Here is a 57,671-nt window from a genome sequence, read left to right as displayed (position 1 = left end):
ATCTTTAGAACAAACACAAAAAAGCGCACGATCTCTCGTGCGCCTTTCTTTTTAATTTCAGTTTATTACAGCTATTTCAAAACATCTTTTAGCGCTTTTAGGCACAACGCGACATTCTCTTTTCGCGCACCGTAGCCCATCAGACCAATACGCCACGCTTTGCCTGCCAAAGAGCCAAGTCCCGCACCAATCTCTAGATTATATTCTTCTAGAAGCTGAGTTCTAACTTTTGCTTCATCAATCCCTTCAGGGAAATAAAGCGCATTAAGTTGTGGTAAGCGACTCTCTTCATCAACCACAAACCTTAACCCTAGTGCTTCTACACCTTCTTTCAACTCTTGGTGCATAGCATGATGGCGAGACCAAGCATTATCTAAGCCTTCATTTCTTAGTAGCACAAGAGACTCATGCAGCGCATAAAGACTGTTTACAGGTGCAGTATGATGATAGCTACGCTTACCTTCGCCACTCCAATAACCTAATACCAAGCTCTGGTCTAGGAACCAACTTTGTACTGGTGATTGGCGCGCCTTCATTTTATCAACTGCACGTTGAGAGAAAGTCACTGGAGATAAACCCGGCACACAAGATAGACATTTTTGACTACCAGAATAAACCGCATCGAGCTGCCACTCATCGACCAACAGCGGAACACCACCTAATGAAGTTACAGCATCAACAATCGTCAATGCATCAAACTGACGAGCAACCGCCGAGATAGCTTGAGCATCCGATAGCGCTCCAGTTGATGTCTCGGCATGCACAAACGCGACAGCAACAGCATCGGGGTTTTCTGTCAATGCTTGTTCAACCTTTTCAACTGAAACGGGCTTGCCCCACTCGTCATCAACAAGGATTGCTTCACCACCGCAGCGAACAACATTCTCGCGCATACGCTCACCGAAAACACCATTACGGCAAACAATGACCTTTTCACCAGGCTCAATCAAGTTAACAAAACAGGTTTCCATACCTGCACTACCCGGTGCAGAAACGGCAATCGTAAATTCATTTTCCGTTTGGAAAGCATATTTAAGAAGCTGTTTAAGCTCATCCATCATCGCAATAAACAGCGGATCTAAGTGACCTATTGTCGGACGGCTCAAAGCCTGTAGCACTTGAGGTGAAATATCAGAAGGACCTGGTCCCATTAACGTTCGGTGTGGTGGATAAAAGCTATCGATAGCAGTAGTGTGTGTTAAATTAGACATGTACATCCCTTACGTTAATGTTGTGAACAATCCACCCTAAAGCAAATTGATTACCTCAGCAATTAGCCATAAGTATTGAGGTCAAACCACTGTCACATAATTGTTAAAATTATTTTTCAATTATCTCAAGTTACGGATTGACATTGTTACCGCAAACACGTTCAATGAAATGGCTATCTAGCAGAAGAGGAGCACTGCCCAGGCAGATGTTTTGTGGAACCGCATTTCCAATACAAAACATTTATGGGGAGCAGTGCCGAGATAATAAAAGGATGCAGGACCTTTATTATCGGTTGAGCGGGCTGAATCCCTTCAACTGTCGCCATTTCTATATGGTGAAGAGCTTCTGAGGTTACTATTCTAATAATTCCTCTCTTTTTGCTCTAAAACTCTCTTCGAAAAACATCGGACGTTGGATTACCCAACCGTAATTTTATTTTAGGAAGTCGTGGGAGATATATCGTGAGTGCATCTAATGTAGCTGGTTCTTTTAATGTCGCTAAGTTTGGTGGAACAAGTGTTGCCAACTTTGAAGCAATGAGCCGTTGTGCTGCCATTATTGAAAACAACTCAAATACGAAACTGGTCGTAAGTAGTGCATGTTCTGGCGTGACTAACTTGCTTGTTGAATTGGCGAATGGTGTTCAAGACAAAGCTCGCCGACAAGAATTGATGACGCAATTAGCCGACATCCACAATGCTATTCTTGACCAACTTACTGACCCAATCAGCATCGAAAAAGAAGTTCACAGCATTCTTGATGACATTGCGAGCGCAGCAGAAGCCGCATCATTTCAAGCAAGTACTAAGCTGACTGATCACCTTGTAGCATGTGGCGAGTTGATGTCGACACACATCCTTGCCCAAATCCTTCGCGAGCGCGGAACACCTGCGGTTCGCTTTGATATTCGAGAAGTGATGCGCACCAATGATGACTTCGGCAAAGCAGAACCTCAACTAGAAGATATTGCCGCTTTAGCAAAAGAGAAACTAATTCCACTATGCCAGCAACAAGTTGTCGTAACCCAAGGCTTTATCGGTGCTGATAGCGAAGGTAACACCACGACCCTAGGCCGCGGTGGCAGTGATTATTCAGCTGCGCTGATTGCAGAATCTGTACAAGCGATTGGCTTAGAGATCTGGACTGATGTTCCGGGTATCTATACTACCGATCCACGCATTGCTCCTAAGGCCTCTCCTATCCCAGAAATCAGCTTCAGTGAAGCATCGGAAATGGCAAACTTCGGTGCGAAGATCTTGCACCCTTCGACTCTCGTTCCTGCACTGCGCCATCAAATTCCAGTCTTTGTCGGTTCTTCAAAAGCACCAGAATTAGGTGGAACTTGGATTCGCCAGCAAGTAGAAAGCTCTCCTCTATTCAGAGCACTTGCCCTACGCTGCAACCAAACCATGGTCACGCTGCGAAGCGCTAATATGTTCCATGCTTACGGTTTCCTTGCGAAAGTGTTCGAGATCCTTGCTAAACATAAGATCTCCGTCGATCTTATCACTACATCAGAGATCAGCGTTTCACTTACGCTGGATCAAACAGACACATCAGGTGGTGCTCCCGAGTTACCAGAAGCAGCGCGTATTGAGCTTGAAGAACTGTGTTCTGTCGATATTGAGCATGACCTATGCCTGGTTGCTCTTATTGGTAACAACATGAGCGAAAGCAAAGGCTATGCAAAGCAAGTATTCGGCACTCTAGAAGACTTCAACCTGCGAATGATTTGTTACGGAGCAAGCCCTCATAACCTGTGCTTCCTGCTGAATGAGTCTGTTTCTAAGTTAGCGATTCAGAAACTTCACCAAGAATTATTTGAGTAGAAAGCCCGTTTATCATCGACAGATAGATAACTAAACCACAAATACAAAAAGGGTTGCTATTAAGTAACCCTTTCTCTTTTTTACTTTACGAATCAAAGCTCGTCATAGATTCAAACTAGTTAATGTTTGGACCTAACCATTTCTCAGCTTCCAACATATCCCAGCCTTTACGATCGGCATAGCTATCCACTTGATCCTGTTGAATCTGTGCAATAGCAAAGTATCGAGCATCTGGGTGTGAAAAGTACATACCAGACACAGAAGCACCAGGCCACATCGCATAGCTCGACGTTAATGACATATCAATCGCTTTCTCAACGTCCATTAACTCCCACAACGTACCTTTCTCGGTATGCTCTGGACAAGCAGGGTAACCTGGAGCAGGACGAATGCCTTGGTATTTCTCACGAATCAAATCATCGTTCGATAAGTCTTCATCTGGCGAGTAACCCCAAATATCCTTTCTCACTTCTTTATGCAGGTACTCCGCGAACGCTTCAGCCAATCGATCAGCGACCGCTTGAATCATGATAGCATTGTAATCATCGCCATTCGCTTTGTATTCATCAGCCAATTCACGTTCACCAATACCGCCAGTTACCGCAAAACCACCAATCCAGTCCGCTTTACCGCTCTCTTTTGGAGCAATGTAATCAGACAAGCAGTAGTTAAAGCCTTTTGGTTTCTCTGTCTGTTGGCGAAGGTTATGCAAAACTTTCAATACCTCAGTACGAGATTCATCGGTATACACTTCAATGTCATCACCGACACTATTCGCAGGGAACATGGCACACATACCGCGAGCTTCAAGTAGCTTTTCTTTCTCGACACGGTCCAGTAGATCGTTAGCGTCTTTGAATAAACGCTTCGCTTCTTCGCCCACTTCTTCATGCTCAAGAATCGCAGGGTACTTACCAACCAAAGACCATGTCATGAAGAATGGCGTCCAGTCAATGTAGTTACGCAGCGTAGCCACATCGAAGTCATTGAATATGTGTATTCCCGGTTTGGCTGGTGCCGGTGGTGTATAAGCATCCCAATCGATCGCCACTTTATTAGCACGAGCTTTTTCAAGTGTCACAGGCTTAGTGCGAGGCTTCTTACGGTTATGTTGATCACGAACGCGATCATAATCGATATCCAACTTCTCAACGAAAGCAGGTTTCAATTCATCAGAGAGTAGTGAGGTACACACACCCACAGCACGAGAGGCGTTATTTACATAAACCACTGGCTCAGAGTAGTTTTGCTCAATCTTCACCGCGGTGTGCGCTTTAGAGGTGGTTGCACCACCAATCAAGAGAGGAAGCTTAAAGCCTTGTCTTTCCATCTCTTTGGCAACGTGGACCATTTCATCAAGAGATGGCGTGATCAAACCAGATAAGCCGATAATGTCGACGTTCTCTTCTTTAGCGACCTTAAGAATCTTTTCACAAGAAACCATCACACCTAAGTCGATAATTTCGTAATTATTACACTGCAAAACCACGCCAACGATATTCTTACCAATATCGTGCACATCGCCTTTAACGGTCGCTAACAGGATCTTACCGTTAGTCGCACCCACTTCTTTGGATGCATTGATGAACGGTTCTAAGTGTGCAACAGCCTGTTTCATTACACGAGCAGATTTAACTACCTGTGGTAAGAACATCTTACCTTCACCAAATAGGTCACCTACAACGTTCATGCCGTCCATTAGCGGACCTTCAATCACTTCAATAGGACGAGAGGCATTAACGCGAGCTTCTTCGGTATCTTCAACTATAAAGTCGGTAATACCTTTAACCAAAGAGTGCTCTAAGCGCTTCTCTACAGGCCAAGTTCGCCATTCTAGAGCTGACTTATCTTCAACTTTACCAACAGCTCGCTCTAGGTACTCGGTTGCCATATCAAGCAAACGTTCTGTCGAATCATCACGACGGTTTAGTACTACATCTTCAACAGCATCACGTAGGTCTTCTGGAACGTTATCGTAAATTTCTAGCTGACCAGCGTTTACAATGCCCATATCCATACCATTTTTAAAACAGTGATATAGGAATACTGCGTGGATTGCTTCACGAACGTAATTATTGCCACGGAATGAGAACGACACGTTCGACACGCCACCAGAGATCATCGCATGAGGAAGGTCACGCTTGATATCCCCCACTGCTTCAATGAAGTCGACCGCATAGTTGTTATGTTCATCAATGCCAGTCGCAACCGCGAAGATATTCGGGTCAAAAATAATGTCTTCAGGTGGGAAGCCAACTTCATTAACAAGAATGTTGTAGGCATTAGTACAGATCTCGACTTTGCGTTCTCGAGTATCAGCCTGACCAACTTCGTCAAAAGCCATCACGATGACGGCTGCACCATAACGACGAACCAACTTAGCTTGCTCGACAAATTTATCTTTGCCTTCTTTCAGAGAGATAGAGTTAACGATACCTTTACCCTGAATACACTTAAGGCCAGCTTCGATAACTTCCCATTTTGAAGAGTCGACCATTACTGGTACTTTTGAAATCTCAGGTTCAGAAGCACATAGATTGAGGAATTTAACCATGCACGCTTCAGCGTCCAACATCCCTTCATCCATGTTGATATCGATAATCTGAGCGCCATTTTCAACTTGCTCGCGAGCGACACTCAAGGCTTCATCGTAAAGCTCTTCTTTGATCAAGCGTTTGAAACGGGCAGAGCCAGTCACGTTTGTACGTTCACCAACGTTTACAAACAGAGATTCTTTCGCGATGGTCAGAGGTTCTAAACCGGATAGACGACACGATACTGGTAGGTCGGGTAATTGACGAGGGGTAACACCTTCAGCCGCTTCCGCCATCTGGCGAATATGCTCTGGCGTGGTACCACAACAGCCACCAATCAAATTCAAGAAGCCACTTTCAGCCCACTCCTTAACGTGCTCTGCCATATCTTCAGGTGAAAGATCATACTCACCAAATGCGTTAGGCAAACCTGCATTAGGGTGAGCAGAAACATAGCTCTCAGAGATACGAGACATCTCACCGACATACTCACGCAATTCGTCAGGGCCTAATGCACAATTCAAACCAAACGAGATAGGCTTAACATGACGAAGGGCGTTGTAGAAAGCTTCTGTTGTTTGGCCTGAAAGTGTACGACCTGATGCATCAGTAATGGTACCTGAGATCATTACAGGTAAAGTGATACCCACTTCTTCGAAAACAGATTCCACAGCAAAAGCACACGCTTTAGCGTTTAGTGTATCGAAGATAGTTTCAATAAGAATTAGGTCTGAACCGCCTTTAATAAGCGCGCGAGTCGATTCAGAGTAAGCTTCGACCAATTCATCAAAGCTAACATTACGATAACCCGGATCATTAACATCTGGAGAGATAGAACAAGTACGGTTAGTCGGACCTAATACACCCGCCACAAAGCGAGGTTTTTCTGGGGTCTTTGCCGTCCACTCATCAGCCGCTTCACGGGCAAGTTTAGCGGCAGAAAAGTTAATTTCTTCACTAAGGCTTTCCATATCATAGTCGGCCATAGCAATGGTTGTCGCGTTAAAGGTATTGGTTTCGAGGATGTCAGCCCCAGCTTCCAAATATTGTAAATGGATATCTTTAATAAGCTGAGGTTGTGTCAGCACTAAAAGGTCATTGTTACCTTTTAGGTCACTATGCCAATCAGCAAAGCGTTCACCACGATAGTCTTGCTCTTCCAATTTATAGTCCTGAATCATGGTGCCCATGCCACCATCAATCAGTAAAATTCGTTGCTTCAACAGAGCTTCAATCTTTTGCCTTACATTACTTCCCACGGTACAACCTCATTCCTTTAATTATTCCTCCATCCTATCACACATTAAAAAGGAGTCTAGACGTCTAAAAAAGGAAATTGATTACCGACTCATGACAAAAAATGTTTGCTATTTGAGCATGAGACAACGAAAATTCACATTCATACTTTGTTACATGTTGGAATCCCAATGTCGGTTTATTACACCTTATGCTTTTTATCCGCAGCGGCAATGCTCATTGCTTTCGTGAATACCAAAATTGGTAAAATGCAGACAACCATCGCCATCACTGCTGGCTCAATGATGCTGTCTTTATTGATTATCATTGCAGGACAAAATAATTGGTTCCAACTGGCTGACATCGCCTCAGAAACAGTTGCCAGCATCAATTTTGAAGACTTCCTACTCAAAGGAATACTCGGCTTCTTACTTTTTGCTGGCGGTTTGGGGATTAAATTACCTAACCTAAAAGATCAGAAGTGGGAAATAACAGTACTCGCGCTTGGTGCAACGCTGTTTTCGACATTCTTCATTGGCTTTGTACTCTATGGATTCTGTCAATTCATCGGTATTCAATTTGATCTAATTTACTGCCTACTATTCGGCTCTCTAATCTCTCCAACTGACCCGATTGCCGTTTTAGCAATAGTAAAGAAACTCGACGCTCCCAGACGAATCTCAACTCAAATCGAGGGAGAGTCTCTATTTAATGATGGCTTTGGCTTAGTTATCTTCGTAACTTTATTCACCATTGCATTCGGAACAGAAGCGCCTACAGTAGGCAGTGTGACAATGTTATTCGTCCAAGAGGCTATTGGCGGTATCGTCTACGGATTTGCTTTAGGTTTGATATTCCATTATCTGATCAGTAACACCGATGACCACTCGATGGAATTACTGCTAACCATCGGCATCCCGACGGCCGGTTATGCTTTCGCAGAAGTTCTACATGTGTCAGGTCCATTAGCGATGGTGGTATCAGGCATCATGATCGGTAACTGGACGCGCTTTATCGGATTCTCTAAGGAGAGTGAAGATCACCTAGACCACTTCTGGGAATTAATTGATGAGTTCTTAAATGGCGTTCTATTCCTATTAATCGGTATGTCGATGCTGCTGTTCAAATTCCACCAAGAAGACTGGATTTTAATGGCATTCGCAGTCCCTCTAGTATTGAGTGCACGGTACCTAAGTGTTTTCTTGTCCTACATCGGATTCAAACGCTTTAGAACATACAATCCGTGGTCGATTAAGATTCTAACTTGGGGCGGCTTACGCGGCGGCTTAGCATTAGCAATGGCTCTTTCAATACCATCTGGTATCTGGGTGATTGAAGATAAACTCATCGATGTAAAAGAGATCATCCTAGTAATGACCTATGCTGTTGTTGTGTTCTCGATTTTGGTTCAAGGTTCAACGATTACTCCTATGATAGAGAAAGCAAAGCAAGCTGAGAAAGAGTTAGATTAACACTCCGAATTTGTGAACATAGGCCGCTTACTTAAGCGGCCTTTTTTACATCCATTTATCGCCCTCGTCTCAAATAACCATATTCGTCTTGTCTTGCTTCAAAATTCTCACAGTTCTCTGTTTTATTTTGGACACTAAGAAATAACTAAATTCAATCATGACGTCTCTGCATCACCAAGTCATCAGCTGAGCTGATAATACCAACTAAACAAGATCTAAAGCAGCTAAGTTCAATGCCTATAATTCGCTTTGATAGAACCCAAAGCTATAAAAATATAGATATGAGGGTTAATAGGCTAAATGACCATTAGTAACCTAAACCAGTAATTTCAAATCAAGTGAAAGTGGTGAGAAGCGAGAGAGGAGCGAATCGTTCTAGAGTTAAAGACAAGAGTAACGATGTCTTAAGCTAGCTAAAACACGTGATACCTCAGAAAAAGAGGTGAAACAGAATAAAGCCTAAGTATCCGGCAATCGACTACTCCGGTGAAGGACGCGATCTGCAAGGCGTTAATTGATTTACTCCATTAGATAAACGCCAAGAAGCTAAGATGTTCGCTGTAGAAGCATAGCCCTAAGAGGATTAAGGCTTACCTCTAACCACTTTGAAAAAGCGACATATACAAAAAAACCTCAGCATTTCTGCTGAGGCTTTAGATATGGCAGGAGTGGAAGTTTAGACCTCCAAACGCGCGCTATTTTGGTAAATTGGGGAATCCGCAGCTCTTAAAATGCATTAGATTCAAAAAGCAAAAAGGCTCTAGCATTTCTGCTAGAGCCTTAAATATGGCAGGGGTGGAGAGATTCGAACTCCCAACACGCGGATTTGGAATCCGCTGCTCTGCCAATTGGAGCTACACCCCTAAAACTTTATCTTACTTCAGATTCGAAAAAACCTCGCACTAGGCGAGGTTATCGAATAAGTGGCGGAGTGGACGGGACTCGAACCCGCGACCCCCGGCGTGACAGGCCGGTATTCTAACCAACTGAACTACCACTCCGCAGTGGACTACTTGTCGTCGCTGACAAGTCGTTCATAATTTAAAGCCTGGCGATGTCCTACTCTCACATGGGGAAGCCCCACACTACCATCGGCGCTATTGTGTTTCACTTCTGAGTTCGGCATGGAATCAGGTGGGTCCACAATGCTATGGTCGCCAAGCAAATTTTGCTTTTACTTTCAGTTTTTTAAAAACTGAAGGCAAAATAATCTGGAAAACTGTATTTAAAAGTGTCTCTTCAAACTCATTCAAGGTCTGTCTTTGAGTCCACAAAACCCCTTGGGTGTTGTATGGTTAAGCCTCACGGGCAATTAGTACAGGTTAGCTCAATGCCTCGCAGCACTTACACACCCTGCCTATCAACGTTCTAGTCTTGAACAACCCTTAAGGACGCTTATAGCGTCAGGGAAAACTCATCTCAGGGCTCGCTTCCCGCTTAGATGCTTTCAGCGGTTATCGATTCCGAACTTAGCTACCGGGCAATGCCATTGGCATGACAACCCGAACACCAGAGGTTCGTCCACTCCGGTCCTCTCGTACTAGGAGCAGCCCCCTTCAATTTTCCAACGCCCACGGCAGATAGGGACCGAACTGTCTCACGACGTTCTAAACCCAGCTCGCGTACCACTTTAAATGGCGAACAGCCATACCCTTGGGACCGACTTCAGCCCCAGGATGTGATGAGCCGACATCGAGGTGCCAAACACCGCCGTCGATATGAACTCTTGGGCGGTATCAGCCTGTTATCCCCGGAGTACCTTTTATCCGTTGAGCGATGGCCCTTCCATTCAGAACCACCGGATCACTATGACCTGCTTTCGCACCTGCTCGAATTGTCATTCTCGCAGTCAAGCGGGCTTATGCCATTGCACTAACCACACGATGTCCAACCGTGTTTAGCCCACCTTCGTGCTCCTCCGTTACTCTTTGGGAGGAGACCGCCCCAGTCAAACTACCCACCAGGCACTGTCCGTAATCCCGATTCAGGGACCAACGTTAGAACATCAAAACTACAAGGGTGGTATTTCAAGGACGACTCCACCACATCTAGCGACGCGGTTTCATAGTCTCCCACCTATCCTACACATGTAGGTTCAATGTTCAGTGCCAAGCTGTAGTAAAGGTTCACGGGGTCTTTCCGTCTAGCCGCGGGTACACTGCATCTTCACAGCGATTTCAATTTCACTGAGTCTCGGGTGGAGACAGCGTGGCCATCATTACGCCATTCGTGCAGGTCGGAACTTACCCGACAAGGAATTTCGCTACCTTAGGACCGTTATAGTTACGGCCGCCGTTTACCGGGGCTTCGATCAAGAGCTTCGACCGAAGTCTAACCCCATCAATTAACCTTCCGGCACCGGGCAGGCGTCACACCGTATACGTCATCTTACGATTTTGCACAGTGCTGTGTTTTTAATAAACAGTTGCAGCCACCTGGTATCTGCGACTCTCGTCTGCTCCATCCGCAAGGGACTTCACTGATAAGAGCGTACCTTCTCCCGAAGTTACGGTACCATTTTGCCTAGTTCCTTCACCCGAGTTCTCTCAAGCGCCTTGGTATTCTCTACCCGACCACCTGTGTCGGTTTGGGGTACGATTCCTTACAATCTGAAGCTTAGAGGCTTTTCCTGGAAGCATGGCATCAATGACTTCACTACCGTAGTAGCTCGACATCGTATCTCAGCGTTAAGAAAGTCCGGATTTACCTAAACTTTCCGCCTACATACTTGAACCTGGACAACCGTCGCCAGGCCCACCTAGCCTTCTCCGTCCCCCCATCGCAATTGTAAGAAGTACGGGAATATTAACCCGTTTCCCATCGACTACGCCTTTCGGCCTCGCCTTAGGAGTCGACTTACCCTGCCCCGATTAACGTTGGACAGGAACCCTTGGTCTTCCGGCGAGGGAGTTTTTCACTCCCTTTATCGTTACTCATGTCAGCATTCGCACTTCTGATACCTCCAGCAGCCCTTACAGACCACCTTCAACGGCTTACAGAACGCTCCCCTACCCCACGCACCCTAAGGTACGTAGCCGCAGCTTCGGTGTATAGCTTAGCCCCGTTACATCTTCCGCGCAGGCCGACTCGACCAGTGAGCTATTACGCTTTCTTTAAATGATGGCTGCTTCTAAGCCAACATCCTGGCTGTCTGAGCCTTCCCACATCGTTTCCCACTTAGCTATACTTTGGGACCTTAGCTGGCGGTCTGGGTTGTTTCCCTCTCCACGACGGACGTTAGCACCCGCCGTGTGTCTCCCGGATAGTACTTACTGGTATTCGGAGTTTGCAAAGGGTTGGTAAGTCGGGATGACCCCCTAGCCTTAACAGTGCTCTACCCCCAGTAGTATTCGTCCGAGGCGCTACCTAAATAGCTTTCGGGGAGAACCAGCTATCTCCAGGTTTGATTGGCCTTTCACCCCTAGCCACAAGTCATCCGCTAATTTTTCAACATTAGTCGGTTCGGTCCTCCAGTTGATGTTACTCAACCTTCAACCTGCCCATGGCTAGATCACCTGGTTTCGGGTCTAATCCTAGCAACTGTACGCCCAGTTAAGACTCGGTTTCCCTACGGCTCCCCTAAACGGTTAACCTTGCTACTAAAATTAAGTCGCTGACCCATTATACAAAAGGTACGCAGTCACACCACGAAGGTGCTCCTACTGCTTGTACGTACACGGTTTCAGGTTCTATTTCACTCCCCTCACAGGGGTTCTTTTCGCCTTTCCCTCACGGTACTGGTTCACTATCGGTCAGTCAGTAGTATTTAGCCTTGGAGGATGGTCCCCCCATATTCAGACAGGATATCACGTGTCCCGCCCTACTCGTTTTCACTGATGATGAGATGTCGATTACGGGGCTATCACCCTTTATTGCGGCACTTTCCAGAGCCTTCATCTGTCTCATTAAAAGCTTAAGGGCTAATCCAATTTCGCTCGCCGCTACTTTCGGAATCTCGGTTGATTTCTCTTCCTCGGGGTACTTAGATGTTTCAGTTCCCCCGGTTTGCCTCCTGTTGCTATGTATTCACAACAGGATACTTACTTATGTAAGTGGGTTTCCCCATTCAGGAATCCCAGACTTAAAGGTTATTACTACCTAATCTGGGCTTATCGCAAGTTATTACGCCTTTCATCGCCTCTGACTGCCAAGGCATCCACCGTGTACGCTTAGTCACTTAACCATACAACCCGAAAGGGTCTCTGTTTTACTTTCACTTTTGAAAAGTGAAAACAAACTAGTATGGCAACTAACCAAGGTTTTTGGTTGTCATTAAGAAGGGTTAATTCTCAATGACTGTTTGCCGGACTCAATGTGATTCAAACGAATTTGAATCGAATACAAGACACTTGAATGTGTTTGTTGTGTTTATACCGTTCTTATTAACTAAGAGCAGATAAACATTGAGAACTTTTAAATTTGATTGAATTACTCGTAAGTAATCAATCAGTCAGCTTTCCAAATTGTTAAAGAGCTTGATTTCTTTCGAAACCATTTTTAAAGATTCTTAGGGAAAAACCCTTAAAGATGGTGGAGCTATGCGGGATCGAACCGCAGACCTCCTGCGTGCAAGGCAGGCGCTCTCCCAGCTGAGCTATAGCCCCATCTAGGTCGATATTGGTGGGTCTGAGTGGACTTGAACCACCGACCTCCCGCTTATCAGGCGAGCGCTCTAACCAGCTGAGCTACAGACCCAATATCGTCTCTTAACTTTTCTAAACCTAATCAATCTGTGTGGACACTTATCGTGAATATCTTCGTATAAGGAGGTGATCCAGCCCCAGGTTCCCCTAGGGCTACCTTGTTACGACTTCACCCCAGTCATGAACCACAAAGTGGTGAGCGTCCTCCCCGAAAGGTTAAACTACCCACTTCTTTTGCAGCCCACTCCCATGGTGTGACGGGCGGTGTGTACAAGGCCCGGGAACGTATTCACCGTAGCATTCTGATCTACGATTACTAGCGATTCCGACTTCATGGAGTCGAGTTGCAGACTCCAATCCGGACTACGACGCACTTTTTGGGATTCGCTCACTATCGCTAGCTTGCTGCCCTCTGTATGCGCCATTGTAGCACGTGTGTAGCCCTACTCGTAAGGGCCATGATGACTTGACGTCGTCCCCACCTTCCTCCGGTTTATCACCGGCAGTCTCCCTGGAGTTCCCGACATTACTCGCTGGCAAACAAGGATAAGGGTTGCGCTCGTTGCGGGACTTAACCCAACATTTCACAACACGAGCTGACGACAGCCATGCAGCACCTGTCTCAGAGCTCCCGAAGGCACACCTGCGTCTCCGCTGGCTTCTCTGGATGTCAAGAGTAGGTAAGGTTCTTCGCGTTGCATCGAATTAAACCACATGCTCCACCGCTTGTGCGGGCCCCCGTCAATTCATTTGAGTTTTAATCTTGCGACCGTACTCCCCAGGCGGTCTACTTAACGCGTTAGCTCCGAAAGCCACGGCTCAAGGCCACAACCTCCAAGTAGACATCGTTTACGGCGTGGACTACCAGGGTATCTAATCCTGTTTGCTCCCCACGCTTTCGCATCTGAGTGTCAGTATCTGTCCAGGGGGCCGCCTTCGCCACTGGTATTCCTTCAGATCTCTACGCATTTCACCGCTACACCTGAAATTCTACCCCCCTCTACAGTACTCTAGTTCACCAGTTTCAAATGCAGTTCCGAGGTTGAGCCCCGGGCTTTCACATCTGACTTAATGAACCACCTGCATGCGCTTTACGCCCAGTAATTCCGATTAACGCTCGCACCCTCCGTATTACCGCGGCTGCTGGCACGGAGTTAGCCGGTGCTTCTTCTGTTGCTAACGTCAAGAGATGCAGCTATTAACTACACCCCCTTCCTCACAACTGAAAGTACTTTACAACCCGAAGGCCTTCTTCATACACGCGGCATGGCTGCATCAGGCTTTCGCCCATTGTGCAATATTCCCCACTGCTGCCTCCCGTAGGAGTCTGGACCGTGTCTCAGTTCCAGTGTGGCTGATCATCCTCTCAGACCAGCTAGGGATCGTCGCCTTGGTGAGCCATTACCTCACCAACTAGCTAATCCCACCTAGGCATATCTTGACGCGAGAGGCCCGAAGGTCCCCCTCTTTGGCCCGTAGGCATTATGCGGTATTAGCCATCGTTTCCAATGGTTATCCCCCACATCAAGGCAATTTCCTAGGCATTACTCACCCGTCCGCCGCTCGACGCCCATTAACGCACCCGAAGGATTGTTAGTGTCGTTTCCGCTCGACTTGCATGTGTTAGGCCTGCCGCCAGCGTTCAATCTGAGCCATGATCAAACTCTTCAATTTAAGATTTTGTGACTCAACGAATACTGACTTCAAAACTAATATTTACCGAAGTAAACATGTAATTCTAAAGCTATTACCATTCCAACAGAATGGTAATGAATTGACTGTGCCAAATAACCGAGGTTATTTGTATTGGTCACTCAGTTCATTGAAATCAATTTTGATTCCGAAGAATCTGTTTTATCTAACGATAAAACGTTTTGATATTCATCAACGAGTGCCCACACAGATTGATAGGTTTAAATTGTTAAAGAGCTTTGCTTTCAGTGCCTTAGCACTTAAGCAGGACGCGTATAATACGCTTTCTACTTTGAAAGTCAACATAAAATACTAAGAAAACTTAGAACTCTATGGTGACTTGTCTACTTAGTAAACAAAGTCGAAATTAAAGCCTGGCGATGTCCTACTCTCACATGGGGAAGCCCCACACTACCATCGGCGCTATTGTGTTTCACTTCTGAGTTCGGCATGGAATCAGGTGGGTCCACAATGCTATGGTCGCCAAGCAAATTTTGCTTTTACTTTCAGTTTTTTAAAACTGAAGGCAAAATAATCTGGAAAACTGTATTTAAAAGTGTCTCTTCAAACTCATTCAAGGTCTGTCTTTGAGTCCACAAAACCCCTTGGGTGTTGTATGGTTAAGCCTCACGGGCAATTAGTACAGGTTAGCTCAATGCCTCGCAGCACTTACACACCCTGCCTATCAACGTTCTAGTCTTGAACAACCCTTAAGGACGCTTATAGCGTCAGGGAAAACTCATCTCAGGGCTCGCTTCCCGCTTAGATGCTTTCAGCGGTTATCGATTCCGAACTTAGCTACCGGGCAATGCCATTGGCATGACAACCCGAACACCAGAGGTTCGTCCACTCCGGTCCTCTCGTACTAGGAGCAGCCCCCTTCAATTTTCCAACGCCCACGGCAGATAGGGACCGAACTGTCTCACGACGTTCTAAACCCAGCTCGCGTACCACTTTAAATGGCGAACAGCCATACCCTTGGGACCGACTTCAGCCCCAGGATGTGATGAGCCGACATCGAGGTGCCAAACACCGCCGTCGATATGAACTCTTGGGCGGTATCAGCCTGTTATCCCCGGAGTACCTTTTATCCGTTGAGCGATGGCCCTTCCATTCAGAACCACCGGATCACTATGACCTGCTTTCGCACCTGCTCGAATTGTCATTCTCGCAGTCAAGCGGGCTTATGCCATTGCACTAACCACACGATGTCCAACCGTGTTTAGCCCACCTTCGTGCTCCTCCGTTACTCTTTGGGAGGAGACCGCCCCAGTCAAACTACCCACCAGGCACTGTCCGTAATCCCGATTCAGGGACCAACGTTAGAACATCAAAACTACAAGGGTGGTATTTCAAGGACGACTCCACCACATCTAGCGACGCGGTTTCATAGTCTCCCACCTATCCTACACATGTAGGTTCAATGTTCAGTGCCAAGCTGTAGTAAAGGTTCACGGGGTCTTTCCGTCTAGCCGCGGGTACACTGCATCTTCACAGCGATTTCAATTTCACTGAGTCTCGGGTGGAGACAGCGTGGCCATCATTACGCCATTCGTGCAGGTCGGAACTTACCCGACAAGGAATTTCGCTACCTTAGGACCGTTATAGTTACGGCCGCCGTTTACCGGGGCTTCGATCAAGAGCTTCGACCGAAGTCTAACCCCATCAATTAACCTTCCGGCACCGGGCAGGCGTCACACCGTATACGTCATCTTACGATTTTGCACAGTGCTGTGTTTTTAATAAACAGTTGCAGCCACCTGGTATCTGCGACTCTCGTCTGCTCCATCCGCAAGGGACTTCACTGATAAGAGCGTACCTTCTCCCGAAGTTACGGTACCATTTTGCCTAGTTCCTTCACCCGAGTTCTCTCAAGCGCCTTGGTATTCTCTACCCGACCACCTGTGTCGGTTTGGGGTACGATTCCTTACAATCTGAAGCTTAGAGGCTTTTCCTGGAAGCATGGCATCAATGACTTCACTACCGTAGTAGCTCGACATCGTATCTCAGCGTTAAGAAAGTCCGGATTTACCTAAACTTTCCGCCTACATACTTGAACCTGGACAACCGTCGCCAGGCCCACCTAGCCTTCTCCGTCCCCCCATCGCAATTGTAAGAAGTACGGGAATATTAACCCGTTTCCCATCGACTACGCCTTTCGGCCTCGCCTTAGGAGTCGACTTACCCTGCCCCGATTAACGTTGGACAGGAACCCTTGGTCTTCCGGCGAGGGAGTTTTTCACTCCCTTTATCGTTACTCATGTCAGCATTCGCACTTCTGATACCTCCAGCAGCCCTTACAGACCACCTTCAACGGCTTACAGAACGCTCCCCTACCCCACGCACCCTAAGGTACGTAGCCGCAGCTTCGGTGTATAGCTTAGCCCCGTTACATCTTCCGCGCAGGCCGACTCGACCAGTGAGCTATTACGCTTTCTTTAAATGATGGCTGCTTCTAAGCCAACATCCTGGCTGTCTGAGCCTTCCCACATCGTTTCCCACTTAGCTATACTTTGGGACCTTAGCTGGCGGTCTGGGTTGTTTCCCTCTCCACGACGGACGTTAGCACCCGCCGTGTGTCTCCCGGATAGTACTTACTGGTATTCGGAGTTTGCAAAGGGTTGGTAAGTCGGGATGACCCCCTAGCCTTAACAGTGCTCTACCCCCAGTAGTATTCGTCCGAGGCGCTACCTAAATAGCTTTCGGGGAGAACCAGCTATCTCCAGGTTTGATTGGCCTTTCACCCCTAGCCACAAGTCATCCGCTAATTTTTCAACATTAGTCGGTTCGGTCCTCCAGTTGATGTTACTCAACCTTCAACCTGCCCATGGCTAGATCACCTGGTTTCGGGTCTAATCCTAGCAACTGTACGCCCAGTTAAGACTCGGTTTCCCTACGGCTCCCCTAAACGGTTAACCTTGCTACTAAAATTAAGTCGCTGACCCATTATACAAAAGGTACGCAGTCACACCACGAAGGTGCTCCTACTGCTTGTACGTACACGGTTTCAGGTTCTATTTCACTCCCCTCACAGGGGTTCTTTTCGCCTTTCCCTCACGGTACTGGTTCACTATCGGTCAGTCAGTAGTATTTAGCCTTGGAGGATGGTCCCCCCATATTCAGACAGGATATCACGTGTCCCGCCCTACTCGTTTTCACTGATGATGAGATGTCGATTACGGGGCTATCACCCTTTATTGCGGCACTTTCCAGAGCCTTCATCTGTCTCATTAAAAGCTTAAGGGCTAATCCAATTTCGCTCGCCGCTACTTTCGGAATCTCGGTTGATTTCTCTTCCTCGGGGTACTTAGATGTTTCAGTTCCCCCGGTTTGCCTCCTGTTGCTATGTATTCACAACAGGATACTTACTTATGTAAGTGGGTTTCCCCATTCAGGAATCCCAGACTTAAAGGTTATTACTACCTAATCTGGGCTTATCGCAAGTTATTACGCCTTTCATCGCCTCTGACTGCCAAGGCATCCACCGTGTACGCTTAGTCACTTAACCATACAACCCGAAAGGGTCTCTGTTTTACTTTCACTTTTGAAAAGTGAAAACAAACTAGTATGGCAACTAACCAAGGTTTTTGGTTGTCATTAAGAAGGGTTAATTCTCAATGACTGTTTGCCGGACTCAATGTGATTCAAACGAATTTGAATCGAATACAAGACACTTGAATGTGTTTGTTGTGTTTATACCGTTCTTATTAACTAAGAGCAGATAAACATTGAGAACTTTTAAATTTGATTGAATTACTCGTAAGTAATCAATCAGTCAGCTTTCCAAATTGTTAAAGAGCTTGATTCAATAAAATGAACCATTTTTAAAGACACTTAAATAAATGCGCTTAAAGATGGTATCCCGTAGGGGAGTCGAACCCCTGTTACCGCCGTGAAAGGGCGGTGTCCTAGGCCTCTAGACGAACGGGACATAGGTTACTCTTAACTGTTTAAACATATCAATCTGTGTGGACACTTATCGTGAATATCTTCGTATAAGGAGGTGATCCAGCCCCAGGTTCCCCTAGGGCTACCTTGTTACGACTTCACCCCAGTCATGAACCACAAAGTGGTGAGCGTCCTCCCCGAAAGGTTAAACTACCCACTTCTTTTGCAGCCCACTCCCATGGTGTGACGGGCGGTGTGTACAAGGCCCGGGAACGTATTCACCGTAGCATTCTGATCTACGATTACTAGCGATTCCGACTTCATGGAGTCGAGTTGCAGACTCCAATCCGGACTACGACGCACTTTTTGGGATTCGCTCACTATCGCTAGCTTGCTGCCCTCTGTATGCGCCATTGTAGCACGTGTGTAGCCCTACTCGTAAGGGCCATGATGACTTGACGTCGTCCCCACCTTCCTCCGGTTTATCACCGGCAGTCTCCCTGGAGTTCCCGACATTACTCGCTGGCAAACAAGGATAAGGGTTGCGCTCGTTGCGGGACTTAACCCAACATTTCACAACACGAGCTGACGACAGCCATGCAGCACCTGTCTCAGAGCTCCCGAAGGCACACCTGCGTCTCCGCTGGCTTCTCTGGATGTCAAGAGTAGGTAAGGTTCTTCGCGTTGCATCGAATTAAACCACATGCTCCACCGCTTGTGCGGGCCCCCGTCAATTCATTTGAGTTTTAATCTTGCGACCGTACTCCCCAGGCGGTCTACTTAACGCGTTAGCTCCGAAAGCCACGGCTCAAGGCCACAACCTCCAAGTAGACATCGTTTACGGCGTGGACTACCAGGGTATCTAATCCTGTTTGCTCCCCACGCTTTCGCATCTGAGTGTCAGTATCTGTCCAGGGGGCCGCCTTCGCCACTGGTATTCCTTCAGATCTCTACGCATTTCACCGCTACACCTGAAATTCTACCCCCCTCTACAGTACTCTAGTTCACCAGTTTCAAATGCAGTTCCGAGGTTGAGCCCCGGGCTTTCACATCTGACTTAATGAACCACCTGCATGCGCTTTACGCCCAGTAATTCCGATTAACGCTCGCACCCTCCGTATTACCGCGGCTGCTGGCACGGAGTTAGCCGGTGCTTCTTCTGTTGCTAACGTCAAGAGATGCAGCTATTAACTACACCCCCTTCCTCACAACTGAAAGTACTTTACAACCCGAAGGCCTTCTTCATACACGCGGCATGGCTGCATCAGGCTTTCGCCCATTGTGCAATATTCCCCACTGCTGCCTCCCGTAGGAGTCTGGACCGTGTCTCAGTTCCAGTGTGGCTGATCATCCTCTCAGACCAGCTAGGGATCGTCGCCTTGGTGAGCCATTACCTCACCAACTAGCTAATCCCACCTAGGCATATCTTGACGCGAGAGGCCCGAAGGTCCCCCTCTTTGGCCCGTAGGCATTATGCGGTATTAGCCATCGTTTCCAATGGTTATCCCCCACATCAAGGCAATTTCCTAGGCATTACTCACCCGTCCGCCGCTCGACGCCCATTAACGCACCCGAAGGATTGTTAGTGTCGTTTCCGCTCGACTTGCATGTGTTAGGCCTGCCGCCAGCGTTCAATCTGAGCCATGATCAAACTCTTCAATTTAAGATTTTGTGACTCAACGAATACTGACTTCAAAACTAATATTTACCGAAGTAAACATGTAATTCTAAAGCTATTACCATTCCAACAGAATGGTAATGAATTGACTGTGCCAAATAACCGAGGTTATTTGTATTGGTCACTCAGTTCATTGAAATCAATTTTGATTCCGAAGAATCTGTTTTATCTAACGATAAAACGTTTTGATATTCATCAACGAGTGCCCACACAGATTGATAGGTTTAAATTGTTAAAGAGCTTTGCTTTCAGTGCCTTAGCACTTAAGCAGGACGCGTATAATACGCTTTCTACTTTGAAAGTCAACATAAAATACTAAGAAAACTTAGAACTCTATGGTGACTTGTCTACTTAGTAAACAAAGTCGAAATTAAAGCCTGGCGATGTCCTACTCTCACATGGGGAAGCCCCACACTACCATCGGCGCTATTGTGTTTCACTTCTGAGTTCGGCATGGAATCAGGTGGGTCCACAATGCTATGGTCGCCAAGCAAATTTTGCTTTTACTTTCAGTTTTTTAAAACTGAAGGCAAAATAATCTGGAAAACTGTATTTAAAAGTGTCTCTTCAAACTCATTCAAGGTCTGTCTTTGAGTCCACAAAACCCCTTGGGTGTTGTATGGTTAAGCCTCACGGGCAATTAGTACAGGTTAGCTCAATGCCTCGCAGCACTTACACACCCTGCCTATCAACGTTCTAGTCTTGAACAACCCTTAAGGACGCTTATAGCGTCAGGGAAAACTCATCTCAGGGCTCGCTTCCCGCTTAGATGCTTTCAGCGGTTATCGATTCCGAACTTAGCTACCGGGCAATGCCATTGGCATGACAACCCGAACACCAGAGGTTCGTCCACTCCGGTCCTCTCGTACTAGGAGCAGCCCCCTTCAATTTTCCAACGCCCACGGCAGATAGGGACCGAACTGTCTCACGACGTTCTAAACCCAGCTCGCGTACCACTTTAAATGGCGAACAGCCATACCCTTGGGACCGACTTCAGCCCCAGGATGTGATGAGCCGACATCGAGGTGCCAAACACCGCCGTCGATATGAACTCTTGGGCGGTATCAGCCTGTTATCCCCGGAGTACCTTTTATCCGTTGAGCGATGGCCCTTCCATTCAGAACCACCGGATCACTATGACCTGCTTTCGCACCTGCTCGAATTGTCATTCTCGCAGTCAAGCGGGCTTATGCCATTGCACTAACCACACGATGTCCAACCGTGTTTAGCCCACCTTCGTGCTCCTCCGTTACTCTTTGGGAGGAGACCGCCCCAGTCAAACTACCCACCAGGCACTGTCCGTAATCCCGATTCAGGGACCAACGTTAGAACATCAAAACTACAAGGGTGGTATTTCAAGGACGACTCCACCACATCTAGCGACGCGGTTTCATAGTCTCCCACCTATCCTACACATGTAGGTTCAATGTTCAGTGCCAAGCTGTAGTAAAGGTTCACGGGGTCTTTCCGTCTAGCCGCGGGTACACTGCATCTTCACAGCGATTTCAATTTCACTGAGTCTCGGGTGGAGACAGCGTGGCCATCATTACGCCATTCGTGCAGGTCGGAACTTACCCGACAAGGAATTTCGCTACCTTAGGACCGTTATAGTTACGGCCGCCGTTTACCGGGGCTTCGATCAAGAGCTTCGACCGAAGTCTAACCCCATCAATTAACCTTCCGGCACCGGGCAGGCGTCACACCGTATACGTCATCTTACGATTTTGCACAGTGCTGTGTTTTTAATAAACAGTTGCAGCCACCTGGTATCTGCGACTCTCGTCTGCTCCATCCGCAAGGGACTTCACTGATAAGAGCGTACCTTCTCCCGAAGTTACGGTACCATTTTGCCTAGTTCCTTCACCCGAGTTCTCTCAAGCGCCTTGGTATTCTCTACCCGACCACCTGTGTCGGTTTGGGGTACGATTCCTTACAATCTGAAGCTTAGAGGCTTTTCCTGGAAGCATGGCATCAATGACTTCACTACCGTAGTAGCTCGACATCGTATCTCAGCGTTAAGAAAGTCCGGATTTACCTAAACTTTCCGCCTACATACTTGAACCTGGACAACCGTCGCCAGGCCCACCTAGCCTTCTCCGTCCCCCCATCGCAATTGTAAGAAGTACGGGAATATTAACCCGTTTCCCATCGACTACGCCTTTCGGCCTCGCCTTAGGAGTCGACTTACCCTGCCCCGATTAACGTTGGACAGGAACCCTTGGTCTTCCGGCGAGGGAGTTTTTCACTCCCTTTATCGTTACTCATGTCAGCATTCGCACTTCTGATACCTCCAGCAGCCCTTACAGACCACCTTCAACGGCTTACAGAACGCTCCCCTACCCCACGCACCCTAAGGTACGTAGCCGCAGCTTCGGTGTATAGCTTAGCCCCGTTACATCTTCCGCGCAGGCCGACTCGACCAGTGAGCTATTACGCTTTCTTTAAATGATGGCTGCTTCTAAGCCAACATCCTGGCTGTCTGAGCCTTCCCACATCGTTTCCCACTTAGCTATACTTTGGGACCTTAGCTGGCGGTCTGGGTTGTTTCCCTCTCCACGACGGACGTTAGCACCCGCCGTGTGTCTCCCGGATAGTACTTACTGGTATTCGGAGTTTGCAAAGGGTTGGTAAGTCGGGATGACCCCCTAGCCTTAACAGTGCTCTACCCCCAGTAGTATTCGTCCGAGGCGCTACCTAAATAGCTTTCGGGGAGAACCAGCTATCTCCAGGTTTGATTGGCCTTTCACCCCTAGCCACAAGTCATCCGCTAATTTTTCAACATTAGTCGGTTCGGTCCTCCAGTTGATGTTACTCAACCTTCAACCTGCCCATGGCTAGATCACCTGGTTTCGGGTCTAATCCTAGCAACTGTACGCCCAGTTAAGACTCGGTTTCCCTACGGCTCCCCTAAACGGTTAACCTTGCTACTAAAATTAAGTCGCTGACCCATTATACAAAAGGTACGCAGTCACACCACGAAGGTGCTCCTACTGCTTGTACGTACACGGTTTCAGGTTCTATTTCACTCCCCTCACAGGGGTTCTTTTCGCCTTTCCCTCACGGTACTGGTTCACTATCGGTCAGTCAGTAGTATTTAGCCTTGGAGGATGGTCCCCCCATATTCAGACAGGATATCACGTGTCCCGCCCTACTCGTTTTCACTGATGATGAGATGTCGATTACGGGGCTATCACCCTTTATTGCGGCACTTTCCAGAGCCTTCATCTGTCTCATTAAAAGCTTAAGGGCTAATCCAATTTCGCTCGCCGCTACTTTCGGAATCTCGGTTGATTTCTCTTCCTCGGGGTACTTAGATGTTTCAGTTCCCCCGGTTTGCCTCCTGTTGCTATGTATTCACAACAGGATACTTACTTATGTAAGTGGGTTTCCCCATTCAGGAATCCCAGACTTAAAGGTTATTACTACCTAATCTGGGCTTATCGCAAGTTATTACGCCTTTCATCGCCTCTGACTGCCAAGGCATCCACCGTGTACGCTTAGTCACTTAACCATACAACCCGAAAGGGTCTTGTGTATGGCAACTAACCAAGGTTTTTGGTTGTCATTAAGAAGGGTTAATTCTCAATGACTGTTTGCCGGACTCAATGTGAATCAAACTAAGTTTGATTCGAATACAAGACACTTGAATGTGTTTGTTGTGTTTATACCGTTCTTATTAACTAAGAGCAGATAAACATTGAGAACTTTTAAATTTGATTGAATTACTCGTAAGTAATCAATCAGTCAGCTTTCCAAATTGTTAAAGAGCATAAAGCAAAAAGCTTTAATCAATAACTTGCGTTATTAATTAAAGCTCTGGCTTTAACTAAATCTAAACCATCAATCTGTGTGGACACTTATCGTGAATATCTTCGTATAAGGAGGTGATCCAGCCCCAGGTTCCCCTAGGGCTACCTTGTTACGACTTCACCCCAGTCATGAACCACAAAGTGGTGAGCGTCCTCCCCGAAAGGTTAAACTACCCACTTCTTTTGCAGCCCACTCCCATGGTGTGACGGGCGGTGTGTACAAGGCCCGGGAACGTATTCACCGTAGCATTCTGATCTACGATTACTAGCGATTCCGACTTCATGGAGTCGAGTTGCAGACTCCAATCCGGACTACGACGCACTTTTTGGGATTCGCTTACCATCGCTGGCTTGCTGCCCTCTGTATGCGCCATTGTAGCACGTGTGTAGCCCTACTCGTAAGGGCCATGATGACTTGACGTCGTCCCCACCTTCCTCCGGTTTATCACCGGCAGTCTCCCTGGAGTTCCCGACATTACTCGCTGGCAAACAAGGATAAGGGTTGCGCTCGTTGCGGGACTTAACCCAACATTTCACAACACGAGCTGACGACAGCCATGCAGCACCTGTCTCAGAGCTCCCGAAGGCACACCTGCGTCTCCGCTGGCTTCTCTGGATGTCAAGAGTAGGTAAGGTTCTTCGCGTTGCATCGAATTAAACCACATGCTCCACCGCTTGTGCGGGCCCCCGTCAATTCATTTGAGTTTTAATCTTGCGACCGTACTCCCCAGGCGGTCTACTTAACGCGTTAGCTCCGAAAGCCACGGCTCAAGGCCACAACCTCCAAGTAGACATCGTTTACGGCGTGGACTACCAGGGTATCTAATCCTGTTTGCTCCCCACGCTTTCGCATCTGAGTGTCAGTATCTGTCCAGGGGGCCGCCTTCGCCACTGGTATTCCTTCAGATCTCTACGCATTTCACCGCTACACCTGAAATTCTACCCCCCTCTACAGTACTCTAGTTCACCAGTTTCAAATGCAGTTCCGAGGTTGAGCCCCGGGCTTTCACATCTGACTTAATGAACCACCTGCATGCGCTTTACGCCCAGTAATTCCGATTAACGCTCGCACCCTCCGTATTACCGCGGCTGCTGGCACGGAGTTAGCCGGTGCTTCTTCTGTTGCTAACGTCAAGAGATGCAGCTATTAACTACACCCCCTTCCTCACAACTGAAAGTACTTTACAACCCGAAGGCCTTCTTCATACACGCGGCATGGCTGCATCAGGCTTTCGCCCATTGTGCAATATTCCCCACTGCTGCCTCCCGTAGGAGTCTGGACCGTGTCTCAGTTCCAGTGTGGCTGATCATCCTCTCAGACCAGCTAGGGATCGTCGCCTTGGTGAGCCATTACCTCACCAACTAGCTAATCCCACCTAGGCATATCTTGACGCGAGAGGCCCGAAGGTCCCCCTCTTTGGCCCGTAGGCATTATGCGGTATTAGCCATCGTTTCCAATGGTTATCCCCCACATCAAGGCAATTTCCTAGGCATTACTCACCCGTCCGCCGCTCGACGCCCATTAACGCACCCGAAGGATTGTTAGTGTCGTTTCCGCTCGACTTGCATGTGTTAGGCCTGCCGCCAGCGTTCAATCTGAGCCATGATCAAACTCTTCAATTTAAGATTTTGTGACTCAACGAATACTGACTTCAAAACTAATATTCATTCGAAAATGAACATGTAATTCTAAAGCTATTACCATTCCAACAGAATGGTAATGAATTGACTGTGCCAAATAACCGAAGTTATTTGTATTGGTCACTCAGTTCATTGAAATCAATTTTGATTCCGAAGAATCTGTTTTATCTATCGATAAAACGTTTTGATATTCATCAACGAGTGCCCACACAGATTGATAGGTTTAAATTGTTAAAGAGCTTCTCTTCGTTGTGACTTACATCACTTCGGAAGAGGCGGCCATTCTAGCGTTTTAATTCTCAGTGTCAAACACTTTTGAAAATTAGTTTCTACTTTCTAAAAGTAGAAGCGAATTATCGCTTAAAGCTAGTTGCCTTACTAACATTCTTCGCTGAAGCCTTGTGGCGTCTACCGTGTCAGTGAGGCGGCATTATAGAGATGTTCCTCACATTGGCAAGTGTTTATTACCGAAAATTGCAAAAATAACGGTTAGATGATGGATAAACACTCAAAGCCTTATTTATGCAAGTTTAACTACAAAGTACCTACATAATAACCACAGACTTATCCACAATTGCTTTAATTTTATCCCCTAGAAACTAAAAAAGCTGCCTTGAGGCAGCTTTTTAAATGGCAATGAGTCTAAATCCCAGAACCATATTGCTCTCCATCGTCTTCATGGAGACCACATTCTCGCTTTAGACCATTGAAACGGGTTTCTTCTTCAGTCATACCCGGTTCCCATTTCTTAGTCGTATGAGTATCTCCAACAGAAAGGTACCCCTGCTCGCGAAGTGGGTGGTAACTGAGACCATGCTCTTCTAAGTAATAATGAACGTCTTTATTTGTCCAATCAATTACTGGCAAGAATTTAAACACACCATTTTGGATAGATAAGATAGGCAAGTTTGCACGCGATTGAGATTGCTCTCTTCTCAACCCAGAAAACCAAGTGCCAGCCTCGAGCTCATCCAGCGCTCTTCTCATCGGTTCAACTTTATTAAGCTTGTTGTACTTCTCTATCCCTTCTATACCTTGCTCCCAAAGTTTGCCATATTGCGCTTCTTGCCAATTAGGGCTCTGCTGAGAACGAAAGACTTGAAGGTTTAGAGTCAACTTCTGACTTAACTCATCGATAAATCGATACGTTTCCGGGAATAGATACCCAGTGTCCGTAAGAATAACTGGAATATCGGGTTTTGCTTGAGTCACTAAGTGCAGCATCAACGCCGCTTGGATTCCGAAACTAGAAGACACAACATGTGTCCCTTCTAAATTGTCTAAAGCCCACTTAACTCTTTCTAATGCGGTTAGCTGCTCTAACTCAGCATTGATTTGTCCAAGACGAAGTATTTGCTCCGTCTTAGTCAATGCGAGTAGCTCTGCTAACTTCAGTTTTGAAGCGACAGAATTATGCATGCAGATCCCTCTTTGAAATGATCACCTCTTCGATGATGCCAGCTCGGATTGTAAAATCACCGAACCCTTCATTGTCGTTACGTTCCGTAGCCCAACGTCCCACCAGCGAATCAATCTCTTCTAAAATCTGAGCTGACGTGATGTTCTCTTTATACATCTTCGGGATACGAGTTCCGGCTTTGTTGCCACCTAAGTGCATGTTGTAACGCCCCGGCGCCTTACCGACTAAACCCAACTCAGCCAACATTGCACGACCACAACCGTTTGGACAACCCGTGATACGAAGGATGATGTTATCTTCTTCTGGTAATCCGTGTTTCTTCAGAATGTCTTCAACATCCGTTACAAACTCAGGAAGAAAACGCTCAGCTTCTGCCATTGCTAAAGGACATGTTGGGAATGCCACACAAGCCATTGAGTTTTTACGCTGCTCGGAAACGGCATCATCCATCAGACCGTATTGACGTGCCAGCTTTTCAATTTTTGCCTTTTGGCTCTTAGGCACACCTGCAACAATTAGGTTTTGGTTCGCTGTCATGCGGAAGTCACCTTTGTGGATCTTCGCTATTTCAGCAACACCTGTTTTCAGAGCTTTCCCAGGGAAATCAAGTAAACGACCATTTTCGATGAATAACGCTAAATGGTGCTTACCATCAATGCCTTCCGCCCAACCGATACGATCGCCACGGCCAGTAAACTCATAAGGACGGCTTTCAGAAAACTCAACGCCTGCACGTTTTTCTACTTCTGCTTTGAATACATCAATACCAACACGATCGAGTGTGTATTTGGTTTTTGCGTTCTTACGGTTCGAACGGTTACCCCAATCACGCTGAGTCGTTACCACCGCAGCTGCTACATCTAACGTTTTATCTAACGGCACAAAACCGAAATCGTCAGCTTTACGTGCATAAGTAGAAGTATCGCCGTGCGTCATTGCAAGACCACCGCCCACTAATACGTTAAAGCCCACCAGCTTTCCATCTTTAGCAATCGCGATGAAGTTAAGATCGTTAGCATGAACATCTACGTCATTTTGTGGAGGAATTACAACCGTCGTCTTGAACTTACGTGGTAAGTAGTTACTACCTAAGATAGGTTCTTCGTCCGTTGTTGCTAGCTTTTCACCATCTAACCAGATTTCTGCATAAGCACGAGTCTTAGGTAATAGATGTTCACTGATCTTTTTCGCCCATTCATAAGCTTCTTGGTGCAGCTCAGACTCAACTGGGTTTGTTGTACACAAAACATTTCGGTTTACGTCACCCGCAGTAGCAATTGAATCGATACCAATACTGTTTAGCGTTTGGTGCATCAACTTAATGTTCGGCTTCAATACACCATGGAACTGGAAGGTTTGACGTGTTGTTAGACGGATAGAACCATAAGAGGTGCTTTCATCTGCGAATTTATCAATCGCTAACCACTGCTTCGGAGTGATGATCCCGCCTGGCATACGCGCACGCAGCATGACATTATGTAAAGGTTCTAGCTTTTGCTTGGTACGTTCATTACGAATATCACGGTCGTCTTGTTGATACATACCGTGGAAACGGATCAGTTGAAAGTTATCTGCGGTAAAACCACCAGTGATTCTATCTTGGAGATCTTGTTCAATCGTACCGCGAAGATTTTTACTTTCACGCTTCAGACGTTCATTGTCAGCCAAAGGTCCCAGTACTTGACCTAGCACTTCTTGCTCTATTACTTGCTTGCTCATTAGTACACATCCCTTTGGTAACGTTTCGCTTTACGTAAATCATTAATATATTGTTCAGCTTGCTCGCGGCTCTGATTGCCATGTTTTTCCGCTATCGTAACTAACGCTTCATGAACATCTTTCGCCATTCGAGTCGCATCGCCACATACATAAAGGTACGCGCCCTCTTGAAGCCATTGCCAAACCTGAGCCGCTTGTTCGATTAAGCGATCTTGAACATAAACCTTTTCTTTTTGGTCACGACTAAAGGCAACATCAAGCTTGGTTAGCGCACCAGACTTAAGGTACTTCTGCCATTCAACTTGATATAAGAAATCTTGAGTGAAAGTTCGGTCACCAAAGAACAGCCAGCTTTTGCCTTCAGCATCATTGTTTTCACGCTCTTGAACAAAACTGCGGAACGGTGCGATACCGGTACCCGGGCCGACCATGATGATTGGTGTATTGTCGTCTTGTGGTAGTTTGAAGTTATTATTGTTCTCAACAAACACCTTCACTTCACCGCCTTCTTCAAGACGTTGAGCTAAGAAACTTGATGCTCCACCTAAACGAGACTCTTCACCTTTTTGGTACTCAACCAGACCAACCGTTAAGTGAACCTCTTCATCTACTTCTGCTTGGCTTGATGCAATAGAATAGAGGCGTGGGGTCAGCTTACGTAGTAGACCAATCAATTCATCAGCCGATAGCTTAGTTTTCTTCTCAGCTAAAACATCGACAACTTGAGTATTACCCGCGTATTCACGAAGCTTGTCTTTATCTTCCACCAGCTTAATTAACTTCTTGCTGCCAGAAAGCTCTGCAAACTTAGTTACTAGCTGAGGATTTGACGTGGTGATCTCGAACTTGCTTACTAGAGCGCTATGGATAGATAAGCTTTCACCATCTACATCGACACTCTCGATACCAGACAGCCCAACCTTAGCTAGAATCTGATTCGCCAATTCTGAACTGTTTTCGTACCACACGCCCAACGCGTCGCCCGGTTGGTAAGTGATACCCGACTCATCCAGATCAATCTCGATGTGACGAACATCTTTACCTGAATCACGACCAGTGATCTTCTGGCTTGTTAGTAATGTCGCTGTGTATGGATTTTGTTTCGTGTATTGCGAATGACCAGCAGCCGCTTGACCTACTGGTAGCTGAACCACTTCAGCTTCAGCGCCCGTAGAAAGAGCTTCTTGAACTTGTGACAGTGCTTTCGCTCGCCACTCTGTTGCCGATGCTTCGTAATCAACATCGCAATCGAGACGATCGACAAACGATTTAGCACCAAGCTTAGAAAGGAAGTTATCGAAGTCTTTAGCGGTTTGACAGAAGAACTCGTAGCTTGAGTCACCTAAACCAATCACACCGTATTGTAGGTTTGCTAGTTTTGGCGCTTTCTTTGATTGTAGGAATTCGTGCAGCTCAATAGCGTTATCAGGTGCTTCACCCTCACCATTGGTAGATGCTACAAAAATGACGTGTGTCTCTTTCGCTAGATTCTTACCTTTGTAGTCACTGGCATCGAAAAGCTCGACGGCAATACCTAAGGCTTTGGCTTCTGCTTCAAGCGATTCAGCAACACCTTTCGCGTTACCCGTTTGAGAAGCAAAGATAATACTTAACTTGCCCGCTGGTTTAGCGGCTACAGCAGCGGCAGCTTGAGCGATTGGTGCAGCTGCACCTACAGGCTGAGCTTGGCTCACCCCCCAAAGATAGCCACTGACCCATGCCAGTTGCTGTGAAGACAGTTCAGAAACAGTTTGCTGAAGATGACCCAGTTGTTGGTCATTAAGTGGTGCTGCTAGCCCAGGTAACTCATTAGCCCCAGACTGTGCATTATTATTTTGTGAAGACTCTTTCTTATTTAAAGACATGGTCACGACATCCCTAATCATTGCGTGACGATAGATTAACCACTCCTTTTAATAACAAGAAAGAATAGAAAAGTATGTTTTATAACTTTTTGGAAGTAAAAAGCGATTGAATAGATAAATTGGCTACTGGTTTTCAATACGAACTTGTTGAAAGCCCACCGCCATTGCCGACTTAGATGCTAAGTCTAGATCCGCATAATGGCACTCCTCACCATGAACATCAGTGAGCAGAACAAAGCCGCCTCCCATATGGCGAAACTCTACAACCCAAGACCCTTCTTGTATTGAGGGCTCTATGACCGCTTCCACTAGCAGATTTTCTCGATATAAATTTCGTAATTCATTGAGTGTCATATTCCATCCCTTGCTTTGACCTCACAACATAGACTCTATAAGAATAGACGCTAATCAGCTCTCTGTATAAGGATGGTCGAAAGTGATGAATGTGCTAACTAATTCCAGAAAGATATATACCTAAGTAACCAATAGATATAAAAAAACGCCACTTAATAAAGTAGCGTTTTTAAAATTTGTTCTAAATGCTTTTCAAAATAAGCTTTAATCGCTTAGAAGCGTACTTCCGCACCAGCGAACCAGCCATCTACCATGACAAAGCTTTTACCTAGATCAGATTTAAAGAACTCATCTGAGTCTAGGTCGATAACACGGTAGCCACCACGCAGAGCAATTTCAGATTCTGACACAGGGATTCGGTACTGAACACCTGCCATTAAGTCCGTGCTCTTAATGCCGCTGCTATCACCGAACTCCATCGTACCAATGATATCGAAATTGGTATCAGGAACGTTGATCTCTGCGTTGCCGTAGAAGCTCCACGTAAATTCATCAAAAGTTGATGTTTTCGCGCCTGTCGCTATTGGTTCGATGTAATTAGAGTTTGAATACTGAGTAAACGTCACACCCGCATCAAAGTTCATCAACTTGTGTTCTAGCAGAGTGTAGTAAAACGTGTAGTCGTACTTATCAAAGGCCAACGCATCCGTATCAATAGACGTATAACGGAAGCTAGCATTTGGCAGCATTGGGGCATTATGCTCAAATGCGAAATACACAGAAGGAGAGTTAGAATCTTCGTCTTGTCTCACTTCGTTTAGCTTGGTACTTCCCCACCACATATCGGCACCGACTTTAGCCGTGTAAGAAAACTCTTCTTCAGCAGCGACTGCCGAACTTAAAGATAGCATTCCCACTAAAGCAATTAATGGCATTTTATTCATTTGAGATAGCTCCAATTCCATATCGTTGTGCTAAGTGTATGCACATTCATAGATTATTGGGGAAAATTCTATCACACATCTTAAAGACTAGAACGATAAACCGCTGGTGAATAAAGATTTGACGGCACCATGACGTTAGTAACGTCTTTGGTTAGAACTGTGTACATAGTTTTTGAAAAACCACACACCAATTGCAATCACAATCAACCAAGGCAACAACTTAAACACGACACTCATCATACCCAAGACCAACATGACTAACAGTGCTACACCAGTTGCGGCCAATACCGTCATAAACGTAATACCAGTGACAAGCAGAGTTGCTACGAAAATAAGAACAAAGATTAATTCAAACATAATGGTCTCCCTAATGAGTTAATGACCTATCTTTCCTACTTTCTAACATTGCAGCTTCCATACCAAGTTAGTAAAAACAATAAAACCCTTATTTATCAGGTAAATAAAAAGCCACACATCTTAATGCGTGGCTTTTAAAGAAACCATCAATGGTAAATTTAGCCTCTAATGGCGAATTTAACCTTAGGTTTAAATCTTGGGCTTTTAAGCTCGAACTTTTAACTTAGAGGGAGGTTATACGTTTAGCTCTTTAGGGATCTTAGCCAATGCTGTCTGCACCACCTCAATGCCCGCGCCTTTCTTATGCGCATTCTCACTGATGTAACGACGCCATTGTCTTGCGCCCGGCATGCTTTGGAATAAACCAAGCATATGACGAGAGATGTGCCCTAGGCTTGCACCGTTTGAAAGTTCACGTTCGATGTACGGATACATCTCTTCAACTACTTGTGAGCGCTTCTTAATTGGCGTATCCAAACCAAAAATCTGTTGATCAACTTCAGCCAAGATAAACGGGCTATGATAAGCCTCACGACCGATCATCACACCATCAAGGTGTTGCAAGTGCTCTTTAGTTTGCTCAAGAGTAGTAATGCCACCATTCACAGCAATCACAAGATCAGAGAAGTCTTTCTTGATTTGGTATGCACGATCGTAATCTAGCGGTGGGATCTCGCGGTTCTCTTTCGGGCTAAGGCCACTCAACCATGCTTTACGAGCATGAATAGTAAATTGCTCACAGCCGCCTTTTTCAGAAACCGTAGAAACAAACTTAGTTAGAAACTCATAAGAATCTTGATCATCGATACCTATACGCGTTTTCACTGTGATTGGAATATCAGTCACTTCTTTCATTGCTGATACACAATCAGCCACCAGCTCAGGCTCTGCCATTAGGCACGCCCCAAAGCGACCATTTTGAACTCGGTCTGAAGGGCAACCTACGTTTAGGTTCACTTCATCGTAGCCGCGCTCACCAGCAAGTTTTGCACAAGCAGCGAGATCAACAGGGTTTGAACCACCAAGTTGAAGTGCAAGAGGGTGTTCTTGCTCGTTGTATTCTAGAAAGTCGCCCTTACCATGTAAGATCGCGCCCGTTGTTACCATTTCCGTGTACAGAAGAGTCTGCTGAGAAAGCAAACGGTGAAAGTAACGACAGTGGCGGTCAGTCCAATCGAGCATGGGTGCAACGGATAAGCGGTTAGCCGCGTATTTACTAGTATTGTCAGGTTTCATAAGGTGTTACTCGAAATCTATATACTGTATATATATACAGCAACTTGCTAGAGTTGCCCCAAACTCACCCTTTCAGTACGCATATAGTACGTATCGATGGAGTAGGACGAATGGCATCATTTAGCATTAAAAAAAGAACACTAAAAAGCGGTGAATCACGCTTCACAGTGGACATTGTAGTCAAAAAGAATTCGGCGATTATACACAGGGAATCGAAAACATTCAGGAAAAAAGAACTCGCTAGAACCTATGCAAACAAGCGGGTTCTTGAGCTAGAAAACCCTGACGAATCCGGACAGAAATCCGTACCGTTGTACGTACTTCTGGACAAGTTTATGGAAGAGCCTGATTTATGGGATAAAACAGGACGAACGAAGCAATACGTAATTAAGCTTCTTCGTGACTGTGACATATCCAAGATTGAAAGCGACAAGCTAAGAACTAGCGACTTAATCCAACACTGTAAAAATAGAAAAGGTGGAGGAGCTGGCGGTGCAACGGTCTATCACGATGTTGCTTATCTCCGTTCTGTGATGAAAAAAGCAAAGCCTGTGTTCAATATCGCGGCCAACTTTCAGATATTTGATGAAGCAATTCCGGTTCTCATTGATATGGCACTAATAGGTAAAAGCCAGAAACGAACACGCCGCCCAACTTCCGAAGAACTAAAACGCTTAAAGCTTGGATTAGAACAACGTGAGTCTTTCCGGCCAAACGGCAAAACTCGAATCCCGTTCACCGACATTCTTGAGTTTAGCATTCTCACTTGCATGCGAATTGGCGAAGTCTGCAAGCTTCGTTGGGAAGACCTCAACCAAGAACATAAAACAATTCTTGTCAGAGACAGAAAAGACCCAAGGAAAAAAGAAGGTAACCACATGATTGTTCCACTACTTGGTGAGTCATTTGAGATCGCACTGAAACAACCGAACAAAGGCGAACTCATTTTCCCATACAACTCACGAAGTGTTAGCGCAGGGTTTCAAAGAGTGAGAAACGAATTAGGTATTGAGGATTTAAGGTATCACGACTTACGAAGAGAGGGAGCCAGTCGACTGTTTGAAAAGGGCTACTCAATTGAAGAAGTAGCCCAAGTAACTGGGCATAGAAACCTAAACATTTTGTGGCAAGTATATACGCAGCTATTTCCACATAAACTACACAGGAAATAAAAAAGTGTTGCCGTTATCGGCAACACTTTTATCTGTTCACTTATATTTATTGAGGAGTATGGAGTCTTTCACCTAAGTAATATAACCCTAGAACTGTAGCTAGAATCATTTGCCATAACAGGAAGAAAAAACCAACAATCCCAACCCACGCTGCGGGGATGAACCATTCACTCGGGACAGTAATCGCTAAAGCAATCTTTGTACAAAGTACTAAGAAAATACTCACTGCAGTTAGATAGGAAAATAGAACACACAAAAAGCGTCTGCGTGTCATTTCTATCATTAATGGATAACCATGATGCATAATTTCAATCGTAGGAGGGTTATCCATTAACTGATCAATATCATGTTTGTTAAACGTAGCTACAGCAGCCAAACCAGCAATAAAAAAGCCCGGTAAATTTCCAATGAAGCCGTTGATGCTATCAATCAACCCACTGCCTTTAACGACATCACTCACTGGAATAAAAAAATAAATTATCACACAAGTGACTGCCGTTAAAACAATAGGAGCTAACCAGTCATAAACCCATTTGTCTGCATGCTTAATCCGCAAGTATGACAAAGGTCTAGTTAACTGATAAAAAATAGCGCCAAATTGTCTTAATCTACCCATTTTCTACCAACTCTAACATTTTGTTTCTAATGTTCGTGTTAATGACAGGAAATGCGGTTCTCAAAGCATTTCCAAACCCATCAATCTTACGTTTTTTCACATATTTATCAGCTTTCCAAAGCTGACCGGTATCTGTACTAAGTGTAGCAGTATGGCCTGCCCCTGTGCTATCAGAAAACGCAACTCTTACGAACGGTGAATCGATGCTATCTCCAATTTCAATAGCTCTTCTTACATGCTTCCAGTTCCCGCCACTACGCAATACATCAAACTTTGATACATTCATCTTTATTTGAGTTTCTTTGAGTTCTGGGTGCTTCTTTGAGTCGTAACCTCTTACAGATTCCATATCGTTAGTTAGTGTGATCTCGTTGATAACTCCATTCTCAAGCTCTTGTCTAAAGTCTTCAGAAGGGTGAGCTAAGAAGTTCACAACGCAATAAAGTTTCATCGTCTTATCATCTGCACCTGAAGGGTGTGGGACGCGATACTCGGCATCAAAATGCTTTGCCGACTGCTTAAACAAATAGTTTAAAAATGACGCTGCTTTATAAAACGAAATAGATGGGCATTTCTCAAACAAAGTCAGGTGCTTACCTGCTGCATTTTTTTCTTTATAAATAATAAGATGAGCTGAAGACTCAAGACCCTTGGTATCTGTAAGCTTAATCACGCGTCGATCTGCATCACCGCCACCAATGATATTTGTCACTGGATGCGCTGCCTCTGTATCAACAATATTAATAAGCATTACCCAACAGTCGTCTAGCTCTTCCATATCTTCTAAACGAAACTCTCGCTTCGATCTTGTGGTAATTTTCTTTCTTGCGAGGTCTAACTCTCGGAGAGATTCCATCTCTTTCATAAGCTCATCAAGAGTCCTTGGGCAAGCAAGATCATGTTTAATATCTGGCGCGTAAGTTTTGCCAAAAAAGTCCATGTCAAAATATTGAATCATTCTTTCATTATTTTTCATTCGTCAAGTTCCAATAAGTGCCCAAATGCATTAATTTGCGTAATATACTACTTAACAAACATAATGAAACATGATTCTGTGCAAGAAATTGACAAAATTTATTTTGGCAAAGCAAACTCACATTAGTCTAAAACCTTAGTTTCCAAACGAATAAGGCGGTTATTGTGTCGCCAAAACATTCCAATGATAACGATCATGGATGGTGGCAACCCCATCGAAGTTAAGTACTGTAAAATCTCAACCATAATTACTTGAACTCATTCCGTAGGGTTTCCCATAGGCCAAATACTATTGGAGCACTTGCGCCAATAATGCCACCAAATTGAACACCTTCTGCCGATACGCTCGCGGTGATAAGTTCAGGGTGACCCGATACCAAAGCCGCTCCCGCGCCCAATAACGCTAAACCCTTTTTGGTCGATGGTTGGTCAAGGTCGATGCCGATTTTTTCTAGTAAGCTTTTCATAATAATTTGCTCTGTCGTAAATACTTGATGGTGTAGGCGGCGAGAACGCCACCTACTACGGTAATAGCTATTTTCTTGTAATCTTCTTTGGTCATGCCATAGCGACTCCTTCACGCGCCATACTTAACCCGTAATAGCTCCCGACTTCTTTACGACTCATTGCATGTAATAGCTTTGCTAGCTGTTCGTTGTTGTTCACATCGACAACCTGATTACGACCGATGCCCGTCCACTCGCTAACGTGTTTGATGTATAGCTCGGTGTCGTTCTCCACTGACGGAGCGAAACGGTTTATCATTTCGCTCAAGGTTTGAAAGCCTTGTCGTGAATAGCTACGAAGAACACGCGCTCCCGCTCGAAAGCCATAGACAGGATGTTTGAACTCTTCAAAGCTTTTATCTAAGTCAAGTAAATGCTCACCGTCCCACTGAGTGCGATCACCTTTGGATTCACGAATATTTAGCGGGTTGTTGTTACGCACACCACGCGGCAGAGTTTTTCTATATGTCATGTAGGCTAGCCCCCCAATTATGCAGACGCTTGCGGCAATGATGGTTTTTGAGGCCATACCACATCCTTAAGCGTCTTGTAGGTTTGAGTAATATCGCGAAGTTGTTGGCGATACCGGCGAAATGGTGTGATCTCGACTTCACTATCCAATGCAAGGTTGACTAAGTGATCAGCTTCAACCAATAGCGGGGCACGATGCTCTCGAATGGCAACTAGCTCTTGAGCACTTTCATGCTCAGCTAATACGCTGTCAGCTTCCAACTCTGATAAGCCAAGTTCAAGAAGAATAGTTTTATCCGCAGGGACGTTAATAAGAGTTTCTGAGTTAAAAGTTAGCTGTTTGATCATGCGCTCACCTCTGGTGTCTTATGTCCGATGTAAGTTGTTGAGTGTTTGTTTGCTCGGTCACCTGTCTCAACCGATTCCAGCGGTAAAGTTTTAGCTATCCAATTAACATTGGTATTTGATGCACTAGAGCTCTCAATAACCTCTCCGTCATTGAGTAACGAAAACTTCAGGGGCTTATTTGAAATAATCTGGTATTTGAGTTTCCCTCCACGCAACATAAATCCAGACTTGCGGCTCGCCACATAACCTAGCCCCGCTCTGTTGTATCCAGTATCTGCGCCCAATGGATCTTTTTTCTCCGCAAGGCAATACGCACTGAAGGCTATATTCGAGACGGTTTGGCGGTATCGCTGATAATTAACAACGGTTCGTAAGTAATTAGCGTCACCATTCCATGGGTAAGCTTGGCCTTTAAGAACTACGAGAGCTGACGCAACGTGTGTAGTATCAAAATCTCCCGCTTGAGCGCCTGAATTTTTGTTATTCCATGAATAATGTCGGTAAACCTGAATTTCAGTTTCATCACCCGTTGGTAAAATGAAATACACAGGGTAGAAAGTATCCTTATCGCCATTCACTGTAATTTCAGTGACGTAACGTCCTTGGCCTCCTAGCGTTTGAATATCTACACCTTGTTTAACTCGGGCTAGCTCAGAATCAAGCTGTTGCAACTTACTGCGCCCAAGTGAATCAACATCAGAAACAACCTTTGCACCATCAGTCGTAATCACTTGCTTCAACGCATCAAACTGCGTTTGCATGGTTCGAATAGCACCACCCTTGATGCTATCTAGTAGGTTTCGGGCTTCGGTCACAAGTTGCCCGATTGCCGTAAAATCACTCATTGAGTTCTTTCTCCATTTCTTCCGCTACGTTCTGCAGGCGTGGCAACGTATTAGCTGCAACACTGTCTGCCAGTTCGTAAACATCATTATCTGAATTGAAAGCGTGGCGTTGTAATGAGACTACCGCCGAGCTTAGTGATACCTGATTGCTGTATACGCCACGCATCATTTCCAACGCGTCTACCTGATCAGGTTGTAGGTTCTTTAAGTGTTCGGTGAGCGGGTCGTATTTCACGACCGCTCGACGTGGCATGAAGTGGCTCATCGGTGAACCTCCATCAGTGCCAGTTTTAATGGTGTATTGCTGTTGTTATACGCCCACAGTTCACCGCCACCCGTCAGTGTGATTCCTGCGGGTGCTATGCGATCACCTAAAACGGGTAAACCCACTACAGCAGAAACATGCGAGTCACCGAGCATCGCCTCGGCTTCTGCATCACTGATGTTCTGAATAATCGCTTCTAGTCGTGTAACCGAAGCATTAACTAAACGAACTTTGTTGTTTGGCTGAATAAGAATGTGATCGCGACTAATAAAGCGCTGTGCAATCTCTTGTCGGGTCGTGACAACCGAGCGCACTTCACTGATAGCCATAGATTCAGCAAATTTCACGTTAGCAGGCGGCGTTGTTTTTAGGTTCTGCTTAGTCAGCTGATATACAACACGAATAGGTGCGGCGTGTGGGTTAGATATCTCAAGCTCTTTAAAGCTTGAAACGTCTAACGTATCGCCTGCATCTACACGGATTTTTTCGCCGTTATCGCTTCGGACATACAAATATTCCTGAGCTTCACGAACTATCAGTAAACGAGCTGAACCGACACCAAAACGCTTTACTGCACTAGGTTCTAAAGTTATCGCTTTCATCTAGTCCCCCTTGAACGCAAGAGCAACACCTGCGATAGCAAAAGAAATGGCAACAGCAATTGCCACCTTGCTGATATCACCAGAGCTACCCGTTTGACTGCGTGATGCGGTGTTTTCTGCCATAGCCAACGCAGCTCGGGCGTTTTCTCCCGATTGTGCTGCCATAGATTTAATGGCTGACGTTGTATCCGCGCTGTTCGAGCGCATATTGTCTAACGCCTTTTCACTAGTTCGGCGGCTGTTTTCTAAAGCTTTCTCACCAAAGACGAATGCCTTAGATATTGATTCCTGACCGTTATCTAATGCCGCTCTTAATGAGTCTTTATTTGCCTTAATCGAATCAGAAGCAATTTGGCCATTTAACTTAAGAGCCTCTTTACTGACATTCTCGTTTGACTTGATAGCGTCGCGACCAAAATCAAACGACTCATCGACCGCATGTTCATTAGCTCGGAGTGCATCCGAACCTAAACGTGCTGCTTTATCCATTGCGGCACTATTGCTATCCATCGCCCGTTTCGCTATTTCTGACGCGGCTTTTACTGAGCCGTGATCAGTCATAGAGATATTGCCAACGTTGCCATTTATGCCAGAGAGAACGACACCAAGGTTATCCCCACTAATGGCACTGGTGCCGCTCGTGTTCGTGGTGTTGGTTACGTTCTTACTTGAACTGCTACCACCTCCGCCCATTAGTCATTCTCCAAAACAAGGGATAAGACAGACTCACGGCCTGACTTACCCGAAACCGAAAAACCGAAACGCTCAAGTATTCGCACCATGCCACGGCGAACCGTGTGATATTTGATTGAGCGATACCCTTGAGATTTCACCGCTTCAATGATGCAAGGCGCAGCTTTCACTAGCCCTTTACCTGTCATTGCTAGAATCAAATAATCATTGTCACTGGTGACGAAGCCCACAAAGCGAACCGAAACGCCTACCCCTTTCAAGTGATAAAAACTGGCTCGTTTGGTTTTCACCGCATCACAGCAAAAATCAAATTCAGCCTTAGCTTGTGACACCCCATTAAACGCGGATTTAATTAGCGAAAACTGAGCGGCAATATCTGCGCGAGTGGGTCTAATCAACATAAAATTCATTTCTTAAACGCCACCCACGCAATGCCAACAGCTAACAACACAAACGGTATGTTTTGCGCGAGCTTTTGCCCCGCACTACCACCAAAGTTGATCGCTCCATTTCGAATCCCGCCAATTGAGTTGGTGCCAGTTGCTTCACTTGGTCCAGCTGCGCCGCCTCCGGCACTAATTGGCATAGAACCGCCTGCACTCAAGCCACCACCGATACCTGGTATCATTTGTTCCCCTTAATGACTCGATAAGTCACATAGCAACCGCCACCAACGGCACCGATTTTTAATAGCTTGGTTGCGCTACTTCCAGACCAGAAACCCGCACCAAAACCAAGACCACCCGCTAACAGAGGAAGAACCACAATTAATGGCATAACTCTTCCTCCTGTTAGTTTTTCAAAACCACGATAAGACCAAGTAAAAGCACCGCAGCACCAATACCACCGCCCACATACAAAAGGGTTTTGTCGTTACTCTGTAGAGAGGAACCCGTAACCGCGTTGCCGTGATTATCTTTTACTGTCTGTTGTGGCTGTTGCGTTGTACCTGCATTTTTCGATGAGTCGTCTTTGGTCGCGACATCAATCAAGTTGCCCATCCCTTCGCCAACGTCATCAAGCAGACCAGAACCGAAGTCCGTTAAGTCATCCCAAAAAGCCAATAGTCACCCCCTACACTAAGTCAGGGCGAACAACGAGCACCGACTCAACAATGATTGGAATTGAGCCAACAGGCTTATTGGTTTTCACAGTGAATTTCAGCTCGGAGCCGTGCGCCGTAGGAAACAGCTCATCGATATAAAAGCCACGCATGATTGGGTCAAAGTGGTAACAACCCGACTGCCAAAAACGGCGGTTTCGTTTGGCGCGCATATCTTCAAGCGCACGGCTTGAATCATGCACTTTCACGAAATCACGATAGATTTGTAGAGAGTGGATTTGATCACTCATGAAGTGCATGCGGCGCACTAAATGAAGAGGACCAGAAACGAGATCAAGAAACTCATTTTCTGTTGAGCTTGCTTGCATCGTCTGCTTTTTGATTTGTGGGATAACAACACGAGCAGGCTGACGCGCTGACACTGTTGCCCACGCTTGAAGCTTGATAGCAGGCGCGTTGTCTTGAGTAGAATCAGCAATCTCAACTTCCAGAGTGATATTGTCACCCGCTTCAGTCACAAGACCCGTGTAACGAACCCCGTTCTTAGTTTTTGCAGAAATATCAGCTAATGGAATTGTGAAAAAACCATCCGTTTGAGCAAGACCTTTGTACGCTTCAATCTTTTTAATCAGCTCACCATCAAGAACGATAATTTCATCCGCATTCAAGCTGATGGTTACGCGTCGAAGTTGAGCCGCACTAAGATTGGTTTCGAGAAAAATCTCATCGTACGTAGGACCAATCGGAATGGTTAACGTAGCTTTCTCACCGTAGCCCGTACCCGTAAAAGAGTTCAGTTTAGTTGGAGTAGACATAGTAACTAACTCCCTTAACCGATTTGGTCTTCAACAGCATCAACGTTGTTTGAAGCCCAAACAACACCTGCTGCCACAATGCCTGCTAGCACTGCAATGACTGCTAATTTCTTTGGTGTAAAACCTGCCATTTGTTTTCCTATAAAAAAGACCGCCCAACATTGGACGGCCTTTACTTAAACAAATGATTTGGTTTGGATTCCTAATACTTATTTGGTTTAGGTTTGGTTTAAATGAGACTTGAATCACAAACTACCACCGGATAACGCCCTTTTTGAATGCTTTCCCGTCTTGAAGTAGATACTCAAGCGGGTCGAGTTGCTCGATCGCATCTGAGGGGATTCCGGTCATTTTTTCCAAATAGATAGCACTGGCTTTGGTCTTTTGCATCATCACACAAGCATGCTGACAGTTATCAATAATGGTCTTCGAGACTTCCTGACCACGTTGAAACAGGTTGATAGTGTGTAGGTTAAACTTCCTACCTAAGCGCAATATCTTTCCATGATAGCCAACCGCTTTACCCGCATTTTCACTATGCTCGGCTACCTCTTCACAAATAATTTTTAATGGTTTGGTATGTTTTCCGTTCCCCATAGCCCAAACGACCTGACAAAACTTATCGAAGTCCTTTGATGTGGTTTCATGAGTTGGTTGATACGCAATCTTAAAGCCCTGCTTTGTTTTACGTCCTGCAATCAGTGCGGCGGCAAACTCCTTAATACTGGAATAACCGCGCACCACTCGCCCTGCTAGCCTTCCGCTGTAGTCGCCCATTGGATCAAACATAGCTACTTGGTCGGTAGATTTGATAAACAGCTTTTTAGCGGCAGAGGTTTTACCGCTGCCGCTCATACCAACCGCAAACACGTGACCATTCTTAAGGGCATTATTTGGGTTAATTGGTTGCATTTATTGCACTTCCTCTTTTCCCTCTGATTCTGTCTCTTGAGGGTTTACCTCTTTCGCTTCATCAATCGCTTTAAGGGTTCTGATTTGGTTAAACGAAGTAAAACCGAGTGCGCCAGCTGCGATCACAAATGACAGTTCTTCTTTGTAATGAGCTAACCACGGTGGAAGTTCACCACCATATTTAACGAACAACGGCGCGGCTGCACTTGCAACGCTTTGAGCTTGTTCAGCATCAAAAGCAAACTCTTGGTGACCAAACTGTTTTAGCATTTGCTCTGTCACGCCAAGAACCGCACTTGCCGTTGCTTCGCCTGCCAATAGTGCTGCTTGTTTAGCATCGGTTTTTTGTTCGGATTGGGAAGGGTCGAAATCTTCTTCGCCCAGTTCGGCCAACAAAGCAAGCTCTTCACTTTCGTCATGCTGCTCTAGTTCTTCAATTTCGATTTGGTCTAGTTGTTCTGTTTGTTCCATTTACGCCACCACTTTGATTGTTTTGATTACACCACCGAAGAACAAGCCAAGCATTGCACCAATACCAACGCATTTAACGGTTGTGATTGGCTTTGGCTCACTCTCATTTTTTGGTTTAGATTCCGTATCTTTTTCCGGTTCAATTGCCATTGGTTGTGCTTCCACAACTGGGTTATTGATTGCTTCGATATCGGCTTGAACTTCTTGCAAGGATTTAAACGCTTTCATTTCGGCTTGAGCCGCTTTACCTGTTCGCGTATCAGGCCCACATTCACAACGGCCATGAACAAACGCCGCGCGTTTTCCTTTGCCTTGCTTAATCGCTTTTGGTTGTGAGCAAGTTCGGCATTGCACATAACCTAATATTTGGGTTTCATTTTCCATTAGCCGTTTTCCTTTTCTAATGCGTCTAGACGTTGATTAAAGGCTTTAAAAAGCCAAATAGTTTTCACTAACCAAGGTTTGATAAAACCAAATCCCATTGGGGGCTTATATGCTTGCGATTCCGAATCCATTTCATTAAGCAAACGGGTTGTTTCGCTTTGCAGTGTTTTTTCCGTCATTGGATTACCTGTTGTTGATAATATTGCTCTACTTCGTTCATGGCCTGACCGAGTAGCTCTTGTTGAATTTCGTAAGGTGGTATTGGTGGCAAATCCTGATTTAGCAGACTTAACCAATTAGCCTGATTGACTTGCCAACGTTGAAAGGCTTGGCGGTAGCGGTCTTTTGCTTCAAGGCGTATATCATCTAAATACGCATCCTCGGTCGTCATACTCCAACCGCGAGCCCCTGCCGCCCACTCTAAAAATTGATTGGCCTTTTGCTCGCAAGTCTCCCCCTCAAAACTGATAGAGAATTGGTTGTCCGAACTGGCAAATACACCACGACTGCTCAAGCGTTCTTTCTCTTCTCTAACTTCGCTGCCGAGCTTTTTCATTAACCGATTAAGCTTGCCAACGGCATCAAACTTGCGTTGTTTTTTATTTATATCTGCGGCCTTTTTAGCCTCATTTAATTTGAGTTGCTTTCGAGCAATATCCCGCTTAATCGGTGCTTTCCATTGCTCTAATCGATACCCGCACTCTTTGATAATTCCCGTCATGTTAGAAACATCGAAACTCGCTAGAGCCTCCCACTCAGGGGCGCGACTACAACGGGCGATGTTATAGCGATTACCTTTAATTAAACCTTGGTCAGCGTTGCTACCTTTCGCGGCATAACCGATCGCCTTGATCAGGTAACCCGCCGCCGCGTCTTTGTGCTGAATGCGTTGAAGATTTGCCATGCCATGACCCCAAAGCCGTTCAACACGTTTTGCCCACCCTTGAAAATGTTCTTTTGGTACGTGGTAATTCAATAAAATATGAACGTGTGGATTCGGCTCACCGTTTTCATTCGCAGGGCATTCAGCAACCCAAACATAATGAAAGTCGAAAGGCTTTTTCGTTGCTCCGTGTAGCTCTTGGGTATGCGTTCGAATCTGCTTGTTTTCGTCTTTCGTTCTCCAGATAGCTTTCAATGGTCGCCCTTGATTACCCTGCACAACCACTTTGTCAGTAAGTGAAAGCTCACCCACCTCTGATGGTTGATATTCAAAACCGCGCTGATACATTTTTTTAAGGCCATCTAGAAAACGAGATACTTCTTTGCCTATGGTGGTTTGAATGGGGCAATACGCTAAACCCTCATCGGTCAGCGCTTCACCGCTGAACAAATGCTTTCGCTGTTCTTCGGTAAAAGTTAAGGTCAAAAACGTAGTAAAACCGCCATGACAAGTAGCGACATACGCCCCCGCCTCAAAGATTTTCTTAACTGCGTTTGAACTCAACTTTTCAGTGAAACGCTCACCCGTTGGTGATTGCGGCGCATCGCTTGGGCTTGGGTGGTAAGTGACTTGCAATTTCACCTGTTGAGCCCACTCTCGCTTGAGCAAGTAAGCTCGACTTTGCCCTTTGGGGATGTAATCAAGACGATTTCGGTCTTTATCTCGCACCCATCCGACTTGTGGCGCGTTTTGTTCAATTCCGTAGTGCTGTGACTCAACATGAACACTTTGGCTTTTTGAGCGCGGTTTTAGGCGGCGTGAGCGGGTAGTAAAGCGATCCAAGTGGCGTCTTTTGTCGTGTCGGACTTTGCCGCCCTTTGACAAGCCTAGTGTTTCCACGCCTACGGCGTGCGCTCCGCGCTTAGTTTTCTTGAAATACTCAGGGGTGATTAACGTTAGTTTCCCGTCTTGAACTAACTGCCAAGTTTCCGCTGATTCTTTCGTTCTATGAAAGTGAACTTGCTCCATTGCATGCAGCTTGTTTTGCTCACTTTCCATCCAATCAGAATTTGGAGCACTAAAAAAACCGCTCTCGATAGCGGCTATATTTTTTTCAGTTGTCGCAACATCTTGCGCCAAGGCAGTTACATAGCCCACATCGTGTGGGCTCAAGATATTCGTTATTTCACGATCGCCTTGCGGCTCATATAAGTGATTCATTCAGTTACCACCCTGAACAACTGCTTGTTGAACATTGGTAATTCATCGGTCTAGCTTTGCGCTTTAAACGCTTCGCCAAACCGTGTTTCTCACGTAGTTGCTCTATCAAATGAATAGAGCGCTCACGTAGTTCCGGTTTTGGGTCAACCATGCCAAGCATATCGGGACAAGGTAGGTGAATAGGGTCAGATACCTGCATGTCTATTCCTCCAAACTTTCCAATAATGTTGCAGCTTCGACTAGCTGATCATAAATCGGGTGTAGAAACTCAAATTCAGGTGAGGATGGGCTTAACCAAGACAAACGACCTTTAACAATCATGAAAAGCTCTTTAGCTTCACTTGAATGAGAAAAATCTACGTTAATGCTATGAACCGGTGTCGTTACGTTATTCATATTCAATCCTCTTATCCGTTTACTGATAGCCAATCTTGCTTGGCCTCTGCATGACGCTTATCGATGTATGCCGCCAAGTCTTCAATCTTGACCAACGAGGGGCTGCGCTCTGAATTGCGCAACTTAAAAGTAGGAACGGGAAAATCACAGCCTTTGGCTTTCTGTTCTGCCGTCTTGGGTGTGATGCCAAAAAACTCTTGGCTGATTTGTTTAAGTTCAACCGTTGGGTTTTCAAATCGCGCAAGCAAAGCAAATCTTGTGTTCATAATTCCTCCATGTAGTACACTTGAGGTAATTGCAACTAATTCACAATTCCTCAGAGTTCCTCAAAGTCGATTTGAGTTAATTATGAGGCATTACTTTTGGATTTCAACACATTTTTGAAGAATTGAGGCGATAATGAGCGAATTTGAGTTAAGTTTGAGGAAATTAAAAGAGGTTACGAATACCTCTACAAACGCAGAGCTAGCAAAGGTTTTGGAGATATCTCCGAAGACGATTTATACGTGGAGAGAGCGTCAGAATATCCCTGAAAAAATATTCCTCAAAGCTAGACAGCTATCACAAAAAGCCGTCAGTTTGCCGACTGGCTACATTGCGTTGAAGTTTTTCGATATCGAAGTGAGTGCAGGACAAGGTGCGCTTGTTGAGAAAGAAGAAGAATCTAGCGCAATGGTTTTTAGTGAGAAATTCATTAGGCAAGAGCTTGGCTTTAACCCAAACAATATCTTCCTGATGCCCGTTCGCGGTGACAGCATGATCCCAACTCTTAAGAATCAGAGCGTTGTAATGGTGAACCGTGTTGATGGTTTTTCTACTGATGGGATTTACGTATTCAGATATGACAATCGATTGATGGTGAAGAGACTTCAATTTCTACCAAACGGAATCAAGGTAGTCAGTGACAACAGTGCCTATGAAGCATGGGAACTTGGAAAAGAAGAGATTAAAGGTAACGACTTCGAGATCATCGGTGAGGTAGTTTGGTCAGGGCAGAGAATGTAAATGAGGAAATATTCGCTATCTGCTTGGTGGATAATATTCACCATCGTTGTTCTTACAGGGTGCATCAAAACATATGATTTGTACGATGCATCTAGAGATATTGACCGCTATGACTCTAGGTTGAGAGCACTAAATACTTCAATATTTGACAAAATAGTCACTACTCAAGTTGATAAACTATCAATAGTGATTAAGTCATTGGCCTTTGAAACTCATGAAAGTGAAGGTGATTTCGATAACATTGAAAAAAAGAATGATTTGCTCTCAACAGACAAAGGCATTAGTCAGGTTGAAGAGCCAAAAGCACAAGAGGCAATGACCCCAGAGCAAAAAATTGAGAAGTTCTTTAAAAGACAGGAAGCTGGTCTCGAAGCCTATAAAACTGCAATAGATGACTTAGATGACCTAGCCAATAATTTTGAGAAAAACTCCAAGACAAAACAAAGAGAACGACAAGAAATTCAGAAGCTCATCGATGAAAGTCAAAAGCGCTTTGCCACAAGCCTAGCGTTAGTTGTCGCTTGTGTAGGTATATCTAGCCTACTGATCAGTGCGCTTAATCTAATCCTTAAATACCATCGTTCATTCAATTATTTTTTTACGCATGATAAAGAGCCCACATCCTCTAGCAATAAAGAAGTGCTTATTTTGCTTAACAACCATGACAAAGCAGAAACCATCTTATCAATTTCATTTGAGAAAGCTTCTGACACATGCACGTGGAAAACCGAAATTCATTCTTGTGGAGCAGAGCCTATTTCAATATCCGCATTTGGTTACATAAAAATACCTATACCAAAGGGCTTTATAGAACAAACAAAGTCAGATTTCAGATCAGGCAACCTAACTATCACGACTGGAGATTTAAACAAGAACAAAGGGAAACTAATCGGAGGCTAATTACAAAATTTAAACGTAGTACATATTTAGTACGTATGACTTGCTTCTAACTACCGGTATTACTTAAAAGTGAGTCCAATCGAGCATTGGAGCGACGGACAACCTACATGAATGTGTCATGGCAAAGTACCCTAGTAGCGAGTCAAAAAAATATGCTGGAATACCCAGCAAAAGCAAGGTCGGCTATTGTAAATGCTATGCCCTGTTTGTGCTATATGAACTTTGCCTCACACTTTTTTTATAAACCTATTCACCAGATCTCTAATTCAACCTCACTAATCAGTTATGCCTTGAGTCACACTGTCATTTTGAGTTACCTTGTCTTATTCAAAGTCGTGGGTCACAATACGCTCTGTACCTGACTTTAATAGAAATCATTGGCCCCCAAAACGTAGTAACCTAGAAATAGAGTTTGAATAGGGATGGCCGATTGAATGGTGAAAAATTTGGACCACACATTAATAGAGCAAGTTGAAGGGATATGCGCATCGCGAGGCGTTCGATTAACGCCTCAGAGAAAGCGAGTGTTTGAGCTCATTCTCTCTAATAAAAAAGCCTCCAGTGCTTATGAATTGTTAGAGCAGTTGAAAGTCAGTGAACCACAAGCCAAACCACCTACGGTTTATCGCGCTTTAGATTTCTTGTTAGAACAAGGTTTCATTCACCGAGTTGAGTCAACCAATAGCTTTATATGCTGCTGTTCTTGCAATGCCGACAAACATTTCTCTCAACTACTGATCTGCGATAAATGTGGCACTGTGATAGAGCTGCAAGACGATGCGCTTGTCACTCTACTCGCGAGTAACGCTGAGAAGCATGGCTTTCAATTGACCAATCATGTCATTGAATCACATGGCATTTGCCAAAGCTGCTCCTCTGAGATGAAAGAATAAGATTATAGAAGAACATTATGCGCGCTGAATTTGTAAACCCGTTTTTAGCTTCTTTGATGAACGTATTAAAAACGATGGCTTCTCTAGAATTGAAGCCACAAAAACCAAGAGTGAAGAAAGATGAAATCGCTCGTGGTGATGTATCTGGCCTGATTGGCATGGTGGGTACACAATCTCGTGGTTCGATGTCGATCACCTTCGATGAAGGTCTCGCTCTCGAAATCATGGAAAACATGCTAGGTGAACGACCAAACGGCTTGAACGAAGAAGTGACCGATATGGTGGGTGAAATCACTAACATGGTAACAGGCGGTGCAAAACGTATTCTTGCTGAAAGCGGCTTTGACTTCGACATGGCAACGCCAATCGTGGTTTCAGGTAAAGGCCACACGATTCGTCACAAGTGTGATGGGGCGATCATCATCATGCCTTTCTCATCTCAATGGGGTAATGCCTTCATCGAGATTTGTTTCGAATAAAAGTCGCCACTACGAATATTTAGAAGGCTGACGTTGTATTTAAGAGGCTGACAGATATGTCAGCTTTTTTATTACCTGCAACTTAACCATTGCTTACTCTGCAGATACAAAAACGCCAACCCGAAGGTTGGCGTTTCTTTTTAAGATATCAACTCAATTAAGCTTTAAGCGCTTTAAATGCGTTGATTAGACCATTAGTTGAGCTGTCGTGAGATGTTACTTGAGCATCGTCAGCAAGCTCTGGAAGAATTTGGTTTGCTAGTTGCTTACCAAGTTCTACACCCCATTGGTCGAAGCTGAAGATGTTCCAGATAACGCCTTGAACAAAGATCTTGTGCTCGTACATCGCGATTAGGTTACCTAAAGAGCGAGGGTTGATTTGCTTAACAAGAATTGAGTTAGTTGGGCGGTTACCTTCAAATACTTTGAAAGGTACTAGCTCAGCTACTTCTTCAGCTGTTTTGCCAGCTGCTAGGAATTCAGCTTCTACTGTCTCTTTTGTCTTACCGAATGCTAGAGCTTCAGTTTGAGCAAAGAAGTTAGACATCAGCTTCTGATGGTGATCAGAGGCTGGGTTGTGGCTGATAGCAGGCGCGATGAAGTCTGATGGGATCAGCTTAGTGCCTTGGTGGATCAGTTGGTAGAAAGCGTGCTGGCCGTTTGTACCCGGCTCACCCCAGATGATAGGACCTGTTTGGTACTCTACTGGATTGCCTTCACGGTCTACAAACTTACCGTTTGATTCCATGTTGCCTTGCTGGAAGTACGCAGCGAAACGGTGCATGTATTGGTCGTAAGGTAGGATAGCTTCCGACTCAGCACCGTGGAAGTTGTTGTACCAAATTCCGATAAGCGCAAGGATTACCGGAATGTTGCTTTCAAACTCTGTTGAAGCAAAGTGGTTATCCATCTCATGAGCACCTTCTAGTAGCTCAACGAAGTTATCGAAGCCTACAGAAAGAGAAATAGAAAGACCGATCGCAGACCATAGTGAGTAACGACCACCAACCCAGTCCCAGAATTCGAACATGTTGTCAGTATCAATGCCAAACTCAGCTACTGCTGTTGCGTTTGTTGATAGTGCTGCGAAGTGTTTAGCAACGTGTGCGTTGTCACCCGCTTCAGCCAAGAACCAATCACGTGCAGAGTGCGCGTTCGTCATTGTTTCTTGAGTAGTGAATGTTTTAGATGCAACTAGGAATAGCGTTGTTTCTGGGTTCAGAGACTTAAGCGTCTCAACGATGTGAGTGCCGTCTACGTTAGAAACGAAGTGCATGTTTAGGCGAGTTTTGTATGGTGTTAGCGCTTCAGTCACCATGTATGGACCAAGGTCCGAACCGCCGATACCAATGTTCACAACATCAGTGATCTCTTTACCTGTGTAACCTTTCCACTCACCAGAAACGATGCGGTGCGTGAACAGTTCCATTTTTGCTAGTACAGCGTTAACAGCAGGCATTACATCTTTGCCATCAACCATTACTGGGTTGTCGCTACGATTACGTAGAGCTGTGTGAAGTACTGAACGACCTTCAGTCTTGTTGATTGCATCACCGCCAAACATAGCTTCAATTGCAGACTTAACTTCAGTCTCGTTTGCAAGAGCAAATAGGTGCTGCATAGTCTCAGCGTCGATTAGGTTCTTAGAGTAATCCACTAAGATGTCTGAACCGAAGCGAGTAGAAAAGCTCTCGAAACGCTTTGCATCTTGAGCAAATAGCTCTTTCATATCCATATCTTGAGCAGACTCAAAATGTGCAGTTAGAGCTTTCCACGCTTGTGTTTGCGTTGGGTTGATATTTTTCAACATGGTATCTATCCCGATGTTACTGTAGGTTTTATTCTAAACGCCACCTGGGTGATGAATAGAACCCCCGATTAGGCGAAAGTTTATATTTTTCTGTGATGACCAAATCGCGTCACCACTGAAAGATTCTTTGTAATTTTTTTTCACGACGTATTATGCCGTATATGAAGAGCTGCACCTTGAGATAAATCAGGATTCGAATTCCTGACAGAAAGATCGGAGCAGACTCTAGCTCTAACATAATTAAATGTGAGCGAGACCTGATAAATTCAAGTTCAAAAGATAGCGTTAAACCACTTTTTTTCCAAATACATTATAAAGGATGGCGTATGTGGATTCAGAAGACTATACACCTAAATGCACGAAAGCGTGGATTCCATCTCATTACTGATGAAATTGAACAACAGATACACGATATCAATTCTCTATCTGTTGGTTTATTACATCTCTTTATTCAGCATACCTCTTCCAGCCTAACGCTGAATGAGAACGCCGATCCGACTGTCCGTAGTGATATGGAATCGCACTTCAATAAGTTTGTCCCAGAGCGAGCACCCTACTACAGACACACCTATGAGGGCGATGATGATATGCCAGCTCATATTAAAGCATCGACACTTGGCAACAGTGTGACAATCCCTATCACCAACGGTCGTTTAGCTTTGGGAACATGGCAGGGTATTTACTTAGGTGAACATCGAGATTGTGGTGGAAGCCGAACCGTGATTGCTACGATTCAGGGTGAGTAGACTGCTTGAAAGCTAGATCTTTTTAATAAAAACAATGCCTTGTTAATAAAAAAGAGTGGTGCGTTTCCACGACCACTCTTATAAAAATAGTATTTGGCCTACTGTAGGCCGAAAGGTTTAGAAGGGCTGGTTTATCATAACCCTAAAGGTCCCTTCATCGCCGCCTCGCGCTAATTCCGCACGAACAACAATGCCTTCCACTTGGAAACGAACCGCGCCGCCAAGGCTCCATTTCATATCCGTGTGCAGTGTTTTGATATCGTACTCATCTGCAACGCGCCCTACTTCGGCAAACGCCACCCATTGCCACCAAGGCAAATCGTAGTAGTTAATCAGCGGAATATCTCCCAGTGGCTGCCAATCTGGAAGCACTCGATATTCAGCAGAGTAATGCACTGCCGAGCGTCCATGATAACGGCCTCCGGTATAGCCGCGTAAGCGATACAAACCACCCAATCGAGCTTGCTCCGTTTCCGGTGGACGAGCACAGTCTTGACCAGAGCAGTTATCCCAAGTTGGTGTATCAGCCGTATAGAAATCAAATGCCACGACTTGTTGGTCGAATAAGTCCCCTAACGGACCTAAAGCAAAGTACTGACTATTTTGGAATGTCCACTTCAACCACAAGTCATCATCAGACCAACTATCGGCACCGGTCGTGAATTCAAGATTTGTATGAGAACCTTTGGTTGGGTTACGTGTGCTATCACGGTTATCCCAATCAAACGCTAAACTAAAGCCTGTTGCTTCTTCACTGTTATTTAATCCTTCTAGCTCACGAGCGGTATAAAAAGGCGTGAAGATAATCGAGCTGACACCCGACTCGACTGGCGAAGCAAAACTCACATCTTTGATTGGCTGAAAAGCACCAAGCAAACCATGCTCTGCCACATTGCCCCAAGGCAGCAAATACTTAAATTCGAACTGATAGTTTTGTTCTAGACCATCGGCAATGGTTTTGTCATCGATGGATGAATCGTTATCGCCTTGAGAGCCAATGTAATACGGGTTGTCGTTGAAGCGCGCTTGATACATCTGAGTGCTGAACAACACGTTTTCAGACAAGGCATAGTTAAACGCAGAGAGAAAACCGACGTAGCTGTCTTTGTCAGAATAAAGCGCCATACCAAACAGAGCTGCTTGAGGTTGCCAAACACCCTTTGCGACACCCGCAACCCCAAAGGTATTACCCATGGTTTCAGTGCTGAAATAGAAAGGGACAAAGGCGGTATCTTTTTCTTCACTTAAGGCTGAAGAAGAAAAGCTAACACCGAGTAATGCCATTGCTGACATTAACCAGTGTCGAGTCGTTCGCTTGAACATAATTTACCTTACAAGACCCATAGCTACTTCACATACTCCATCGCAACACGAGAAGTCAGCTTAGTGACCAACTCATAAGCGATAGTGCCAATATGTTCCGCCACTTCTTCTGAAGGTAAGTCTTTACCCCATAGCGTCGCTTCATCACCCACTTGATCGATCGCATCAGGGCCCAGGTCAACCGTTAACATATCCATAGAGACTCGACCTGCGATTGGCACCTTTCTACCGTTGACGAACACTGGCGTGCCGTTAGGTGCAGTGCGAGGGTAACCATCGCCATAACCAATTGCGATTACACCAACCTTGGTATCACGTTCACTGGTCCAGTTACCGCCATAACCCACGCTTTCACCGGCTTTCAAATCGCGTACTGCAATTAGGTGAGAAGTCAGAGTCATCACAGGTAAAAAGCCAAGCTCTTGAGCGGATTTATCTACGAAAGGTGACACGCCGTAAGAAATGATCCCAGGACGAACCCAATCTAAATGACTATCAGGCCAAGCAAGTAAACCTGCAGAGTTCGCAAGAGAGCGCTCACCTTCACAGCCTTCGGTCAGAGATAGGAATAATTCAGTCTGCTGCTCTGTGGTTGCTTTGTCTAACTCATCAGCACAACCAAAGTGGCTCATGTAGCGCAAAGGCTTAGCCACGTTAGGGCACTGATGCAGGCGCTCAACGAAATCTTGATATTGTTCAGAGCGAACACCCAAGCGATGCATGCCGCTATCAACTTTCAGCCACACCACAACGGGTGATTCAAGAACCGAGTTTTCTAGAGCGCTAAGCTGCTCTTCGCAATGCACCACGGTTTGGATGTTGTTGGTCACCAATATCGGTAAATCACCTGACGAGTAAAAACCCTCAAGCAATAGAACAGGTTGAACAATACCACCGGCACGCAGCTGTAAGGCTTCTTCAATACGAGCAACACCAAACGCATCTGAGTTTTTCGAGTGCTTAGCAATATGCAGTAAGCCGTGTCCATAGCCATTCGCTTTCACAACCGACATGACTTTACATTGCGGAGCCTTAGACTTTATTTGGCGAAGGTTATGTTCCAACGCACTAAGATCAATGCTTGCCGTCGCTGCTTTCATATACGTCATTAACGATTACTCATCATCAAATGCAGGACCTGCATAGTTATCAAATCGGGAGTGTTGACCTTGGAATGTCAGACGAACTGAACCGATAGGACCGTTACGCTGCTTACCAAGGATGATCTCAGCAATGCCCTTTAGTGAACTATCTGGGTTATAAACCTCATCACGATAGATAAACATGATCAAATCGGCATCTTGCTCGATCGAACCTGATTCACGCAAATCCGAGTTTACTGGGCGCTTATCAGCACGTTGCTCTAGGGAACGGTTAAGCTGAGAAAGTGCGACAACCGGAACGTTCAGTTCTTTCGCCAACGCCTTCAATGAACGAGAGATCTCGGCGATTTCAAGAGTACGGTTATCTGATAATGAAGGAACACGCATCAATTGAAGGTAATCTATCATGATCATAGAGATACCATCGTGTTCACGAGCAATACGTCGAGCACGAGAACGTACTTCGGTTGGCGTTAGACCCGAGCTATCATCGATATACATATTCTTCTTATCCATCAGAATACCCATACTCGATGAGATACGAGCCCAATCTTCATCGTCTAACTGACCGGTACGAATCTTGGTTTGGTCTACGCGAGAAAGTGACGCAAGCATACGCATCATCAGCTGTTCAGCTGGCATCTCTAGCGAGAAGATTAATACTGGCTTATCTTGCTTCATCGCCGCGTTTTCACATAAGTTCATCGCGAAGGTCGTTTTACCCATCGATGGACGCGCAGCGACAATGATTAAGTCAGAACCTTGTAGGCCAGCAGTCTTTTTATTGAGGTCGTTGAAACCCGTATCGACACCTGTCACACCATCTTGTGGCGTTTTGTATAGGATCTCGATACGTTCTAGTGTCTTCTCTAGAATGCTATCAACGTTTTGTGGACCTTCGTTTTCACTTGCGCGGCCTTCAGCAATCGCGAAGACTTTACTTTCAGCCAGATCAACAAGTTCTTCCGATGTACGACCTTGAGGGTCATAACCAGAATCCGCAATCTCATTCGCAACCCCAATCAGACTACGAACGAGTGCACGTTGCGCCACGATATCAGCATACGCATTGATGTTTGCGGCACTTGGTGTGTTTTTCGCTAGGTCAGCAAGGTAAGCAAAGCCCCCTACTTCTTCTAGTTGCTCGCGCAGCTCTAAGTGTTCAGAGAGTGTAATAAGATCCAGAGGAGAGCTTTCTTCAAGGATATCTTTTACCGCTTCAAAGATCAGACGGTGAGGACGACTATAAAAGTCTTTGGCCACAACCTTTTCAGCAACCGTATCCCAGCGTTCGTTATCCAATAACAAACCGCCAATCACAGATTGCTCAGCTTCTAATGAATGTGGCGGGACCTTGATGGCGTCCACCTGATCGTTGGCTGATTTCTGACTTTTGGTATCCACTATGACTACACTCAATAACTAATAATGATCGTTCATTATACCCAAGAACACTCATTTGTAATCCGATCCTATGAGTTTGTTTTATTCTTCAGGAAGAATTTACTTATTGCTGACGGAATTAACCAAGGGTAGCATTACGATCCTTCCATTCATTCACTGTATAACTGAGGTATGCGTGTCCAAATTATTGGCTCTGAGCACTGGTCTTCTAAGCACTGGTCTCCTGAGCACTCCGATGGCCTTCGCTGATGATGCTAAAGGCTCTGTTGATGCAATCCTCGACTCTATAGTAGTACCAGAGCCTACTGCTGAGCCGATCGTCGTTGCACCGACACCTGAAGAAAAAGATATGGATATCGCACCAAGTGATACGAGTGACACAGAACTGCCAAGCCCACTAAAAACGGAAGTCGAATTTGGATATCAGTCGCATACTGGTAATTCTGATTCACGTTCGTTGAATGCACGCCTAAACGGTGAGTACACGGCTGGCCGTCACAGAACCAGTGGCGAATGGAAATACTACAACCTCTACAAAGATGGCGAAGAAGATAAAAGGCAATCGACTTACTCAGCTCAGAGTGACTACAAGTTAAGCCCTAAAACCTATCTTTACGGCAGCTTTAAAGGTGTCGACTCTCGATACAGCGCCTACTTTAAGGACTACACCGTTTCTAGTGGTCTGGGTTACCAGTTTTCGAATACCGAAGAGTTTGTACTGGAAGTAGAAGTGGGCCCGGGTTTTCGTTACCAAGAGCCGAATCTCGATGAGCTAGACGACGATGACATCATCTTCCCCGAGATTGTTGAAGAAGCAATTTTCCGTGGCAACGTGAATACGTCTTGGCAGGTGTTGAAGAACCTGCAGCTAAAAGCGGATGTGACGCTAGTGTCCGGCCACAGTAACCTAAAGTTTGATACCGAACTCGAGGCCATCAACGATATTACTGACAATATCGCACTTAAGATCGCTCACTCTCGCCAGTACCACGATAAGGTACCTGAAGGGTTAAGCAAAGAAGACTCTGTACTGTCTATTAACCTGCTCTTCCAATTCTAACGTTAAGACTAACTCTAACCTTAAGAGAAACTCCATTCTTACGGCAATGTCTAATCAGCAATAAGAGCTTATGGATCACCGTAAGCTTTTTGCTTACTGTAACTCTCCCTTATATTTCCTATATTCCAGACATAAAAAAACACCAGCCGAAGCTGGTGTTTAAAACTTTCATAAAGAAAGAATTCGTCTTGGTACTGAAATTACTCAGCTGCAACGATAGCGATTTTCGCAGTAGCAAAAACTTCAGAGTGAAGTTGGATGCTTACTTCGAATTCGCCGATGTTACGTAGAGCGCCTTCAGGTAGGCGTACTTCGCTCTTAGCTACTGCAACACCTGCCGCTGTAATAGCGTCAGCGATGTCACGAGTACCGATAGAACCGAATAGTTTACCTTCGTCACCAGCTTTAGAAGCGATTGAAACGCCTTCTAGAGTGTTAACGCTCTCTGCACGAGCTTCTGCAGCAGCTAGTTGCTCAGCAACTTTAGCTTCTAGTTCAGCACGACGAGTTTCGAACATAGCAACGTTGTCTTTAGTTGCCATAACTGCTTTACCCTGTGGGATAAGGAAGTTACGAGCGTAACCAGATTTAACGTTTACTTGGTCGCCAAGGCCACCTAGGTTACCGATCTTATCAAGTAGAATAACTTGCATTATCTTAGTCCTCTTAAACTATTATTAACTATTACCGATTACTGATGCTTGTCAGTGTACGGTAGTAGAGCTAGGTAACGAGAACGCTTGATAGCGCGAGCTAGTTGACGCTGGTACTTAGCGCTTGTACCAGTGATACGGCTAGGTACGATTTTACCAGCTTCAGTGATGTAGTTTTTAAGAGTTGC

Annotated in this window: 46 protein-coding genes, 5 tRNA genes and 9 rRNA genes (1 of these 60 only partly in view); 9 read left to right on the top strand and 51 right to left on the bottom strand. The window is 45.4% G+C overall.

Going from position 1 to position 57,671, the window contains the following annotated elements; genetic code table 11:
* Positions 1 to 71: 71 nt before the first annotated feature.
* Positions 72 to 1,211 (bottom strand): alanine--glyoxylate aminotransferase family protein, encoded by a 1,140-nt coding sequence (locus L0992_01670; protein XGB67443.1) that lies wholly within the window; start codon positions 1,209 to 1,211, stop codon positions 72 to 74.
* Positions 1,212 to 1,673: 462 nt separating this feature from the next.
* Between L0992_01670 and lysC the strand changes: the two genes are divergently transcribed.
* Positions 1,674 to 3,041 (top strand): lysine-sensitive aspartokinase 3, encoded by a 1,368-nt coding sequence (gene lysC, locus L0992_01665; protein XGB67442.1) that lies wholly within the window; start codon positions 1,674 to 1,676, stop codon positions 3,039 to 3,041.
* Between the two features lie 115 nt (positions 3,042 to 3,156).
* Here lysC and metH read toward each other — a convergent pair whose 3' ends face one another.
* On the bottom strand, positions 3,157 to 6,834 hold the full coding sequence (gene metH, locus L0992_01660) for a methionine synthase (protein ID XGB67441.1): 3,678 nt from the start codon (positions 6,832 to 6,834) through the stop codon (positions 3,157 to 3,159).
* Between the two features lie 168 nt (positions 6,835 to 7,002).
* Here metH and L0992_01655 point away from each other — a divergent pair, with 168 nt between their 5' ends.
* Positions 7,003 to 8,283: a sodium:proton antiporter gene (locus tag L0992_01655; protein ID XGB67440.1), complete on the top strand. Its 1,281-nt coding sequence runs from the start codon at positions 7,003 to 7,005 to the stop codon at positions 8,281 to 8,283.
* Between the two features lie 787 nt (positions 8,284 to 9,070).
* Here L0992_01655 and L0992_01650 read toward each other — a convergent pair.
* The 21 genes from L0992_01650 to dusA form a co-directional block, all read right to left on the bottom strand.
* Positions 9,071 to 9,147 (bottom strand) — tRNA-Trp (locus L0992_01650).
* 60 nt (positions 9,148 to 9,207) lie between these two features.
* A tRNA-Asp gene (locus tag L0992_01645) sits at positions 9,208 to 9,284 on the bottom strand.
* Between the two features lie 45 nt (positions 9,285 to 9,329).
* A 5S ribosomal RNA gene (rrf, locus tag L0992_01640) occupies positions 9,330 to 9,445 on the bottom strand.
* Between the two features lie 129 nt (positions 9,446 to 9,574).
* A 23S ribosomal RNA gene (locus L0992_01635) occupies positions 9,575 to 12,466 on the bottom strand.
* 345 nt (positions 12,467 to 12,811) lie between these two features.
* A tRNA-Ala gene (locus L0992_01630) sits at positions 12,812 to 12,887 on the bottom strand.
* A gap of 14 nt (positions 12,888 to 12,901) precedes the next feature.
* Positions 12,902 to 12,978 (bottom strand) — tRNA-Ile (locus tag L0992_01625).
* A gap of 67 nt (positions 12,979 to 13,045) precedes the next feature.
* Positions 13,046 to 14,600, bottom strand: a 16S ribosomal RNA gene (locus L0992_01620).
* Positions 14,601 to 14,990: 390 nt separating this feature from the next.
* Positions 14,991 to 15,106, bottom strand: a 5S ribosomal RNA gene (gene rrf, locus L0992_01615).
* 128 nt (positions 15,107 to 15,234) lie between these two features.
* Positions 15,235 to 18,126 (bottom strand): 23S ribosomal RNA (locus L0992_01610).
* Between the two features lie 347 nt (positions 18,127 to 18,473).
* Positions 18,474 to 18,549, bottom strand: a tRNA-Glu gene (locus L0992_01605).
* Positions 18,550 to 18,614: 65 nt separating this feature from the next.
* Positions 18,615 to 20,169: ribosomal RNA gene (locus tag L0992_01600) — 16S ribosomal RNA — on the bottom strand.
* A gap of 390 nt (positions 20,170 to 20,559) precedes the next feature.
* Positions 20,560 to 20,675 (bottom strand): 5S ribosomal RNA (gene rrf, locus L0992_01595).
* 128 nt (positions 20,676 to 20,803) lie between these two features.
* Positions 20,804 to 23,695 (bottom strand): 23S ribosomal RNA (locus tag L0992_01590).
* A gap of 366 nt (positions 23,696 to 24,061) precedes the next feature.
* Positions 24,062 to 25,616: ribosomal RNA gene (locus tag L0992_01585) — 16S ribosomal RNA — on the bottom strand.
* Together the 16S, 23S and 5S rRNA genes with 5 tRNA genes alongside form the textbook arrangement of a ribosomal RNA operon.
* 660 nt (positions 25,617 to 26,276) lie before the next feature.
* The gene (locus L0992_01580) at positions 26,277 to 27,053 is read right to left on the bottom strand and encodes a phosphoadenylyl-sulfate reductase (protein ID XGB67439.1); all 777 of its coding nucleotides are present in this window, start codon (positions 27,051 to 27,053) and stop codon (positions 26,277 to 26,279) included.
* Entirely contained in the window at positions 27,046 to 28,773 is a 1,728-nt protein-coding gene (gene cysI, locus L0992_01575) for an assimilatory sulfite reductase (NADPH) hemoprotein subunit (protein ID XGB67438.1), read from the bottom strand. Before cysI ends, L0992_01580 begins: the two co-directional genes overlap by 8 nt.
* Entirely contained in the window at positions 28,773 to 30,638 is a 1,866-nt protein-coding gene (locus L0992_01570) for an assimilatory sulfite reductase (NADPH) flavoprotein subunit (protein ID XGB67437.1), read from the bottom strand. Before L0992_01570 ends, cysI begins: the two co-directional genes overlap by 1 nt.
* A 123-nt stretch (positions 30,639 to 30,761) precedes the next feature.
* On the bottom strand, positions 30,762 to 30,992 hold the full coding sequence (locus L0992_01565) for a hypothetical protein (protein ID XGB67436.1): 231 nt from the start codon (positions 30,990 to 30,992) through the stop codon (positions 30,762 to 30,764).
* Positions 30,993 to 31,204: 212 nt separating this feature from the next.
* Positions 31,205 to 31,876: a TIGR04219 family outer membrane beta-barrel protein gene (locus L0992_01560; protein XGB67435.1), complete on the bottom strand. Its 672-nt coding sequence runs from the start codon at positions 31,874 to 31,876 to the stop codon at positions 31,205 to 31,207.
* Between the two features lie 135 nt (positions 31,877 to 32,011).
* Positions 32,012 to 32,233 (bottom strand): envelope stress response protein PspG, encoded by a 222-nt coding sequence (pspG, locus tag L0992_01555; GenBank protein ID XGB67434.1) that lies wholly within the window; start codon positions 32,231 to 32,233, stop codon positions 32,012 to 32,014.
* Between the two features lie 234 nt (positions 32,234 to 32,467).
* Positions 32,468 to 33,469, bottom strand: coding sequence for a tRNA dihydrouridine(20/20a) synthase DusA (gene dusA, locus L0992_01550; protein ID XGB67433.1), 1,002 nt, complete (start codon positions 33,467 to 33,469; stop codon positions 32,468 to 32,470).
* A gap of 110 nt (positions 33,470 to 33,579) precedes the next feature.
* On the opposite strand from dusA, the gene L0992_01545 reads away from it, so the two are divergent.
* Entirely contained in the window at positions 33,580 to 34,641 is a 1,062-nt protein-coding gene (locus L0992_01545; protein XGB67432.1) for a site-specific integrase, read from the top strand.
* A 46-nt stretch (positions 34,642 to 34,687) separates the two neighbouring features.
* Here L0992_01545 and L0992_01540 read toward each other — a convergent pair whose 3' ends face one another.
* The 22 genes from L0992_01540 to L0992_01435 all read right to left on the bottom strand — a co-directional run bounded on the left by L0992_01540 (position 34,688) and on the right by L0992_01435 (position 46,373).
* Positions 34,688 to 35,257: a hypothetical protein gene (locus L0992_01540; GenBank protein XGB67431.1), complete on the bottom strand. Its 570-nt coding sequence runs from the start codon at positions 35,255 to 35,257 to the stop codon at positions 34,688 to 34,690.
* Positions 35,250 to 36,233 carry a hypothetical protein gene (locus L0992_01535; GenBank protein ID XGB67430.1) on the bottom strand — a complete coding sequence of 328 codons (984 nt, stop codon included), beginning with the start codon at positions 36,231 to 36,233 and terminating at the stop codon, positions 35,250 to 35,252. The genes L0992_01540 and L0992_01535 overlap by 8 nt, the downstream gene beginning before the upstream one ends.
* Before the next feature lie 247 nt (positions 36,234 to 36,480).
* Positions 36,481 to 36,699: a hypothetical protein gene (locus tag L0992_01530; GenBank protein XGB67429.1), complete on the bottom strand. Its 219-nt coding sequence runs from the start codon at positions 36,697 to 36,699 to the stop codon at positions 36,481 to 36,483.
* A 91-nt stretch (positions 36,700 to 36,790) separates the two neighbouring features.
* On the bottom strand, positions 36,791 to 37,210 hold the full coding sequence (locus tag L0992_01525; GenBank protein XGB67428.1) for a virion protein: 420 nt from the start codon (positions 37,208 to 37,210) through the stop codon (positions 36,791 to 36,793).
* Between the two features lie 17 nt (positions 37,211 to 37,227).
* On the bottom strand, positions 37,228 to 37,416 hold the full coding sequence (locus tag L0992_01520; GenBank protein XGB68664.1) for a phage tail assembly chaperone: 189 nt from the start codon (positions 37,414 to 37,416) through the stop codon (positions 37,228 to 37,230).
* 137 nt (positions 37,417 to 37,553) lie between these two features.
* Positions 37,554 to 38,402, bottom strand: a complete 849-nt coding sequence (locus tag L0992_01515) for a hypothetical protein (protein ID XGB67427.1) — start codon at positions 38,400 to 38,402, stop codon at positions 37,554 to 37,556.
* Complete coding sequence (locus tag L0992_01510) at positions 38,395 to 38,667, bottom strand: hypothetical protein (protein XGB67426.1); 273 nt, start codon at positions 38,665 to 38,667, stop codon at positions 38,395 to 38,397. Before L0992_01510 ends, L0992_01515 begins: the two co-directional genes overlap by 8 nt.
* Positions 38,664 to 39,269, bottom strand: a complete 606-nt coding sequence (locus L0992_01505) for a hypothetical protein (GenBank protein XGB67425.1) — start codon at positions 39,267 to 39,269, stop codon at positions 38,664 to 38,666. The genes L0992_01510 and L0992_01505 overlap by 4 nt, the downstream gene beginning before the upstream one ends.
* Entirely contained in the window at positions 39,270 to 39,962 is a 693-nt protein-coding gene (locus tag L0992_01500) for a hypothetical protein (protein XGB67424.1), read from the bottom strand.
* The gene (locus tag L0992_01495; protein XGB67423.1) at positions 39,962 to 40,363 is read right to left on the bottom strand and encodes a hypothetical protein; all 402 of its coding nucleotides are present in this window, start codon (positions 40,361 to 40,363) and stop codon (positions 39,962 to 39,964) included. The genes L0992_01500 and L0992_01495 overlap by 1 nt, the downstream gene beginning before the upstream one ends.
* A gap of 5 nt (positions 40,364 to 40,368) precedes the next feature.
* The gene (locus tag L0992_01490) at positions 40,369 to 40,590 is read right to left on the bottom strand and encodes a hypothetical protein (protein XGB67422.1); all 222 of its coding nucleotides are present in this window, start codon (positions 40,588 to 40,590) and stop codon (positions 40,369 to 40,371) included.
* Positions 40,587 to 40,739, bottom strand: a complete 153-nt coding sequence (locus L0992_01485) for a hypothetical protein (protein XGB67421.1) — start codon at positions 40,737 to 40,739, stop codon at positions 40,587 to 40,589. The genes L0992_01490 and L0992_01485 overlap by 4 nt, the downstream gene beginning before the upstream one ends.
* A 14-nt stretch (positions 40,740 to 40,753) precedes the next feature.
* Entirely contained in the window at positions 40,754 to 41,026 is a 273-nt protein-coding gene (locus L0992_01480) for a hypothetical protein (protein XGB67420.1), read from the bottom strand.
* A 10-nt stretch (positions 41,027 to 41,036) separates the two neighbouring features.
* Positions 41,037 to 41,840: a major capsid protein P2 gene (locus L0992_01475; protein ID XGB67419.1), complete on the bottom strand. Its 804-nt coding sequence runs from the start codon at positions 41,838 to 41,840 to the stop codon at positions 41,037 to 41,039.
* Between the two features lie 252 nt (positions 41,841 to 42,092).
* Positions 42,093 to 42,752, bottom strand: a complete 660-nt coding sequence (locus L0992_01470; protein ID XGB67418.1) for an ATP-binding protein — start codon at positions 42,750 to 42,752, stop codon at positions 42,093 to 42,095.
* Positions 42,753 to 43,223: a hypothetical protein gene (locus L0992_01465; GenBank protein ID XGB67417.1), complete on the bottom strand. Its 471-nt coding sequence runs from the start codon at positions 43,221 to 43,223 to the stop codon at positions 42,753 to 42,755.
* On the bottom strand, positions 43,224 to 43,607 hold the full coding sequence (locus L0992_01460) for a hypothetical protein (GenBank protein ID XGB67416.1): 384 nt from the start codon (positions 43,605 to 43,607) through the stop codon (positions 43,224 to 43,226).
* Positions 43,607 to 43,786, bottom strand: coding sequence for a hypothetical protein (locus L0992_01455; protein XGB67415.1), 180 nt, complete (start codon positions 43,784 to 43,786; stop codon positions 43,607 to 43,609). Before L0992_01455 ends, L0992_01460 begins: the two co-directional genes overlap by 1 nt.
* A complete protein-coding gene (locus L0992_01450; protein XGB67414.1) occupies positions 43,783 to 45,711 on the bottom strand; it encodes a hypothetical protein in 1,929 nt (642 codons plus the stop codon). Before L0992_01450 ends, L0992_01455 begins: the two co-directional genes overlap by 4 nt.
* A gap of 4 nt (positions 45,712 to 45,715) precedes the next feature.
* Positions 45,716 to 45,910 carry a hypothetical protein gene (locus tag L0992_01445; protein ID XGB67413.1) on the bottom strand — a complete coding sequence of 65 codons (195 nt, stop codon included), beginning with the start codon at positions 45,908 to 45,910 and terminating at the stop codon, positions 45,716 to 45,718.
* Between the two features lie 2 nt (positions 45,911 to 45,912).
* Positions 45,913 to 46,107, bottom strand: coding sequence for a hypothetical protein (locus L0992_01440; GenBank protein ID XGB67412.1), 195 nt, complete (start codon positions 46,105 to 46,107; stop codon positions 45,913 to 45,915).
* Between the two features lie 11 nt (positions 46,108 to 46,118).
* On the bottom strand, positions 46,119 to 46,373 hold the full coding sequence (locus tag L0992_01435; protein ID XGB67411.1) for a pyocin activator PrtN family protein: 255 nt from the start codon (positions 46,371 to 46,373) through the stop codon (positions 46,119 to 46,121).
* A 133-nt stretch (positions 46,374 to 46,506) separates the two neighbouring features.
* Between L0992_01435 and L0992_01430 the strand changes: the two genes are divergently transcribed.
* From L0992_01430 to L0992_01415, 4 genes are all read left to right on the top strand, one after another.
* On the top strand, positions 46,507 to 47,112 hold the full coding sequence (locus L0992_01430; GenBank protein ID XGB67410.1) for a helix-turn-helix domain-containing protein: 606 nt from the start codon (positions 46,507 to 46,509) through the stop codon (positions 47,110 to 47,112).
* Positions 47,113 to 48,012 carry a hypothetical protein gene (locus L0992_01425; GenBank protein XGB67409.1) on the top strand — a complete coding sequence of 300 codons (900 nt, stop codon included), beginning with the start codon at positions 47,113 to 47,115 and terminating at the stop codon, positions 48,010 to 48,012.
* A 434-nt stretch (positions 48,013 to 48,446) separates the two neighbouring features.
* Entirely contained in the window at positions 48,447 to 48,905 is a 459-nt protein-coding gene (zur, locus tag L0992_01420; protein ID XGB67408.1) for a zinc uptake transcriptional repressor Zur, read from the top strand.
* 17 nt (positions 48,906 to 48,922) lie between these two features.
* Entirely contained in the window at positions 48,923 to 49,384 is a 462-nt protein-coding gene (locus L0992_01415) for a chemotaxis protein CheX (GenBank protein ID XGB67407.1), read from the top strand.
* Between the two features lie 157 nt (positions 49,385 to 49,541).
* Here L0992_01415 and pgi read toward each other — a convergent pair whose 3' ends face one another.
* On the bottom strand, positions 49,542 to 51,194 hold the full coding sequence (gene pgi / locus L0992_01410; GenBank protein XGB67406.1) for a glucose-6-phosphate isomerase: 1,653 nt from the start codon (positions 51,192 to 51,194) through the stop codon (positions 49,542 to 49,544).
* 326 nt (positions 51,195 to 51,520) lie between these two features.
* Between pgi and L0992_01405 the strand changes: the two genes are divergently transcribed.
* Positions 51,521 to 51,940, top strand: a complete 420-nt coding sequence (locus L0992_01405; GenBank protein ID XGB67405.1) for a secondary thiamine-phosphate synthase enzyme YjbQ — start codon at positions 51,521 to 51,523, stop codon at positions 51,938 to 51,940.
* Between the two features lie 117 nt (positions 51,941 to 52,057).
* On the opposite strand, the gene L0992_01400 is transcribed toward L0992_01405, so the two are convergent.
* The 3 genes from L0992_01400 to L0992_01390 are packed head-to-tail and all read right to left on the bottom strand — an operon-like array spanning position 52,058 to position 55,770.
* The gene (locus L0992_01400) at positions 52,058 to 53,263 is read right to left on the bottom strand and encodes a BamA/TamA family outer membrane protein (GenBank protein ID XGB67404.1); all 1,206 of its coding nucleotides are present in this window, start codon (positions 53,261 to 53,263) and stop codon (positions 52,058 to 52,060) included.
* Positions 53,264 to 53,286: 23 nt separating this feature from the next.
* A complete protein-coding gene (gene alr, locus L0992_01395; GenBank protein ID XGB67403.1) occupies positions 53,287 to 54,372 on the bottom strand; it encodes an alanine racemase in 1,086 nt (361 codons plus the stop codon).
* 6 nt (positions 54,373 to 54,378) lie between these two features.
* Positions 54,379 to 55,770 (bottom strand): replicative DNA helicase, encoded by a 1,392-nt coding sequence (locus tag L0992_01390; protein XGB67402.1) that lies wholly within the window; start codon positions 55,768 to 55,770, stop codon positions 54,379 to 54,381.
* A gap of 175 nt (positions 55,771 to 55,945) precedes the next feature.
* Here L0992_01390 and L0992_01385 point away from each other — a divergent pair, with 175 nt between their 5' ends.
* Positions 55,946 to 56,830: a DUF481 domain-containing protein gene (locus L0992_01385; protein ID XGB67401.1), complete on the top strand. Its 885-nt coding sequence runs from the start codon at positions 55,946 to 55,948 to the stop codon at positions 56,828 to 56,830.
* Between the two features lie 200 nt (positions 56,831 to 57,030).
* Here the strand turns inward: L0992_01385 and rplI are convergent, their stop codons facing one another.
* Both rplI and rpsR read right to left on the bottom strand, forming a co-directional pair.
* Positions 57,031 to 57,483: a 50S ribosomal protein L9 gene (rplI, locus tag L0992_01380; protein ID XGB67400.1), complete on the bottom strand. Its 453-nt coding sequence runs from the start codon at positions 57,481 to 57,483 to the stop codon at positions 57,031 to 57,033.
* Positions 57,484 to 57,521: 38 nt separating this feature from the next.
* Positions 57,522 to 57,671: the 3' portion of a 30S ribosomal protein S18 gene (gene rpsR / locus L0992_01375; GenBank protein XGB67399.1), read on the bottom strand. Its footprint extends 78 nt past the window's final position; the window shows 150 of its 228 coding nt (coding positions 79-228); its start codon lies beyond the right edge, outside the window — the gene reads right to left on this strand; the stop codon is at positions 57,522 to 57,524.

Source organism: Vibrio pomeroyi, from assembly GCA_041879425.1.
In the GTDB taxonomy this organism is placed as follows: Bacteria; Pseudomonadota; Gammaproteobacteria; order Enterobacterales; family Vibrionaceae; genus Vibrio; species Vibrio pomeroyi_A.
This window is presented reverse-complemented; position numbering and strand designations above follow the sequence as displayed.

Bases quoted from the DNA above. Each gene is read 5' to 3' on its own strand.
- L0992_01670 (XGB67443.1), bottom strand. From the start codon at position 1,211: ATGTCTAATTTAACACACACTACTGCTATCGATAGCTTTTATCCACCA.
- L0992_01655 (XGB67440.1), top strand. From the start codon at position 7,003: ATGTCGGTTTATTACACCTTATGCTTTTTATCCGCAGCGGCAATGCTC.
- L0992_01580 (XGB67439.1), bottom strand. From the start codon at position 27,053: ATGCATAATTCTGTCGCTTCAAAACTGAAGTTAGCAGAGCTACTCGCA.
- cysI (XGB67438.1), bottom strand. From the start codon at position 28,773: ATGAGCAAGCAAGTAATAGAGCAAGAAGTGCTAGGTCAAGTACTGGGA.
- L0992_01570 (XGB67437.1), bottom strand. From the start codon at position 30,638: ATGTCTTTAAATAAGAAAGAGTCTTCACAAAATAATAATGCACAGTCT.
- L0992_01565 (XGB67436.1), bottom strand. From the start codon at position 30,992: ATGACACTCAATGAATTACGAAATTTATATCGAGAAAATCTGCTAGTG.
- L0992_01560 (XGB67435.1), bottom strand. From the start codon at position 31,876: ATGAATAAAATGCCATTAATTGCTTTAGTGGGAATGCTATCTTTAAGT.
- pspG (XGB67434.1), bottom strand. From the start codon at position 32,233: ATGTTTGAATTAATCTTTGTTCTTATTTTCGTAGCAACTCTGCTTGTC.
- dusA (XGB67433.1), bottom strand. From the start codon at position 33,469: ATGAAACCTGACAATACTAGTAAATACGCGGCTAACCGCTTATCCGTT.
- L0992_01545 (XGB67432.1), top strand. From the start codon at position 33,580: ATGGCATCATTTAGCATTAAAAAAAGAACACTAAAAAGCGGTGAATCA.
- L0992_01540 (XGB67431.1), bottom strand. From the start codon at position 35,257: ATGGGTAGATTAAGACAATTTGGCGCTATTTTTTATCAGTTAACTAGA.
- L0992_01535 (XGB67430.1), bottom strand. From the start codon at position 36,233: ATGAAAAATAATGAAAGAATGATTCAATATTTTGACATGGACTTTTTT.
- L0992_01530 (XGB67429.1), bottom strand. From the start codon at position 36,699: ATGAAAAGCTTACTAGAAAAAATCGGCATCGACCTTGACCAACCATCG.
- L0992_01525 (XGB67428.1), bottom strand. From the start codon at position 37,210: ATGACATATAGAAAAACTCTGCCGCGTGGTGTGCGTAACAACAACCCG.
- L0992_01515 (XGB67427.1), bottom strand. From the start codon at position 38,402: ATGAGTGATTTTACGGCAATCGGGCAACTTGTGACCGAAGCCCGAAAC.
- L0992_01510 (XGB67426.1), bottom strand. From the start codon at position 38,667: ATGAGCCACTTCATGCCACGTCGAGCGGTCGTGAAATACGACCCGCTC.
- L0992_01505 (XGB67425.1), bottom strand. From the start codon at position 39,269: ATGAAAGCGATAACTTTAGAACCTAGTGCAGTAAAGCGTTTTGGTGTC.
- L0992_01500 (XGB67424.1), bottom strand. From the start codon at position 39,962: ATGGGCGGAGGTGGTAGCAGTTCAAGTAAGAACGTAACCAACACCACG.
- L0992_01495 (XGB67423.1), bottom strand. From the start codon at position 40,363: ATGTTGATTAGACCCACTCGCGCAGATATTGCCGCTCAGTTTTCGCTA.
- L0992_01490 (XGB67422.1), bottom strand. From the start codon at position 40,590: ATGATACCAGGTATCGGTGGTGGCTTGAGTGCAGGCGGTTCTATGCCA.
- L0992_01485 (XGB67421.1), bottom strand. From the start codon at position 40,739: ATGCCATTAATTGTGGTTCTTCCTCTGTTAGCGGGTGGTCTTGGTTTT.
- L0992_01475 (XGB67419.1), bottom strand. From the start codon at position 41,840: ATGTCTACTCCAACTAAACTGAACTCTTTTACGGGTACGGGCTACGGT.
- L0992_01470 (XGB67418.1), bottom strand. From the start codon at position 42,752: ATGCAACCAATTAACCCAAATAATGCCCTTAAGAATGGTCACGTGTTT.
- L0992_01465 (XGB67417.1), bottom strand. From the start codon at position 43,223: ATGGAACAAACAGAACAACTAGACCAAATCGAAATTGAAGAACTAGAG.
- L0992_01460 (XGB67416.1), bottom strand. From the start codon at position 43,607: ATGGAAAATGAAACCCAAATATTAGGTTATGTGCAATGCCGAACTTGC.
- L0992_01455 (XGB67415.1), bottom strand. From the start codon at position 43,786: ATGACGGAAAAAACACTGCAAAGCGAAACAACCCGTTTGCTTAATGAA.
- L0992_01450 (XGB67414.1), bottom strand. From the start codon at position 45,711: ATGAATCACTTATATGAGCCGCAAGGCGATCGTGAAATAACGAATATC.
- L0992_01445 (XGB67413.1), bottom strand. From the start codon at position 45,910: ATGCAGGTATCTGACCCTATTCACCTACCTTGTCCCGATATGCTTGGC.
- L0992_01440 (XGB67412.1), bottom strand. From the start codon at position 46,107: ATGAATAACGTAACGACACCGGTTCATAGCATTAACGTAGATTTTTCT.
- L0992_01435 (XGB67411.1), bottom strand. From the start codon at position 46,373: ATGAACACAAGATTTGCTTTGCTTGCGCGATTTGAAAACCCAACGGTT.
- L0992_01430 (XGB67410.1), top strand. From the start codon at position 46,507: ATGAGCGAATTTGAGTTAAGTTTGAGGAAATTAAAAGAGGTTACGAAT.
- L0992_01425 (XGB67409.1), top strand. From the start codon at position 47,113: ATGAGGAAATATTCGCTATCTGCTTGGTGGATAATATTCACCATCGTT.
- zur (XGB67408.1), top strand. From the start codon at position 48,447: ATGGTGAAAAATTTGGACCACACATTAATAGAGCAAGTTGAAGGGATA.
- L0992_01415 (XGB67407.1), top strand. From the start codon at position 48,923: ATGCGCGCTGAATTTGTAAACCCGTTTTTAGCTTCTTTGATGAACGTA.
- pgi (XGB67406.1), bottom strand. From the start codon at position 51,194: ATGTTGAAAAATATCAACCCAACGCAAACACAAGCGTGGAAAGCTCTA.
- L0992_01405 (XGB67405.1), top strand. From the start codon at position 51,521: ATGTGGATTCAGAAGACTATACACCTAAATGCACGAAAGCGTGGATTC.
- L0992_01400 (XGB67404.1), bottom strand. From the start codon at position 53,263: ATGTTCAAGCGAACGACTCGACACTGGTTAATGTCAGCAATGGCATTA.
- alr (XGB67403.1), bottom strand. From the start codon at position 54,372: ATGACGTATATGAAAGCAGCGACGGCAAGCATTGATCTTAGTGCGTTG.
- rplI (XGB67400.1), bottom strand. From the start codon at position 57,483: ATGCAAGTTATTCTACTTGATAAGATCGGTAACCTAGGTGGCCTTGGC.